A 57,671-nucleotide genomic window follows, 5' to 3' on the forward strand; every position below is an offset into this window, starting at 1 on the left:
TTATCCACCCTACAAAAACAAATCCTTATGAAACCTCGTAGGTCAGATAAGCGCAGCGTCATCCGACACAACGGGCGTAAATGGTGGATGACGCTAGCGCTTATCCACCCTACAAAAACAAATCCTTATGAAACCTCGTAGGTCGGATAAGCGCAGCGTCATCCGACACAACGGCGTAAATGGTGGATGACGCTAGCGCTTATCCACCCTACAAAAACAAATCCTTATGAAACCTCGTAGGTCAGATTGTAGTGGTCAACAAAAACTGGCCACGGCTTTAGAGTTTTTCCAGAACAATCGTTCTGATTCATTCGGCGTCAGACCTCCATTATATTGATGAGGTCTGAGCTGGCTGTAATATCCCATGATGTAATTCGTTATCGCTGTGCTGGCTTCGCTAAAATTAGCGTACCCATTATCCGGAACCCACTCTGTTTTCAGGCTTCTGAAGAACCGTTCCATTGGACTATTATCCCAGCAATTTCCCCGGCGACTCAGGCTTTGCTTTATCTGATATCTCCACAGTAACTGTCTGAAATTCCTGCTGGTATAGTGACTTCCTTGATCCGAGTGATACAGTAAATTAGCCGGTTTTCCCCGTGCTTCCCTGGCCATCGACAGGGCTTTACCTGTCAGTGCTGAATCAGGGAAAAATGACATCGCCCAGCCAACCGGTTTACGGGAAAACAAATCGAGTACAACAGCCAGATAAGCCCAGCGTTTTCCCGTCCAGATATAAGTCACATCACCGCACCAGGCCTGATTAGGCTCGGTAACAGCAAACTGGCGATCCAGATAATTAGGGATCTCAATGTGTTCCTTAGACGCCATCTTATAACGATGGCCAGGTTGCTGACAGCTGATAATATTGAGTGCTTTCATCAGCTTTGTTGCCCGCCAGCGGCTCAGCTTTATACCTTTGGTGGTGACCATCGCGGCAATGCTTCGCGCTCCTGCTGAGCCGTTACTTTCGCGATAAACTTCGCGCACAAGGCTCAGTAATGCCACTCTCGTGGCGTCAGGCTTCCTGGGCTGCCGCCAGTATTTATAACTGCTGCGATGAACCCCAAACACGTTGCACACAACGGTAACAGGAAACCGCGCCCTGAGTTTCTCAACTAATGAGAATTGTTCAGGGAGTCTGACATCAAGAGCGCGGTAGCCTTTTTTAATATATCCCTTTCCATTTCAACGCGTTGAAGTCTTTTCTTCAACTCACGTATCTCAATCTGCTCAGGTGTCATGGGTGAAGCTATGGGTGATTTTCCCGCTCGCTCTTCTTTCAGTTGTCGAACCCATTTGTCCATCGTGGATTTGCCGACATTCATCGCAGTGGCAGCGACGGCAACGGTGTAGTGCTGATCGAGTACAAGCTGGGCAGCTTCGAGGCGAAACTCGGGGCTAAAATTGCGTCTGTTACGTCCGGTCATAATGTCACCTGTTTTGACTATGAGGTGATGATATCACCTCTATTCAGGTGGCCAAATTCAGTGTGCCACTACAGATAAGCGCAGCGTCATCCGACACAACGGGCGTAAATGGTGGATGACGCTAGCGCTTATCCACCCTACAAAAACAAATCCTTATGAAACCTCGTAGGTCGGATAAGCGCAGCGTCATCCGACACCACTGGCGTAAAATGGTGGATGACGCTAGCGCTTATCCACCCTACAAAACACATTTATCACCCTTTGTCAGCAATCTGAAGCCTGCTAATTTAAGCAGGCTTTTTGCTTTACAGGCTCCGCCACCCCCTTCCGTTCTCTCCCTCCGATGACATACTATCGAAACAGCCCTGCGTAAATCTGCAGGATAAGGAGATAAGATGACGCATCAGACAGCCGACACTGCCCTTACCCCGAACCAGGCCCTCGATAAATTAGAGGAGCTGTACGATGCTTCGGTCAACGCATTGCGTGACGCCATTGCCCAGTACGTTGAAAACGGCACCTTACCCGAAATACAAAAGCGTGCCGCAGGATTATTTGTCTACCCGGAGTTACGCGTCAGTTGGGATGGCACCATCAAACACTCCAACAAAACACGCGCCTATGCTCGCTTCACTCATTCCGGCAGCTATACCACCACCGTTACCCGCCCTGCACTGTTTCGCCATTATCTCGCCGAACAATTAACACTACTTTATGAAGATTATGGTGCGCAGATTGAAGTCGGTTTATCGCTGCATGAAATCCCGTATCCGTATGTGATTGATGGTTCGAGTTTGTCGCTCGACCGTTCGATGAGTGCCGGTTTACCACGCCATTTCCCAACCACTGAATTGGCACAAATTGGCGATGAAACAGCGGATGGCCTGTTCCACCCGACTGAGTACTACCCGCTTTCGCATTTTGATGCGCGTCGTGTTGATTTCTCGCTCGCCCGCCTGCGCCATTACACCGGTACGCCGGTTGAGCACTTCCAGCCCTTCGTGTTGTTTACCAACTACACCCGTTATGTCGATGAGTTTGTACGCTGGGGCTGCCAGCAAATTCTTGACCCGGAAAGTCCTTATGTTGCGCTGTCTTGTGCCGGTGGCGTGTGGTTAACCGCCGATAGCCAGGCTCCTGAAGAAGCCATTTCCGATCTCGCCTGGAAAAAACACCAAATGCCAGCCTGGCATTTGATTGATGCCAACGGCACCGGCATCACGCTGATTAACATTGGCGTTGGGCCATCGAATGCCAAAAATATTTGTGACCATCTGGCGGTATTACGCCCGGCGGCCTGGCTGATGATTGGCCACTGCGGCGGCCTGCGTGAAAGCCAGTCGATTGGCGACTATGTGCTGGCTCACGCTTATCTGCGCGACGATCATGTGCTGGATGCCGTGCTGCCGCCGGACATTCCGATTCCAAGTATCGCCGAAGTTCAGCGCGCTTTGTACGACGCGACTAAACTGGTCAGTGGCATGCCGGGCGAGGAAGTTAAACAGCGCTTGCGTACCGGAACTGTCGTCACAACTGACGATCGTAACTGGGAACTGCGTTATTCGGCTTCAGCCCTGCGTTTCAACCTGAGCCGCGCGGTGGCAATTGATATGGAAAGTGCCACCATCGCCGCGCAAGGTTATCGCTTCCGCGTGCCATATGGCACTTTGCTGTGCGTATCCGATAAACCGCTGCACGGTGAAATAAAGCTGCCCGGTCAGGCAAACCGCTTCTATGAAGGGGCGATTTCGGAGCATTTGCAAATTGGCATCTGCGCCATTGACCTGCTGCGAGCTGAAGGTGAACGCCTGCACTCGCGCAAATTAAGAACATTTAATGAGCCACCTTTCCGATAAGAGAAAAATAATGCAACCCACATCACCTCTGGCTGCGTTACGCAGCCTGCTAAAAGAACGTGAACTTGATGGCATGCTTATCCCTCGAGCCGATGCGCATCAAAGTGAGTACTGTGCCCCCTATGACACCAAGCTTGAATTTATCAGTGGTTTTGATGGTTCAGCGGGCCTGGCTCTGATTTTAGCCGACCGCGCGCTACTGTTTGTTGACGGGCGCTACCAGGTTCAGGCGCGTCAGCAAGTTAACCTCAGCGAGTTTGAAATTCATCACCTGCATGACGAACCAATCCACCTCTGGATACACGAGAATCTGCCTGCTGGTAAACGCATCGCGTTTGAGCCGATGCTGTTCGTGAACAGCCAATATGAACAACTGCGTACCAGCGGTTGTGATCTGATTGCCGTCAATGATGATCCGATTAACGACATCTGGACAAATCGCCCGGCGGCACCTCGCGGGGTTATTCACCACATGCCGGATGAAATTAGCGGTGAATCCACCGCATCAAAACGCGCGCGCGTTGCAGAAGCCTTGAAGCGTGAGGGCGTGGACTATCTGGCCCTGACTTTGCCAGACAACATCGCCTGGCTGCTTAATGTTCGCGGTTCCGATATTTCCATGAGCCCAGTCCCCCTCTCTTTTGCTTTGGTCAAAAATGACGGTGACGTGGAATGGTTTGTTGATGAAGCCAAACTGCCAAAGCTTGATAACACCTTGCTCGGCTCGCTTAAGACCCACCCTGCTGATGCGTTTCTCGCGCGTTGTGCGCAGCTTGCGGCGGGAAAACGCTTCTTGCTCGATGGTGACAATGCCGGGGTTGCCGTGCGCTTTGCGGTTGAACAAGGTGGCGGGGAAATCAAGTGGCAGGCGGATCCTGTTACGCTGATGAAAGCGAACAAAAACAGCACTGAGCTGGAGGGCTTCCGTGCAAGCCACGTGCAAGATGGCGCAGCATGGGTGAATTTCCTCGCCTGGCTGAGCCATGAAGTCCCGTTGCGTGAAGCGGCAGGTAAGCCGATTACCGAACTTGAAGCCCAGGAAAAGCAACTCGCTTTCCGTCAGGAATGTAACAACTTCTGGGAGCAAAGTTTTGGCACTATTTCCGCGTCTGCGAGTAACGCGGCAATGTGCCACTACCACAGCGCGCCGGAAACCAACTTTGCGATCACCAGTAAAGAGTTTTATCTCAACGATTCCGGCGGCCAGTATTACAACGGCACCACGGATGCCACGCGGACCATGAACTTTGGGCAACTGGACGCTCAACGCCGCCTGCATTACACCGCGGTGTTAAAAGGGTTCCTGTCGCTGATTACACTGCAATTCCCGCAAGGCACCCAGGGGCACCAAATCGATGCGTTTGCACGTCGTCCATTGTGGGAACTGGGTCTGGATTATGACCACGGTACCGGTCACGGTGTCGGCCACTGCATGCTGATTCACGAAAACCCGCATCGTATGGCGAAGAAAGTGAACCCATGGCCAATGTTGCCGGGTAATGTTCTGACCATCGAACCGGGATATTACCTCGCAGGAAGTCACGGCATTCGCATTGAGAACCAGGTTGAAGTCATCGCTTCACGTCCGGGTTTCTGTCAGTTCGCCTCGCTAACGCTTATCCCAATAGATTTAAGCGCGGTTGACTTGTCACTGCTGAACGAGCAAGAGATTGCCTGGCTTGATGAGTACCATCAGCAAGTACGCGAAACATTATCGCCACTGGTTTCTGGCGAAGCGCGACCATGGTTGATTGAAGCCACTGCACCAGTCAGAACGCAACGCCTGTAAAAACGCCAAAGAGCCGTGTTTTTGCGGCTCTTTTCTTCTTTTTGCTGATTAAACCAGCAATCAATCATGTTTCATCTAAACAGCCTTTGACAACCCTGCGGCCGCTCGTTACTATGCGCCCCGTTAACCGATTCCTCTGTAGTTCAGTCGGTAGAACGGCGGACTGTTAATCCGTATGTCACTGGTTCGAGTCCAGTCAGAGGAGCCAAATTTAAGAAGCCCGCTTAGGAAACTAAGCGGGCTTTTGCTTTATAGATCCGCGCTAAATCCTTCCGTTCCCTCAGATCTGCATCTTCTTGTTAAATAAGTTTTTCCCTGATACATCCTCAGCTAAATACTCATATACAGAAATTACCGCTCAATTTAATATTTTGTTATCAAGTTTGTTATAACCGAGGGATTAAATTGATTACTATCATTTGTGTATTCCTGCTGGCTGGCATTGTAAAAGGTGTTATTGGTTTGGGTTTACCCACTATAGCAATGGGATTATTAACTGTCGTCATGACGCCCGCCAGCGCTGCGGGCTTGCTAATTTTACCCTCTCTGGTTACAAATATATGGCAGTTATTTACCGGGCCAACATTCATCGATTTAATTAAAAGATTATGGGGATTTATAGCAGGCATTTTCATTGGTACATTATTTAGCCTCTTACCTGGATTAACGTCTGCATCATCGTGGACAGAAACGGCATTGGGTATTGTGCTTATAATGTACGGTCTTTGGGGGCTTATCGCTAAAAGGTTGCCATCATCAGTTCAATCAGAAAAATGGCTATCACCTGTAGCAGGCTATATTACCGGTACCATTACCGCAGCAACCGGTGTTTTTGTGATTCCGGCAGTACCCTATTTACAATCGCTCCAGTTAAATAAAAATGATCTTATCCAGGCTCTCGGATTAGCCTTCACAGCATCAACGATTGCCTTAGCCATTCATCTGTCATTGGACAGTAAACTGGCTCACGTTGATTATTATCTGTCTGCCGTTGCGTTGATTCCTGCAATCGCAGGAATGTATGCAGGCCAGTACTTGCGTAAAGTGATCAGTGAACTCGCCTTCCGCCGCTGTTTTTTTATCGGGCTTATCGCACTTGGAATTTATATGACGATAAAATAACAGTTATGAATCATTCTGACGTTGTGTCAGGAAATCAACGAATTCTTTCGCGTATCCAGGCAGCTCAGTAAAATCCCGGGCACAAATGATGAGTTTACGGTCAGCCCAGCTATCGGTTAAACGGATAATTTTGCTGCCATTCATGGAATTAAATCGCTCGGCGGCACGCCTCGGGATAATAGCAATGCCGACGCCACTGTCGACAATTTGCATCACGGCATCGAATGTTGCCATACGAACGCGATAGCTAATACGATATCCCAGCTTTTTGGCATGCCCTTCAATGTGCTCCTGAAGCGCACTCCCCTCAGATAATCCCGTAAATTCAGCAGTGACAATATCCCGGAAAGCAATACTCTCGCTATCATGCCAATCGCTTTTGGCGGGCACAAACACCACTAATTCATCATCACGGAACGGTAATGATACCAGGCCGTTCAGCTCTGTTGAGTCAGCAACAATGCCTAAATTGGCCATTTGATTTTTAATAGCGGCGACAATGTCATAGCTGAGCATTTCTTTAACAGAAACAGAAATATTGGGTTTAAGGCTTAAATAAGAAGCCAGCAACTGGGGTAAAAATTCGTTCTGCGCCGATGAATTGCACAGCAGGTTGATATGCCCGCGTAACCCTTTGCCGTATTGATGTAATTCACTGCGCATGTGCTCAACTTGTTGCAACACAATATTGGCATGGTTGACCAACGAAAACCCAGCGTCAGATAGCTTGACCCCTTTTCTGGAGCGGCTAAACAGCTCGACACCCAACTCCCCCTCCATACCACGGATACGCTCGCTTGCCGACTGCAACGTCAGGTTTGACAGCACAGCACCACCGGTGATGCTTCCCGCTTTATAAACGTTCAGAAACAGCCGTAAGTCGATAATATCAAACCGCATAAGAACACCTGCTCCTTGTTTATTCTGACCTAAGCGAGATTATAGTCGGTAGTGTTGAGCGTGAATCATGCAGGACCGGGAGAAGGTACCAAAGGTTACCGTAGAGCGGAGTACGAGAGTTACCGTCAGGATAGATAACTCTCGTTAATTTGAAATGTGAGACTGGTTGCTGGAAAAGATTAAACGCCAGAGTTATCGAGCAAGTCTTTACTTGCCGCTTTCAGGTACTGGAACATTGACCAGAATGTTAACACTGCTGCGATAAAGAACAGACCAATCCCCGCGTATTCGATCCACATGTTTGGACGCCATAGCATACCAATCAGCGCCAGCATTTGCGCCATGGTCTTGGATTTACCAATCCAGGAAACGGCAACACTGCTGCGTTTGCCGATTTCAGCCATCCATTCGCGCAAAGCAGAAATAATGATTTCACGAGCAATCATGGTTGCCGCAGGCAGCGTCACCCACCAGGCATGGTAATGTTCAGCCACCAGCACCAGAGCGACGACCACCATGACTTTATCGGCTACCGGGTCAAGGAAGGCACCAAAACGTGTGCTTTGGTTCCAGCGACGCGCCAGAAAACCATCAAACCAGTCAGTGATTGCGGCAAACCAGAAGATAAACGCACACAGGAATGGCGCCCAGCTAAACGGCAGATAAAAAGCCAGCACAAAGAATGGGATAAGGATGATACGAAACAGAGTAAGCAATGTTGGGATATTAAATTGCATAGTGCTGGTTAACTGTCTGTCGTAAGTGGAAATTGTCTCTATGTTGCTACAGAGGCCTTAATGTTTCAACGAGTAGAAGATCTTTTCTGCCAACGCTTGCGAGATACCCGGCACTTTTGCGATTTCTTCTACGGATGCGTTCTTTAATGGTTGCAATCCACCCATATATTTCAACAACATCTGGCGACGTTTTGGGCCAACGCCTTCGATGGTCTCCAGCGCACTGGTATTTTTTACTTTTGCACGTTTTTTGCGATGCCCGGAAATAGCGTGATCGTGTGATTCATCACGAATGTGCTGGATGACATGCAGCGCGGGTGAATCTGGCGGCAGTGAAAACCCTTCCCCTTCCGGTTCAAAGAACAAGGTTTCAAGCCCCGCTTTGCGATCGGCGCCTTTTGCCACGCCCAGTAACAGCGGATGGTTTTTATCCCACGGAACATCGAGTTCTGCAAACACGGTTTTTGCCTGCCCCAACTGCCCTTTGCCACCATCAATCAGAATGACATCAGGCACTTTGCTCTCATCAATCGCCTTACCATAGCGACGGCGCAACACCTGGTTCATCGCCGCATAATCATCGCCTGGTGTAATGCCTTCAATGTTGTAGCGTCGATATTCAGCGCGCAATGGACCGTTGGCATCAAAAACCACACAGGAAGCCACGGTCTGCTCGCCCATAGTGTGGCTGATGTCGAAGCACTCCATGCGTTTGATTGCGGGCAACTCAAGTACGCTGGCTAAGGCTGTTAAGCGTTGATGAATGGTGGATTGCTGCGCCAGACGCGTCACAAGCGCCGTGGCCGCATTAGTACGGGCCAGTTTGAGATACCGCGCGCGGTCGCCGCGTGGTTTGGTCTGCACATTGATACGCCGCCCCGCCAGTTCCGTCAAAGAATCTGACAGCAAGGTTTTATCCGGCAAATTGAAATCAAGCAGGATTTCAGAAGGCAAGGTACGCATCTGGCTGCCTTGCAAATAGAACTGACCAACAAAAGTTTCGACGACTTCAGCGAGTTCTGTGCCGTTTGGCACTTTAGGGAAATAACTGCGGCTACCTAAAACTTTACCCTGGCGGATAAAGAGCACATGCACACATGCCATGCCGGCATCGAACGACACGCCAATCACATCCAGGTCATCGCCAGTATTGGAAACAAACTGTTTTTCAGTCACACGACGTACCGCCTGAATTTGGTCGCGTATTCTCGCGGCCTCTTCAAACGCCAGGTTTTTGCTTGCCTCTTCCATTTTAGCGATCAGCTGATTCAAAACTTGATCGTCTTTACCGGACAGGAACAAACGGACATATTCCACCTGCTGGGCATACTCTTCTTCACTGACTAAGCCCGCCACACAAGGCCCCAGGCAGCGCCCGATTTGGTATTGCAAGCATGGGCGCGAGCGATTGCGATAAACATTGTTTTCGCACTGGCGAATCGGGAAGATTTTCTGCAATAGCGCCAGTGTTTCGCGGACAGCATAGCCATTAGGGAATGGCCCGAAATATTCCCCTTTGGCGTGTTTCGCTCCACGATGCATCGCAAGCCGCGGGTGAGTATCGCCACTAAGGAAAATATAGGGATAGGATTTGTCATCACGCAACAGCACATTGTAACGCGGCTGATACAGCTTGATGTAATTGTGTTCCAGCAACAACGCTTCTGTTTCGGTGTGAGTCACCGTCACGTCAATATGCTGAATTAAGGCCACCAGCGCTTCTGTTTTACGGCTGGCAAGATTGCTCCTGAAGTAGCTCGACAGGCGTTTCTTCAGATCCTTGGCTTTTCCGACGTAAATGACCGTATCACTGGCGTCATACATACGATAGACACCAGGTTTACTGGTTACGGTTTTAAGAAACGCTCGCGGGTCAAAGATTTCACTCACTACTTATTAATGTCTCCGCACTAAATAAACCATGACGAATGGCCAGGTGTGTCAGTTCAACATCGCCACTGATATTCAGTTTACTAAACATGCGGTAACGGTAACTGTTAACCGTTTTAGGGCTAAGATTAAGCTGCTCTGAGATCTCATTGACCTTTTGGCCTTTGGTTATCATCAACATAATCTGTAATTCACGCTCAGACAAACTCGCAAATGGCGTGTCTGTTTTCTCCGGTTCAATCTGGCTTAATGCCATTTGTTGGGCGATATCTGACGCAATGTAGCGCTGCCCGGCATTGACCGAACGAATCGCATTAACCACATCTTGTGGCGCTGCACCTTTACTTAAATATCCAGCGGCACCCGCCTGCATCACTTTTGCAGGTAGTGGATTCTCGGTGTGTATTGTCAACATAATCACTTTGATATCGTTTGAATATCGCGCGATTTTACGCGTGGCTTCCAGGCCACCAATTCCCGGCATATTCATGTCCATCAGGACAACATCAACCGGATGACTACGGCACCATTTTACGGCATCCTCGCCGCAATTTGCCTCACCTGATATCTTGATCCCTTTGATATCTTCAAGAATGCGTCGTATCCCTGCGCGCACCAGTTCGTGGTCATCAACAAGAAGTACGTTGATCAAGGGGACCTCTCCAGAATAGGGATTACGCTGCTAAAATTACTGAGCCATATTAACGGGTTTTCAGGTAACTTTAAATTATAAAAACAGATTTTCGGAATCTCATGCCGTGCTGGAAATTTAAATGTACAGTGGATACTGGACAGAAAACAGTCTCATTTCATAGTTATAAATAGTAAAAATGCTTTTCATATTTAAAAAAACTATAATTCACGCCCATTAAAAGGATTAAATAAAGATCGTGGAAGTATTTTTTTAACCAAAAATAAACAAAATTAAAACAAATACACACTTTGCACCGTCAGCATGTTACGGCCTTCACGTAACCACTAATAAAATGGTTTACGACTGTGTTATACTCCGCCGCCTTAAGAAACCGTTACACGAAACAACGGTGTACCAACCAAGACCGAGGAACACAAATGAGCACTCCTGATTTTTCCACCGCAGACAACAGTAGTGAACTGGCTATTGAAGTCACCTGCTTGAAAGCTATGCTGACTCAGATGCTGAAAGCCATGGGTCAGGCCGATGCAGGCAAAGTTATCATTAAAATGGAAAAGCAAATCGCTCAAATGGAAGACCCGGCACAAGCAGACGTTTTTGGTAATACTGTTAAGCAAATTAAACAGGCTTACCGTCAGTAATCGAATCGCGACGGCTGGATGAATTCAGTTTCTCCAGCCGCTTCGTTGACTTCCCTCGTTAAAACTCGTCCTTCAAATTATCCCAATCGCTGCTGCATAACAGGCAATTTGCGTTTTATTTGGCGCATTAAATTTCTTCTGCATATTTTTCTGGTGAAAATTCACAGTATTTTCTGATATCGATAAAATAATGGCGATCTCTGATGACGTTTTCCCCTCGCCCGTCCATTGCAATATTTCTCGCTCACGTTTGCTAAGCTTTAATGGTATGGCGGCCATGGATGAATCATTAAGCCGCGTTAAAGTCATTAAACTCAGTTCGGCTAAATATTGCAGACGTAGTTGCAATTCATCGTCAGGCATAATTTTGCCTTTCCCCGCTGTACGCGAGACTGAATAAAACCCCAATGCACGATTAGGCGCCATCACGCACTGGCTTATACCACGCCGTAAGCCGTGATCCCGTGCCGCATCCCAGAAATCCTGAGTACCACTAAAAAGCTCGTCATTCCAGCGCAGATGCCCACGCATGAAATTTTCAGGACGCAAAACCGGGTCAATCGCAAAATAATTTGCAGCATGATAATGATCGAGCCACGGCTGAGGATATGTCGACCTTAATGACGTTTTGGGACGAGTAAATGGCACTGGGTGACGAATACACAGAGAGTAATAGTCAAATTCCAGCGACTCCGTTTGCTGATGTAGGATTTTAGTTATTTCGTCAGCCTGCGTAACAGACTGGAAGATATTCAGCGCATCCTGCCGCCAGCTAAAAAAGTTGCGATCATCCATTATGTCTGGCATTTCTCCTGACACTAATATCATTTCCAAATGTAATGCCAAACGCTATCACATTTATCAATATTATAAATATTTTAATAACGGCCCCAAAAGTGGGGCCATACGAATTACTGGGTGAGGAATTTTTCCAGGAATTGCTGAGTGCGTGGTTGTTGAGGATTAGCAAACAATTCACGCGCAGGCCCCTGCTCAACAATACGGCCTTGATCCATAAATATGGCACGGTCTGCAACATCACGCGCAAAGCTCATTTCATGCGTCACGATCACCATGGTGCGTTTTTCTTGCGCAAGCTGGCGAATAGTGCTCAACACTTCACCCACCAGCTCAGGGTCAAGCGCTGATGTCGGTTCATCAAACAGAATCACTTCCGGGCGCATCGCCAGTGCGCGCGCAATGGCTACACGCTGCTGCTGGCCGCCGGAAAGACGACGCGGATAGCTGGTTTCTTTACCGCTTAGGCCAACTTTCGCCAGCAACTCACGCGCCCGCACTATAGCTTCTTCTTTCGGTTCGCCTTTTACAATCACGGGCCCTTCGATGATATTTTCAATCACCGTCCGATGCGGGAAAAGATTGAAGCTTTGAAACACGAACCCAACATGTTGGCGCAATTCACGCACTCGATTTTTCTGCTTACTCAATGATTGCGCCGCATCAATGGAAATCTCTCCGACCTTGATGGTGCCGGACTCGGGTTGTTCCAGCAAATTTATGCAGCGCAGCAAGGTGGTTTTACCGGAGCCACTTGGCCCGATAATCGCCACCACTTCGCCCGCTTTCACTTCCAGATCGATACCATGCAGCACGGTCTGCCCGTGGAATTTTTTGACCAGTTGTTTTACGTCGATTGCGCTCATTTGGGATCCCTGTCCTGGCGATTTAACTGATTTTCAAAGTAGTTCTGCAACGAAGAAAGCACCGTTGCCATTACCCAGTAAATCAATGACGCCGCGAGATACATGGTAAATACCTCGAGGGTACGCGAGGTAATAAGCTGCGCCTGGCGAAACAATTCCGGAACCTGAATAGTGGCCGCAAGGGACGTGTCTTTCACCAGACTGATAAAACTGTTGCTCAGCGGCGGCAATGCGACACGAGCCGCCTGCGGTAAAATCGCCCGTCGTAAGGTTTGCCACGGCGTCATACCGATACTTGCTGCGGCTTCCCACTGCCCTTTTTCGATAGACGAAATCGCCGCACGCAAGGTTTCGGAAGCATAAGCCGCAGTATTCAGCGACAAACCGATCATCGCCGCAGGAATAGGATCCAGCTCAATACCAAACTGCGGCAGGCCGTAATAGATCATAAACAGCTGCGCGATTAACGGCGTCCCGCGAAAAATCGACACGTAAAAACGCGATAGCCAGGAGAACGGCCAAAACGGTGACAAACGCATCAACGCCAACATAAAACCGAGTATCAGCCCAAAGAACATGCCGCCAATACTGAGTTGCAGCGTAAAGACGGCACCTTTAAGCAGAAACGGTGCCGAATCCAGCACCAGTTGAATACTTTCATGCATACTTGAATTACACCCTGTCTGTCTTTTTATTCTTGTAATACACCCAAATGGGTGTCGCCCTTCAAAATCTCATTAAACATGTGGATGGTAAGCAAATAACGCAGGCGCACCACCGGTATGAATAAAGATTATCGGGCCTTCGTCTTTGAAACGCTTCTGGGCCACTCCATCAATTAACCCGGCCATCGCTTTGCCGGTATAAACCGGATCCAGCAAGATCCCTTCGAGGCGCGCCAAAATTTTAATGGCTTCAAGTCCTTCTTCATTAGGATGGCCATAGCCCGGAGTGAAATAATCATCCCATAAATGTATTGGGTTTGACGCGCTGACACTAAGCGATTGCGCGACCGCCTGCCGCAACGCTTCCACTTTTGGCAACTGCTGGGCAACAGAACGCGAAACGGTGACACCGATTAAATCAACATCAGGCATGACTTGCTCGAGGCCAACCGCCAGCCCGGCATGCGTCCCGGCACTTCCTGAAGCGACCACCACCGATGAAACATTGACTGCACCTTCGCACTGCTGCGCGATTTCCAGCGCACTTTCCACATAGCCCAAAGCGCCCAGCGCATTCGAGCCGCCAACAGGAATCACATACGGGCGAAAGCCTTGCGCTTCGAGACGTAGGGCAATTTCTTCCAGTTGGCTATCCGGCGAATGTAGCGCATCACACATTTCTATTTCGACATCAAACAAGTCGAGCATCAAACGGTTACCGTTAGTGAGATAGTTTTCCGCCTGGGTACCAATTGGGTTTTCCAGCAGTGCGACGCACTTCAGGCCGAGTTTTGCCGCAACTGCCGCGGTCTGGCGCACGTGGTTTGACTGAATCGCCCCAGCGGTAACCAGCACGTCGGCACCTTCACGCAACGCATCTGCCGCCAGGAATTCAAGTTTACGCAGCTTATTTCCACCCATCGCCATCGGCGTGGCGTCGTCACGTTTAATATAGATTTCGCGGCCAAGGTAATCGGAAAAACGTGGCAAATATTCGAGTGGCGTCGGAGCGCCGATAAATTCCAGACGCGCAAATCGCGTCAGATTGTGCAGAGACATGAGCAACTCCATTACACTTTGAATAAAATCCAGATTTATTCATTATGCACCAGCCTGACAAAATGCTGGCAAATACAAATAAAAAAGGCGGATGTCGCTTACGCTAATCCGCCCTGGGCATCCCAAATTAATTATTTGGTGACGTCAGCGCCAAACCATTTTTCGGAAAGCCTGGCCAGTGAGCCATCTTTCTGCATCTCAGCAATACCTTTATTAATCGCTTCGACCAGGTCTTCGTTGCCTTTACGCACTGCAACACCAGCTTCCTGACGTGAGAACGCATCGCCCGCTACCGCCAGGGTATCTTTGGTTTTCTTCACCAGGTCCAACGCGGCCAGGCGGTCGACCAGAATCGCATCAATACGGCCTACGCGCAGATCCTGATATTTCGTTGGGTCATCATCATAAGTACGGATGTCAACGCCCTGTACATTGGCGCGCAACCACTCTTCGTAGTTAGTCCCCAGACCCACACCCACTTTTTTGCCTTTCAGGGAATCCGGCCCAGTAATGCTGCCTTCGTTACCCTTTTTCACCAACGCCTGAATACCCGAAACGGTGTATGGCGTAGAGAAATCGTATTTCTTCTTACGTTCATCAGAAATGGTCACCTGGTTAATCACCACGTCGATGCGTTTAGAGTCCAGCGACGCCAGCATGCCATCCCATTTGGTCGGCTTCAGTGAGGCTTTTACGCCCAAATGCTGTGCCAACTGCTCAGCAAATTCCACTTCAAAACCGGTCAGTTTGCCGTCATCACCCTGAAAGCTGAATGGAGGATAAGTCCCTTCAAGCCCAACCAGCAGCGTGCCGCGCTCTTTGACTTTTGCCAGTAAATTTTCGGCGGCGAAGGTTTTAACACTCGCACCTGCAACCAATGCCACAGCCAGCACGCCCATCAGCGCCTGACGCCCCACCATTGCTAATTTCATAGTTACCCCGAATGTCGATATTATTGTTGTATTGTAGCGACTTAATATAATCAATCAAAACCACTGTGCTACAACTTATGCCATTTTAATATATATCAGAAGTTGATTTATTTTCCTGGTAATGGGCAGTGATATTTTGATTGAGGGTTTGAAATTGCCCGTACTTGCGCAGAGCAATACGGTAATTGTTGGTACTGGTTGGCGGCAACCACGCATCAAATGAGTCGTCGAGGTAAGCGGCAGGCGAAGAAGGCCGTGGAACGTTTTGTGAAGATAAATAGTTACCCAGACGGCGCAAGCGCACCACGTATTCACGGATGGTGCCATGGCTCATCTCGGTTTGTTCGAACAGGTATTCTTTAAAGCCGATAATATCGAAATAGTGATCCTGCTCTTTGCAGTATAAATCGCCGCAAAAACGGCACAACGCCGCCCAGGACGGGCGTTCAATCTGCCAGCTGTGTTCATCAATTAACGTATCAAGCTGCGCGATAGCCGTTTTACTGACGATCTCGCCACGATGGGTGAGCGTAATTCTGTCGAGCAATTTCGCACAATGAGCACAATGGGTCTGTGTGTGTTTAAAGTCTTTTAAATAGCGGCTTAAAGGACGCTTTTTTAAGTTCTGCACCGTCATGATGTTATCCCGGACGTATTATAATGTACGGCCTACAACTTACCGAGCTTGGTGCGTAAGCGTTTAATCGCCTGGCTGTGCAACTGACTGACGCGCGACTCCCCAACGTCCAGTACCGCGCCAATCTCTTTAAGATTCAGCTCTTCCTGGTAGTAAAGGGTCAGCACCATCTTTTCACGATCCGGAAGCGCCTCGATGGCGTCCATTACGCGTTGGCGTAGATTCCCTTCCAACAGTTGTTGTAGTGGATTCGCCTGCTGATGCTCTTCAGTAATCAGTTCGATACTATCGCCATGCTCTTCACGCCACTCGTCATAAGAGAAAAGTTGACTGTTGTTGGTGTCGAGCAACATCTGACGGTATTCGTTGAGCGGGATATCCAACCGGTCTGCCACTTCAGTTTCAGTGGCATTACGGCCCAGCTCTTGCTCCAGTTGACCCATTGCCTGCGCAACACCGCGAGCGTTACGCCTGACGCTGCGTGGCACCCAGTCACGGCTGCGCAACTCATCAAGCATCGCCCCACGGATGCGCTGCACCGCGTAGGTAGTAAATGCCGTTCCTTGCAGGGCATCATAACGGTCCACTGCATTCAACAACCCGATGCCGCCCGCCTGTAGCAGGTCGTCAAGCTCCACACTCGCGGGCAGGCGTACCTGCAGGCGCAATGCTTCGTGACGCACCAATGGTACATAACGCTGCCACAGCGAGTGTTTATCCATTACACCTTCAGAGGTATACAGTGAATTCACGATAAACAGCCCTGCGTTAGTTGAGTTATCGGCATGATTATCCGTTTCTGGAGGGTTTTTAATCGCAAGAATAGTGGGTGAAATGAGGGGTTATTTGCGGTTATGGATAACAATTAATACGAAAAAACCCTGCCGAGGCAGGGTTTGGTCAGGTATCAGGCGATTAGCCCTGCAGCAGAGACAGTACTTGCTGTGGAACCTGGTTAGATTTTGCCAACACGGAGTTACCCGCCTGCTGGATGATCTGCGCTTTAGACATATTTGACACTTCGGTCGCATAGTCGGCGTCCTGAATACGGGACTGCGCTTCAGACAGGTTAGTGGTGGTGTTGTTCAGGTTAGTTACCGCTGAATCCAGACGGTTCTGTACCGCACCCAGAGAAGAACGGAATTTGTCTACCGAAGCGATAGCAGCATCAAGTTTTGCCAGCGGATCAGTAGTAGAACCAGAAGTCAGGCTGCTCAAGCTCAAGGCTTTGGTATCGATTTTAAACGAGGCTTCTGTTGCTGTTGAAACATCGGCAGATTCAGGATCTACGGCAACATAAAAATCTTGTTGAGCACCGCTAGCAATATCGAAGCCATTAGCTTTCAAGTTGTTGCTTTCAGCCGCTGTGGTCGCCTTGACAGTGACTTTTGCAAACAGGTTGCCGTTATCATCTGCGTAAACATCATCAGCGAAAGTCGCGCCGCCAGCTGCCAGGCCCAGACGAGTAGAAAGGTCATTTGCTGCACCTTTTTCTGATACTTTAGCATCTACAACTTGAGTAGTGGCACCGTAATATTTGGTGAAATCAGTGACTGCAGTTGCAGTTGACGCTTTACCAAATTCACCCGCCGCACTTACCGGGCCAGTCACGTTAAAAGTATTCAGACCCAGTGTAGTAGAGTCGATTTTTTTCAGGTCGATATCGATAGTCTGGCCATCGTTCGCGCCAACCTGGATAGACATTTTGCCGTCTTTAGCCAGTACATTCACGCCGTTAAACTGAGTCTGACCAGATACGCGGTCAATTTCAGACAGACGGGATTTGATTTCATCCTGGATTGAAGACAGGTCAGAAGCAGAGTTAGTCCCGGTAGAAGCCTGAACAGTCAGTTCACGTACACGCTGTAAGTTGTTGTTGATTTCTGACAGTGCGCCTTCAGTAGTCTGTGCAACAGAGATACCGTCGTTGGCGTTACGAGCAGCCTGAGTCAGGCCTTTAATGTTGGACGTGAAACGGTTTGCAATTGCCTGGCCTGCAGCATCATCCTTCGCGCTGTTAATACGTAAGCCAGAAGACAGACGCTCAATAGAAGTCGACAGAGCAGACTGGTTCTTGTTGATATTGTTTTGAGTAATCAGCGAGAGGCTGTTGGTATTAATGACTTGTGCCATGATTTATTTTTCCTGTGTTTCAAGTCTACGGTTTATGGGTTGGGTTTCCACCCGTCGGCTTCGTTGCCGTTAAACCTGTTATCGTCTGGTCCCCCACAACCTTTAGAATTTTTTTACATTCACAGTAAAATTTTTAGCACCGGAAATACTCTCGCCCTCTGCCGCTATTCTTGCCATTAAAAAAAAGAAATTAATCGTAAACTTTGTTTTTTCCAGGCCGATACTCCCGGTATTCATTTTATGCATCGATACATTAAGGAAATAATATGGCTAGTATTTCTACGCTGGGAATCGGGTCCGGTCTGGATCTGAGCAGCATTCTGGATAGCCTGCAGGCAGCACAAAAAGCGACGCTAACACCAATCTCAAAACAACAAAGTTCCTTTACAGCAAAATTGAGCGGTTACGGTACCCTGAAGAGTGCACTGGTCAGCTTCCAGACCGCCAACACCGCGCTCAATAAGGCCGATCTGTTTACTGCGACATCAACCAGCAGCAGTAGCACCGCGTTCAGCGCGACCACTACCGGTAATGCAGTGGCCGGGAAATATACGATTAACGTCACTCAACTGGCACAATCGCAAACGCTGACCACCAAAAATACCCAGCCCGACAGCAAAACAGCGATTGCCACCGGCGACAGCGTGTTGACCATTCAACAAGGTGGCGATAAAAAACCGGTCACCATTGATATTAGTGCTGCCAACTCTTCACTGAGCGGCATTCGCGACACCATCAATAATGCCAAAGCGGGTGTTAGCGCCAGTATTATCAACGTCGGCAACGGCCAATATCGTCTGTCTATTACCTCTGACGATACCGGTGGCGACAATGCCATGAGCCTGAGTGTCAGCGGTGACAGCGCCCTGCAAAGCTTTATGGGCTATAACGGCACCAGCACAGATGCCGCGAACGGTATGGAAGAGAGCGTTACCGCGCAAGATGCCGAGCTGACGGTGAACAACATTAAAATCACCAACAGCAGCAATACCATCAGCGATGCGCTGGAAGACATCACCCTCAATCTGAATAATGTCACCACCGGCACCCAAACGCTGACCATCACCAAAGATACTTCTAAAGCAGAAACCGCAGTCAAAGCCTGGGTCGATGCCTATAACGCCTTGCAGGACACCTTCAGCAGCTTAACCAAATACACTGCGGTTGATACGGGAGCCGATGCTCAAAACTCCAGCAACGGCGCACTGCTTGGCGACAGCACCTTGCGTACTATCCAGACACAACTCAAAGGGTTACTCAACAATACCCAGAGCAGTTCGTCATTTAAGACACTGGCACAAATCGGTGTGACGTCAGACCCGAGCACCGGAAAGTTAGAACTCGATGGCGACAAACTGAAAACGGCGCTGAAAAAAGATGCGGCTGGGGTCCAGGAGATGATTGTTGGCGACGGTAAAACCAGCGGCATCACCACCACCATCGGCAACAACCTGACCAGTTGGCTCTCCAGCACCGGGATCATCAAGGCGGCAACCGACGGTGTGAGCAAGACGCTGAACAGTCTGACCGCACAGTACAACAAAGCCAGTGAACGTATTGACTCAGAGATGGCGCGTTACAAGGCGCAATTTACTCAACTGGACGTGATGATGAGTTCACTGAACTCCACCAGCAGCTATCTGACTCAACAGTTTGATACCAGTTCCAGCAAAAAATAATTAATCCAGGAGCAGATATGTACGGGGCAAAAGCGACTCAGGCCTATGCAAAAATTGAAGTGGAAAGCGCGGTGATGAGTGCCAGCCAGCAACAACTAGTGACTATGTTGTTTGATGGTGCGCTCAACGCGTTAGTCCGTGCGCGTCTTTTTTTGCAGGATGGCAACCTGGAAGGGAAAGGCCTTTCGCTGTCTAAAGCCATTAATATCATCGATAACGGGCTGAAAATCGGCATTGATGAAACCAGCAACGACGAACTGACACAGAATCTGCACGCTCTTTATACCTACATGGTGCGACGTATCTTCCAGGCCAATCTACACAATGATGTCAGCGCGATCGAAGAGGTCGAGAACTTGCTGCGAAATATTGCCGATGCCTGGAAAGAAGTTGCTCTGATGCCTAACCGGATTCAGGACGCAGTCTAATGAACCACGCACCGCAACTGTACATTCGCTATCAGCAATTATTAGAGCAGAGCCAGGTGATGCTAAACAACGCCCGCAAAGGAATGTGGGACGAATTAATCGCTAGTGAAATGGATTACGTTAACGCGGTGCATGAACTCACTCAATTCATGAGCGACATTAAGCTCTCCATGCTGATGCAGGAGCAACTCAGCCCTGTGCTCCAGAATATTCTGGACAACGAAAGCGAGATTAAACGCTTACTGCAAATACGCATGGATGAACTGGCGAAACTGGTAGGGCAATCTTCCATACAACAATCCGTGTTAACCGCTTATGGTAAACAGGGAGGCCAGATTTTGGCTCCGCAAGACAATCAGGACATCACTTCCTGATCTTCTATTCCTGGTGCGAGAACGACTGAGCTTGTCGCACCAGGCATTTCCAGGCATATCATCCATAATTGAGATCCCTCTTTATGGAGCCTGTACATGCGCAATCCAACCTTGTTGCAATTTTTCCATTGGTACTACCCCGGCGGGGCAAGTTGTGGGCTGAAGTGGCAGAACGTGCAGCCACGCTCAATGATATTGGCGTCAATATGGTTTGGTTACCGCCAGCTTATAAAGGCAGTTCCGGTGGCTACTCGGTAGGATATGACAGCTATGATCTTTTTGACCTCGGTGAGTTTGACCAAAAAGGTTCTGTGCCGACTAAATACGGCGACAAAGCACAATTACTGACCGCGATAAAAGCCCTGCAGGAGAATGACATCTCCGTTCTGCTCGATGTGGTGGTTAACCACAAAATGGGCGCGGACGAAAAAGAACGTATTCGCGTGAATCGCGTCAACGAACAAAACCGCAATGAGATAGACGACGGCGTGATCGAATGTGAGGCGTGGACACGCTACACGTTCCCTGTCCGCGCCGGTAAATATTCGCAATTTATCTGGGATTACAAATGTTTTAGCGGCGTCGACCATATCGAAAACCCGACGGAAGACGGCATTTTTAAAATCATCAACGACTACACCGGCGAAGGCTGGAACGATCAGGTTGATGATGAACTGGGTAATTTCGACTATTTAATGGGCGAGAATATCGATTTCCGTAACCATGCCGTGACGGAAGAACTAAAATATTGGGCGCGCTGGGTGATGGCAGAAACGGGCTGTAATGGCTTCCGCCTTGATGCGGTGAAACACATTCCAGCATGGTTCTACAAAGAATGGATTGAGCATGTTCAGGAAGTAGCGGAACAACCGTTGTTTATCGTCGCGGAATATTGGTCGCACGAAGTTGATAAACTTCAGGAATATATTGCTCAGGTGGATGGCAAAACGATGCTGTTTGATGCGCCATTGCAAATGAAATTCCACCAGGCCTCAAAGCAAGGCCGCGAATATGACATGAGCCAAATTTTCACCGGCACGCTGGTAGAAGCCGATCCGTTCCACGCCATTACCCTTGTCGCCAATCATGACACTCAGCCACTGCAATCCCTCGAAGCGCCCGTTGAACCGTGGTTCAAGCCGCTGGCGTATGCGCTTATTTTGTTGCGCGAAAATGGTGTGCCAAGCGTGTTCTACCCGGATTTATTCGGTGCCAGCTACGACGACGAAGGTGGCGATGGCGAGACTTATCACATCGACATGCCCGTAATTGAACAGCTGGATGATTTAATTCACGCCCGCGAACTCTTTGCTCACGGTGTGCAAACTCTTTACTTCGATAGTCCTAATTGCATCGCATTCAGCCGCAGCGGTACTGATGAACACCCCGGTTGCGTGGTGGTGTTATCTAACGGCGATGAAGGCGAGAAAACCATTACGCTTGGCGATAATTACGGTGGCAAAAACTGGCGAGATTATTTGGGCAATCGGCAGGAGACTGTGACGACTGATGCCAACGGTAGCGCAACCTTCGCCTGTAACGGCGGCAGTGTCAGCGTTTGGGTGATAGAAGAAGTGTTATAAATGGGTCTGGAACCTCCCTCTCCAGTGATAAGGAGAGGGATACCCTACCCTACGGTAATTTGGTTTGCAGCGGGTTTTTCTGCAAATAATCAGCACATTCCTGCGTTGGACGCTCAACACGTTTCAGCGTCATCCCCGCATACTCCAGCGTATCTCCGAAGCGCTCTACGCTATAAACTTCACGCTTGTTCGTGACGTTATACCAATCGTCTGAACGCACTATCAGTTTACCCGGCAGAGCCATTACGCGCTGCCACTGACGGCAATCCAGCGTATCGCCCGCAGAAGTCACCACCAGCGTCGCTATCGCTTCGGGGCTCACCATCTCACTTTGCGGACCTTGTGACTGCCAGTACCCTGCAAGCCCTGCAGGTGCTGGTGCTTTCACCACTTCGCGGTAATTTTCAACCTGCACACAGCCGCTCAACGCCAGCAACACTGTCAATAATGCAATCTTCTTCATCATCTATCCTGACCGCGGAGAAAAAATAATTTTCGCATTAAAGCACTTAGCTCGCCAGTGTTTCTCTGTTTTGGGAAAAGGCGGCGTCTGCCAATCTGCTGAAACGGCAGTTTGCACCGTCAAAAGCAAACTGAGTCTGGAGCGAAGACATCAGCCATGCTTATCGCTAAGCAAAAACCAATTTGAAAATGTGATCGACAGCACAAAAAGAGGAGAAAACAAACGATATGGGCGCTAAATTTCGCGCCTATTTTTTAGGGTAATCAGCGGAGTGACAGTAATGGAATGGATAATTGCAGCAATAGCAATCCTGTGCTGTGTATATGTCGAAAGCAGCGCTCGCAATCAGCAAAAGCGCAAAGAAATGAAAACACGCCCACTGAGAGGTGTTAAGACTCCTCGCTAAAGCTCACGCATATAAGAAAGATGATCACCAGGGTTACCAGAAATTTAACCAACCAGGAACGTGAGAAATGAAATGGATGATTGCTGTGGTTTTCTTGGTTGTTGTTGTGGTGGTGAGCGCCATTATGGTGGATAGCGAGGTTGAAGAATCAACGGAGTCTGTTCACCTTTATAGCCAGTATTTTCACACTGTACGACACATCGCTAAGTTTAATATTGCGAGTGACTGTGAAAAATACCGATCACAATCCTTTCAGACTGACGACTACGCAACGCGTTTTTGCTCCAACAAATCAGACTTGAGCACGAATCTAAAATAATCAAAAAGACAAAGACCCGCCCCGGCGGGTCTTTTAATGCTTATATGTATTAAATTATTCGTGAATGCATTTTTCAGCTGCATGGTTCGGGGAAAGGAATGGATCAGGCTGGTTATTTGATTGTTGTCATAAAAAGCAGGGGTATTTTGAAGAATAGTTTTGGAGAGGTTTTGGATAAAGGGAAAAGAGTATATATTTTAGCCCCTTATGCAACATATCACCTTCTGAGTTCAGAGGTAAGAAAATGTCCTGGCAACAATTCAAATTAAATTATCTGGTTAAGTTCTGGGCTCCGATGCCCGCCGTTATCGCAGCAGGTATTCTTTCAACTTACTATTTCGGCCTTACAGGAACATTCTGGGCTGTCACCGGCGAATTTACCCGCTGGGGTGGGCAGCTTCTGCAATTAATGGGGGTTCACGCTGAAGAGTGGGGATATTTCAAACTCATTCATCTTGATGGCAACCCTTTAACACGCATTGACGGCATGATGATTATCGGCATGTTCGGTGGATGTTTTGCGGCCGCATTGTGGGCCAATAACGTGAAACTGCGGATGCCCCAACACCGCATACGTATTATCCAGGCGGTGTTAGGCGGAATCATTGCCGGCTTTGGTGCACGTCTGGCGATGGGTTGTAATCTGGCGGCATTCTTTACCGGTATTCCCCAGTTTTCTCTGCATGCCTGGTTCTTCGCCTTAGCGACTGCGATGGGTTCGTGGTTCGGTGCAAAATTCACCCTTCTCCCGCTGTTCCGTATTCCCGTCAAACTACAAAAAGTCTCTGCCGCCTCGCCACTCACCCAACGGCCTGAGCAAGCAAAACGTCGTTTCCGCATCGGTATGTTGGTATTCGCAGGTATGGTTGGATGGGGCGCAATTACCGCGATGAATCAACCGAAACTCGGTATCGCCATGCTGTTTGGCGTTGGGTTTGGGTTGTTAATTGAGCGAGCGCAAATCTGCTTTACCTCGGCATTCCGGGATATGTGGATCACTGGTCGTACGCATATGGCGAAAGCAATCATTTTAGGTATGGCGGTCAGTGCTATTGGTATCTTCAGTTATGTTCAGCTTGGTGTTGCGCCAAAAATTATGTGGGCTGGCCCTAACGCTGTCATCGGTGGGTTGTTGTTTGGTTTTGGGATTGTACTGGCTGGCGGGTGTGAAACCGGCTGGATGTATCGCGCGGTTGAAGGACAAGTTCATTACTGGTGGGTAGGATTAGGCAACGTTATCGGTTCCACGATCCTTGCATACTACTGGGACGATATTTCACCTGCCCTCGCCACCCAGTGGGACAAAGTCAACTTACTCGATACCTTTGGCCCGCTCGGCGGTTTACTGGTCACCTATTTGCTTTTGCTGGCCGCATTTTTGTTCATTGTCGGTTGGGAAAAACAGTTCTTCCGTCGTAAAAACCTGCACAGTAGCCAGCCTATTAAGGAGAGCGTATGAGCCACAATTATGTACCAGATTTCCGCCTGGATATGGTCGGTGAACCTTGTCCTTACCCGGCAGTTGCCACACTGGAGGCCATGCCACAATTAGCGAAAGGCCAAATTCTTGAAGTGGTGAGCGACTGCCCGCAGTCAATAAATAACATCCCTTTAGATGCCAAAAACCACGGCTACACGGTGCTGGATATTCAACAAGACGGCCCAACCATTCGCTATTTGATTCAACGCTGAACACCAGAGCGAGGGATAAAACCCTCGCCATTCATCTAAAATGTGCAATGCTTATCAAGCTTAGAAAAGATTTCGCAAACTCAATGGCGAGTTAACAATTATGAATTAAGATTATTCTTATAAGCCTAAAATGGAACAACGCCATGCGTGATTTCTTATCGACATTAAAATATGACTTAAAAATCAATACTGCCAAATCTAAGCTCATTATTTTAATATTCAGAATGGCAACTATTCACGCCAAAACAAAGGCGCTGTACCCGCTTTCATTGATGTTTGTGATTCTCAATCGAGTGGTTAATGAAGGATTGTTTGGTGTCGAACTGAATTATCATTTAAAGATTGGTAAAGGCTTTAAAATATGGCACGGCAACTCAATGATTATTAACAGAAACTGTATTATTGGCGAGAATTTTACCATCCGGCAATTCTGTACCCTTGGTAGCAATAAAAATGGTGTAGATATCAAATTTAACGTGGGTAACAACGTCAATATGGGCGCCCATTCGTGCATCATTGGTGATGATATTGAGATAGGCGACAACGTGACCATTGGCGTTGGAACGCTGGTTTTAAAAAGCGTCCCAGCAAATAGCACGGTCATTTCCAGCAATAAAATGGTTATTCTCGAAAAACACGAAACTTTAACCATCTAAAGATCATTCAATCCCATACTTTAGTTGTATTGACTTAATTCACCCCTCCCCGGAAGAAAATTGATAGAGATGACAACTCTTTTTCGTAGGTCGGATTAGCGCAGCGACATCCGACGTAAATGGTGGATGACGCTGACGCTTATCCCCCCTACAAAACCCGTTTTTAACCGTTTCCAAAGAAGGTTGATGTTCTGCACATCAGATAAATATTAATCGGCCCAACCTGATTTAGTATTTATTGCTGACTCAGCCATCGTGTATTTCTCTACGGTGTCACCCTTAAAAAGAATGGTCAGCTCTTTTTTGGTACCGCTTGCGCCATTATGGAACAGCCCATAAAACGGAATGAATGATTTCCCGTCTACTTTCACTTTGGCATAAGAGTATTTCCAGATTTCTTTACCACCATCAGTGAAAGAAACATTTTCCGGTGAGCCAAGCATGCTTTTAACTTGTGTTTTGGTGGTAGAGCCTTCTTTAATTTTTGACTGCATGCTAACTTCAGTTTCTTTTTGAAGATGCTTATTCCCCGATGATGCACACCCAGCAAGCACTACTACAACCATTGAAGCGATAATTAATTTTTTCAAATCCCTATCCCATATGTAACATTTTGTCACATGCTCTCAGCAGCGATGGCGCAGAGCCATGCAAAAAAATACAGTTAAATAGATTTAATGTTTGTTGTTTGAGAAACAACCAGATGCAATCATTCAGGAAACCTCAACCAATAAAACACACCTGAAATGAGCAAACTTTACAACCTTTACACTAAATCCCGCGTGGGTTTATCTCCATACGAGAGAACACCAGAGACAGCCCTCATAGCAATGGCTCGCCAATGTGGGCGTGACGAAATTGCCACCATTCATATCAGGCTAAAAATGCTCAAGGCTGAACTGAAAATGAATCCTGAATGGGATGGAGATACTAACGACCAAATCTGGGATGCTATTAATGAGCACAGAAATCTGCTCAAACTCATCTCTGTCAATGAGCCTTACCTGAAGAGGCTACTCTCACGTTCTACGTGGTAATTTCCTGATAATTTCTTTATATATCAGATAGCTTAAACCACTAAACCTGCATGTTCATCACTTCCTGATACGCCGACACCATCTTATTGCGCACCTGGATACCCATCTGTAGCGAAACCGACGATTTTTGCAGATCGACCATCACATCATTGAGCGCAACACCCGGTGTTCCGAGGGCAAAATTTTCAGCCTGAGTACGGGCAGCGGTTTGCGTTTCACTGATACGGCCAAGCGCTGCCTGTAACTCACCGGCAAAACTCACTTTTGGCTCGTAATTCTGAACCGGATTCCCCGCTGACAGCGCGGTTGCCTGCAACTGCTGAAGTACGCCTTCGATACCTTGAATTGCCATTTCCCTGCCCCAGTGATTTTAAACGCGGCAAGATTACCACCTTGTCACCAGGACAAAGGCGCTAAATAGCGGCAATAAATAGAGCTAATTCAGCCATCAAAACCGCTAAGAAAGAAAATAATAACGTTGCCATCTTTGTGGAACTTTTGTTGTGGGAGCTCGTTTTGTTCACTCTGTCTATTAAATATGTTGTCTACGCCCAGCTGCGAGGTGCTCAATGACCGCAGCAAGCCTGCCACAAACGCCGCAAAACAAAACCCAGGAGTGGCTGGCCCGCATTCGTGCAAATCCTAAAATCCCGCTAGCGGTCGCAGGCGCTGCGGCTATTGCCATTCTTGTCGCGCTGGTGCTGTGGGCCAAAACGCCTGATTACAAAGTGCTGTACAGCAATCTGGCCGAGCAAGATGGCGGTGCCATCGTCACTCAACTGACCCAGATGAATGTACCTTATCGTTTCTCTGATAACGGCAGCGCGATTTTGGTCCCGGCAGATAAAGTCTACGATCTGCGTTTGCGCATGGCACAGCAAGGGTTACCTAAGGGTGGCGCAGTCGGCTTTGAATTACTGGATCAAGAAAAGTTTGGCATCAGCCAGTTTAGCGAGCAGGTGAACTACCAACGCGCACTGGAAGGCGAACTGGCGCGTACCATCGAAACGCTTGGCCCGGTCAAAACAGCGCGTGTGCATCTGGCGATGCCTAAACCTTCTTTGTTTGTTCGCGAACAAAAATCCCCTTCTGCTTCGGTCACACTTAGCCTGGAAGCTGGTCGTGCGTTAGACGAAGGACAAGTCAGTGCCGTGGTGCATATGGTGTCGAGTGCGGTTGCTGGTTTGCCGCCAGGCAATGTGACGCTGGTCGACCAGGGCGGGCATTTGCTGACGCAGTCCAATACCGCAGGCCGTGACCTTAACGATGCGCAGCTTAAATATGCAATGGATGTCGAAAGCCGTTACCAGCGCCGCATCGAAGCCATTCTTGGGCCGATTGTCGGCAACAATAATGTCCACGCGCAGGTCACCGCACAAATTGACTTCTCTAATAAAGAACAAACACAAGAGCAGTATCACCCGAACAGCGATCCCTCTCAGGCAGCGGTGCGTTCGCGCCAGCTTAACCAAAGCGAGCAAGTGAATGGCCGTAACCCAGGTGGTGTGCCGGGTGCGCTATCTAACCAACCTGCCCCACCGAATAACGCCCCCATTTCAACACCGCCACAAGCTACGCCAGCGAATGCTCAGCCGCAGCAAACACAGGCAACATCCACCTCTGCGCAGAGTGGCTCGAGTAACACCCAGCGTGACGAGACCACCAACTACGAGGTCGACCGCACCATTTTGCATACCAAGTTGAACGTCGGTGATGTTCAGCGACTGTCTGTCGCGGTGGTGGTGAACTACCGCCAGCTTACCGATGGCAAACCACTGCCATTGACTGCCGATCAGATGAAGCAAATTGAAAATCTGACGCGTGAAGCGATGGGTTATTCCGATAAACGCGGCGATACGCTCAATGTCGTTAACTCACCGTTTAGCGCCAGCGACGAAACCAGTGCGGAACTGCCGTTCTGGAAGCAACAAGCCTTCTTCGAGATGTTGATGTCGGCCGGTCGTTGGTTGTTGGTGTTGATTGTTGCCTGGCTGCTGTGGCGCAAAGTGGTGCGCCCACAACTGCAACGCAAAGAAATGGCACAACAAGCCCTGGTTGAAGCCCAACGCCAGCGTGTGGAAGAGGAAGATGCCGTTTCTGTACGCCTGACGAAAGACGAACAGCAGCAGCAACGCAAAGTTAACCAACGCCTCGGCGCTGAAGTCATGAGCCAGCGTATTCGCGAGATGTCTGATAACGATCCGCGCGTGGTCGCGCTGGTGATACGCCAATGGATGAGTAACGAACTATGAGTATTAGCGGAACAGAGAAAAGCGCCATTCTGTTGATGACCATTGGCGAAGACCGTGCGGCGGAGGTGTTCAAGCATCTCAGTCCACGTGAAGTCCAGCATCTCAGTGCCGCGATGGCCAGCATTCGCCAGATTTCTAATAAGCAACTGACCGAGGTGTTGGCCGAGTTCGAACAAGAAGCCGAGCAGTACGCCGCGTTGTCGGTCAACGCGAACGATTATCTGCGTTCGGTGTTGATCAAAGCCCTGGGCGAAGAGCGTGCCTCCAGCCTGCTGGAGGATATTCTGGAAACCCGCGAAACCACGTCGGGCATGGAAACACTCAACTTTATGGAGCCGCAAAGCGCTGCGGACCTGATTCGCGACGAGCACCCGCAAATTATCGCTACCATCCTGGTTCACCTCAAACGTGCTCAGGCGGCAGATATTCTGGCGTTGTTCGACGAGCGTTTACGCCACGACGTGATGCTGCGTATCGCGACCTTCGGCGGCGTGCAGCCTGCGGCATTGGCTGAGTTGACCGAAGTGCTCAACAACCTGCTCGACGGCCAAAACCTCAAGCGCAGCAAAATGGGCGGCGTGAGGACGGCAGCAGAAATTATCAACCTGATGAAAACTCAGCAGGAAGAAGCGGTTATCACTGCTGTTCGCGACTTCGATGGCGAGCTGGCACAAAAAATCATCGACGAAATGTTCCTGTTCGAAAACCTCGTCGAAGTCGACGACCGCAGCATCCAGCGCCTGTTGCAGGAAGTGGAGTCCGAATCGCTGCTTATCGCCCTCAAAGGTGCCGAACAGCCACTGCGCGAGAAATTCCTGCGCAACATGTCGCAACGTGCGGCAGATATTCTGCGCGACGACCTCTCCAACCGTGGCCCGGTACGCCTGTCGCAGGTAGAAAACGAACAGAAAGCCATTCTGCTTATCGTTCGTCGCCTGGCAGAAACCGGCGAGATGGTCATTGGCACCAGCGAGGATACTTATGTCTAACGGGCTTGCGTGGAAAATCTGGACGCCAGACGATTTAGCACCGCCGTCGCAGGCATTTGAGCCATTGTTCGCCTCTGATGCTGAAGATGAACCCACTGAATCGCCTGAAGAAAGCGAGCCCAACTTGCAGCAGCAACTGGCGCAAATGCAGATGCAGGCGCACGAACAAGGTCATCAACTGGGTTATGCCGCAGGGCATACAGCGGGTGCAGAAGAAGGCCGTAACGCTGGTTTTCAGCAAGGCCTGGAGCAGGGGCTGGCTGAAGCTAAGCAACAGCAAGCACCGGTTCATGCGCGGATGCAGCAACTGGTTAGCGAATTCCAGTACACCCTGGATGCGCTCGATAGCGTCATCGCTTCGCGTTTGATGCAAATGGCACTGGAAGCGGCACGTCAGGTTATTGGTGAGTCAAAAGGCATTGATAACAGTGCGCTGATTAAACAGATCCAGGCGCTTTTACAACAAGAGCCGCTGTTCAGTGGCAAACCACAGTTGCGCGTGCATCCCGATGATTTACAACGTGTTGAAGAAATGCTCGGCGCAACACTCAGCCTGCATGGCTGGCGTCTGCGTGGCGACCCAAGTCTGCATCAAGGCGGCTGCAAAGTGTCTGCCGATGAAGGCGACCTCGACGCCAGCGTGGCAACGCGCTGGCAGGAACTCTGCCGCCTTGCAGCTCCAGGAGTGTTGTGATGACTGCCCGTTTAACACGCTGGCTCAACACGCTCGATAATTTCGAAGCGCGGATGTCACAGTTACCCACCGTTCGCCGTTATGGCCGACTGACACGGGCCACCGGCCTGGTGCTGGAAGCCACCGGTTTGCAATTGCCCCTTGGGGCGACCTGCATTATCGAACAGCACTCCAGAGATATTGAGTGCGAAGTTGTCGGTTTTAACGGCAAGAAACTGTTCCTGATGCCCCTTGAGGAAGTCGAAGGGATCTTGCCAGGTGCTCGCGTTTACGCGCGCGCCACCGCTGAAGGTGGCCTGCATAGCGGGAAACAATTGCCACTTGGCCCGGCACTATTAGGACGGGTACTTGATGGAGGTGGCCGTCCACTAGATAGCCTTCCGGCCCCTGAAACCACCACTATGGGGGCGCTGGGTGCCGCGCCATTCAACCCGTTACAACGAACGCCTATCGAACACGTTCTGGATGTCGGCGTGCGCCCAATTAACGCACTGCTGACTGTCGGGCGTGGGCAGCGTATGGGGCTGTTCGCCGGCTCCGGCGTCGGCAAGAGCGTGCTGTTGGGCATGATGGCGCGTTATACCCAGGCTGATGTGATTGTGGTGGGTTTAATCGGTGAGCGTGGTCGTGAAGTTAAAGACTTTATCGAGAATATTCTTGGCCCCGAAGGCCGCGCCCGTTCGGTGGTGATTGCCGCTCCAGCAGATGTTTCACCGTTATTGCGTATGCAAGGTGCCGCGTATGCCACGCGCATCGCCGAAGATTTCCGTGACCGCGGTCAGCATGTGTTGCTGATTATGGACTCCCTCACCCGCTATGCGATGGCGCAGCGTGAAATCGCGCTGGCGATTGGTGAACCTCCGGCTACCAAAGGTTATCCGCCGTCGGTGTTTGCCAAGCTCCCGGCGCTGGTTGAACGTGCTGGTAACGGTATCTCTGGCGGCGGTTCGATTACCGCGTTTTACACCGTGTTGACCGAAGGCGATGACCAACAAGATCCGATTGCCGACTCCGCGCGCGCCATTCTTGATGGTCACATCGTGCTGTCGCGCCGCCTTGCGGAAGGCGGACATTATCCGGCTATCGACATTGAAGCCTCCATCAGTCGCGCCATGACCTCACTCATTACCGACCAACACTACGCCCGTGTTCGTCATTTCAAGCAGTTGTTGTCCAGCTTCCAGCGTAACCGCGATTTAGTCAGCGTTGGTGCGTATGCCAAAGGCAGCGATCCACAGCTCGACAAAGCCATTGTGTTGTGGCCGCAACTGGAAGCCTTTTTGCAGCAAGGGATTTTCGAGCGCAGCGGCTGGGAAGAAGCCTGCCAGTCACTGGAGATTATTTTCCCTGGGGTTTGATGTTCACAACAACGGTGGATGACGGGTTTCGTCGGTCGGTTAAGCGAAGCGCCATCCGACACTAGCTTGATGGGAGATCGGTATGAACCAAAGCACCGCACTGGATACCCTGTGTGACCTCGCAGTAAAAGAGGTCGACGATGCAGCAGTTCGCTTAGGTGAAATGCGCCGCGGCTGCCAGCAGGCGGAAGAACAACTCAACATGCTGATTAACTATCAGTTTGAATACAGCAGCAGCCTGAATGACAACATGAGCCAGGGGATCGCCAGTAACCGTTGGCAGAATTATCAGCAGTTTATACAGACACTTGAGAAAGCTATTGACCAGCACCGCCAGCAACTGTCGCAGTGGAACAATAAGGTCAACCTGGCGCTCAACTTCTGGCAAGAGAAGCAAAAAAGATTACAGGCCTGGCAAACTTTGCAAGACCGAAAAGCCGCGCAGGTGTTACTGGCCGAAAACAAGCTTGATCAAAAACTGATGGATGAATATGCCCAGCGGGCAACACTGAGGAAGGTCGAACAATGATGCAGCCCCTGATAATCACTTCTCCTGATGTCGCAAGCAACTCGACTACTGCGGGCGGTACCATCGTCGCAGATAAAGGTTTCAGCGAAGATTTTCTGAGCCTGCTCGGTAAAGCGTTACCCGGCGAGATTTCGCTGGCAGACGGCAAAACCGTGTCGCTTGAAGCCGCGCTGAATAAAACGCCGAGCAAAGGCACCAGCACTGCCGATGAAAAAGCAACTCTCGCCTCACTGCTGAGCAATCTCGACACGCCAGAAGCACTTTCCGCCCTGCTTGCTAATGTGAAGAAAACCAGCAGCGACGATAATACAGCGCAAATTGAAGCGCAGAGTGAGCAAAACCATACCCTGAGCAATGCGGATATGCAGGCGTTGAGCGCCCTGTTTGCCATGTTGCCGCAGCAAACGCCAACCGCCAGCGCCCTGAATATGCAGCCTGAAACGGATGGCGAAGGTTCAAACGCGCTAAATGTTTTGCTCGCAGGCAGCGGTATCAAAAACACCCTGACGACGGATAGCCGTGACAACGCCAGCGCGTTGGACAAAACACCTGGGCTTCTGGATAAATCCACGCCAGGGAATACTGCGCCGTCCACCAGCAACGAACCCGTGGTCGACACGAAAACCTTCGCCGCCTTAAACAATGTGGAAAATGGCAGCCGCGATAATGCAGCCAACAATACGGCCACTACATCAACGCTCACCGCGCCAGCCTTCAGCACCGCAACCGTTGCCACACCGGCCACAACTCAAATTGCCGTGCCTGTCGCACCACAGATTAGCGCACAACTGGGAAGCCAGGAGTGGCAGCAGTCGGTAAGCCAGCACATCGCTTTATTCACCCGCCAGGGTCAGCAAACGGCTGAGCTACGTTTGCATCCTGAAGATCTCGGCCAGATTCAAATCAGCATGAAACTCGACGATAACCAGGCGCAATTGCAGATGGTTTCAGCCCACAGCCATGTGCGTGCCGCACTCGAAGCCACGCTGCCCAACTTGCGTATTGCGCTGGCGGAAAGCGGCATTCAGCTGGGGCAAAGCAGTATCAGCAGTGAAAGTTTTGCACAACAGCAACAACAGCAATCCGGGCAACAGCAGCAACAGGCACAACGTTCAGCAGGCAGCTTCCCGTCGATGGGAGAGTCTGAATCGCTGGCCGTTCCTGCCAGTATTCAACGTTTAGCGTCGGGAAATAACGCGGTGGATATTTTTGCCTGAGCCGCTCTCCCTAAGCTAAACGTCAGATGTAGAGATAAAAATCCCCTGTTTTCGGGCCTTTGAACGCCCGCAGACACGGGATAATTGACCCATATGCAGTACCGATACAGGAAAGATGCGTTTTATGACTGACACCGCTTTGCCAAAAAGCCGCAAGGGCTCCATCTGGATGATGTTACTGGTCCTGATTACTCTTGCAGCGTGTGCTACCGCAGGTTACAGCTACTGGCGTATGAAGCAAGAACCGGCTTCTGCTCAGACGAAAGCACCGGAGCCACCACCCGCGCCCGTGTTTTACGCACTGGATACGTTCACCGTTAACCTCGGTGACGCTGACCGCGTGTTGTACATCGGTATCACGTTGCGTCTGAAAGATGATGCCACGCGTCAACGCCTGAGCGAATTCCTGCCAGAAGTGCGTAGCCGCTTGCTGCTGCTGTTCTCCCGTCAGGATGGTGCAGCCCTGGCGACCGATGAAGGCAAACAAAAACTGGTTGAAGCCATCAAGAATACGCTGGCTCCACCGCTTGTCGCCGGGCAACCCCAACAGGCAGTCAGCGACGTGCTGTATACCGCCTTTATTTTGCGGTAATCCCATGGGCGATAGCATTCTTTCTCAGGCCGAAATTGACGCACTGTTAAATGGCGACAGTGACAGTAGCGACGAACCGACAGCTGGCTCGTCGCCAGAAACGGACATTCGTCCGTATGACCCTAACACCCAGCGTCGTGTGGTGCGTGAACGCCTGCAAGCGCTGGAAATTATCAACGAGCGTTTTGCCCGTCAGTTCCGTATGGGGTTGTTTAACCTGTTACGCCGTAGCCCGGACATTACCGTCGGGGCGATCCGCATTCAGCCCTATCACGAATTTGCCCGCAATCTGCCGGTACCCACCAACCTCAACCTGATGCACCTCAAACCGCTGCGTGGTACCGGTTTGTTCGTGTTTTCACCGAGTCTGGTGTTTATCGCCGTGGATAACCTGTTTGGTGGCGACGGGCGTTTCCCGACAAAAGTGGAAGGCCGCGAATTCACCCATACCGAACAGCGGGTGATTAACCGCATGCTGAAACTGGCACTGGAATCGTACAGCGATGCGTGGAAAGCGATTTATCCGCTCGATGTGGAATATGTGCGATCCGAGATGCAGGTGAAATTTACCAACATCACCACGTCGCCAAACGACATCGTGGTGAACACTCCGTTCCATGTCGAGATAGGCAACCTGACCGGCGAGTTTAATATCTGCCTGCCATTTAGCATGATTGAACCGTTGCGCGAGCTGTTGGTGAATCCGCCGCTGGAAAACTCCCGCCAGGAAGACCAAAGCTGGCGCGATACGCTGGTGCGCCAGGTTCAGCACTCCGAACTGGAACTGATAGCCAACTTCGCTGACATACCGCTGCGTCTGTCGCAAATTTTAAAATTGAAACCTGGTGACGTGCTGCCGATGGATAAACCGGAGCGCATTCTGGCGCACGTTGACGGTGTTCCGGTGCTGACCAGTCAGTACGGCACACTTAACGGTCAGTACGCTTTGCGCGTCGAACATTTGATCAACCCAATCCTGAATTCGCTGAACGAGGAACAGCCCAAATGAGTGATATTAATCAACCGTCCGACGACAATGCAGGCTCCGTGGACGATCTGTGGGCTGACGCGCTAAACGAACAAAAAGTCTCCACCAAGAGTACCGCTGACAGCGTGTTCCGTGCGCTGGAAGGCAATGACATTGCCGGGGCGATGCAGGACATCGACCTGATTATGGACATTCCGGTCAAGCTGACAGTGGAACTGGGCCGTACCCGTATGACCATCAAAGAACTGCTGCGTTTATCGCAAGGTTCGGTGGTGGCGCTGGATGGCCTGGCAGGCGAACCGCTGGATATTCTGATCAACGGCTATCTGATTGCCCAGGGTGAAGTGGTCGTCGTGGCCGACAAATACGGCGTGCGCATCACCGACATCATTACGCCATCTGAACGTATGCGTCGTCTGAGCCGTTAATTCGATGAAAACCCAGGCAACAGTACAGCAACCGACTGCCGCCAGCACCGGCTCTTCTTTGGTGCAAGTGAGCGGAGCCTTAACGGCGATTATTATTTTTATCTTGCTTGCCGCCTGGGTAGCAAAACGTTTTGGCCTGGCACCCAAAAACGGCTCCAGCAAAGAGATGAAAGTCAGTGCCAGTTGTAGCGTTGGCGCTCGCGAACGGGTGGTGATTGTGGATGTCGCAGACGCGCGTCTGGTACTTGGCGTCACCGCCGGGCAAATTACTCATCTGCATACGCTGCCCGCCGCAGCGGTCAGTGAAACGGTTTCCCCGGTTGCCCCTGCTGATTTCCAGGATTTGATGAAAAAAAGCCTGATGAAAAACCTGCTTAAACGTAACGGGAAAGATTGATGAAACGTTGGATTCCCTTCTCGTTGCTCGGCTTGCTGCTTGTGATGCCAGCCGCCTTCGCACAATTACCGGGGCTTATCAGCCAGCCGATGTCCAACGGCGGGCAAAGCTGGTCGCTACCGGTTCAGACGCTGGTGTTTATCACCTCGCTGACCTTTTTACCGGCCATCTTGCTGATGATGACCAGCTTCACGCGCATCATTATTGTTTTTGGCCTGCTGCGTAGTGCATTGGGTACGCCGTCTGCACCGCCAAACCAGGTACTGCTAGGGCTGGCGCTGTTTTTGACCTTTTTCATTATGGCGCCGGTATTCGATAAAATTTATACCGATGCCTATCAGCCGTTTAGTGAAAACAAAATCCAGATGGATGAAGCGCTGGAAAAAGGTTCTCAACCGCTGCGCGAGTTCATGCTGCGCCAAACCCGTGAAGCGGATCTGGCGTTGTTTGCCCGTCTGGCGAATACGCCACCGCTCGAAGGCCCGGAAGTGGTACCGATGCGCATATTGCTTCCGGCCTATGTTACCAGCGAGCTGAAAACGGCTTTCCAGATTGGCTTTACGGTGTTCATTCCGTTTTTGATTATCGACCTGGTGATCGCCAGCGTGCTGATGGCGTTGGGGATGATGATGGTGCCACCGGCAACCATTGCCCTGCCCTTTAAATTAATGCTGTTTGTCCTGGTGGATGGCTGGCAATTGCTGGTCGGCTCGCTGGCGCAAAGTTTCTACAGTTAGAGGGGAAAAAGATGACTCCTGAGTCGGTCATGATGATGGGCACCGAAGCGATGAAAGTGGCTTTGGCGCTCGCCGCCCCGCTGTTGATGGTGGCTCTGGTCACCGGTCTTATCATCAGCATGTTGCAAGCCGCCACACAGATTAACGAAATGACTCTTTCGTTCATCCCAAAAATTCTGGCGGTGTTTGTCACGATTATCGTCGCCGGGCCATGGATGCTTAATCTGTTGCTGGACTACATGCGCACGCTGCTAACGAACATCCCGATGAACATTGGATGATTCACGTTGATAGCGGGCAGTGGCTCACCTTACTGAGTATGGGATTCTGGCCATTTATTCGTATTCTGGCCCTGATCTCAACCGCTCCCATTCTCAGTGAGCGTTCTATTTCCAAAAAGGTGAAAGTCGGCCTCGCGCTGATGATCACCTGGATAATCGCCCCCACCATTCCCGCATCTGATGTGACTATTTTCTCAGCGGCGGGCTTTTGGCTCGCAGCACAGCAAATTCTGATTGGCATTGCGCTGGGCTTCACCATGCAGTTTGCCTTTGCTGCTATCCGCACCGCCGGGGAAATCATCGGTTTACAGATGGGACTGTCTTTCGCCACCTTCTTTGACCCTGGCAGCCGTCTGAACATGCCGGTGCTGGCGCGGTTTATAGATATGCTGGCGATGCTGCTGTTTCTGATGTTTAACGGTCATCTATGGCTGATTTCGATGCTGGTTGACACTTTTCACACCCTGCCGATCGGCGGTGACCCGATCAACAGTAATGCGTTTATGGCACTGACGCGTGCGGGTGGTTTAATCTTCCTTAACGGTTTGATGCTGGCACTGCCACTGATTACGTTATTGCTGACCCTGAACATTGCTCTGGGTTTACTCAACCGTATGTCCCCACAACTTTCGGTGTTTGTGATTGGTTTTCCACTGACTCTTGCCGTCGGCATGTTAGTCATGACTGCCTTAATTCCTTTGATGGCTCCTTTCGCCGAACATTTATTTAGTGAAGTATTTAATTTGCTTGCTGATATTGTGAGTGAAATACCCGCAAATTAATCCCACATTATTTGTATAGCCTTCATGAGGATATTCCTAAAAGATTTCTTAAATAACATCCACCAGGATATATCCGGCGCGGCTTATATGCTTTTACTTATCTCACAGAATCTAACATTCACTTTACTTTGAGAAATTTCTTAGCAAATTATACATAACTTTACTGGATAGTTGTTATGCCTAAAAATACTTCGCGGGTAAAAGGGGGGGGAATGTTATGTCAACGATCATTATGGATTTATGCAGTTATACCCGGCTAGGATTAACAGGATATTTGACCAGCCGTGGCATCCGAAAACGGCAGATGACCAACTTGGAGACTACCGAGGAGCTGGCTCACGCCTGTGAGTCGCAGTCGCCTAATGTGGTGTTTATTAATGAAGACTGTTTCATCCATGATGCTCAGAGCAGCGAGAAAATTAAGCAGATCATTAATCAGCATCCCAATACATTATTTTTAGTCTTTATGGCAATTGCTAATATTCATTTTGATGAATATCTTTTGGTTCGCAGCAATCTGTTAATTAGCTCCAAATCAATAAAACCCGAATCACTAGATGAAATCCTTTCGGAATATTTAGCAAAAAATGCGCATTGCATCGGCCATATTAATTTACCCACGTTATCATTAAGCCGCACTGAGTCGAGCATGCTTAAAATGTGGATGTCCGGGCAAGGCACCATTCAAATATCAGATCAGATGAATATCAAAGCAAAAACGGTGTCATCGCATAAAGGAAATATAAAACGCAAGATAAAAACCCATAATAAGCAGGTGATTTATCATGTGGTGCGCCTGACGGATAATGTGACGAATGGTATTTTTGTTAATTTGCGTTAGAGATTAAACCGCAAGTGAATGTCGGATGTCGCTACGCTAATCCGACCAGGGAACGGCAGGTGTGGGGTGGATTAGCGCAAGCGACTCCACCAGAACCACCCAGCAACAGACTACTCCGAGCGTTCTACAAAAATACCATCCGGGTGGCCTGACTCGTTAAAAAACCAGATGCCCAACGGATACTCTTCCAGCGACACCAGATACATCGTCCCTTCGCTAAATTGCTCAACAGCTAATACCACGCCTGGCCGACGCGGGCCGCCATCGGTTTTCACGGTGACGCGATCGTTGATATTCATAACAAAATCCCTCCGGTTTCTTTGTGCCAGTTTAGATCAAAAACGACTCATTCGCATCGGGTGTCTATACTTAATCTCGGGTACCCCTGGAGGACTACGGCATGAAGAGCACGAAAGAACTCAATGATAGCGCGCGTATCGATGTTGATGCGTTACTGGCGGCCATCAATGAGATCAGCGAAAGTGAAGTGACGCGTGCGAGCGATAGCGACGATCCCCATCGGGTCAGTATCGATGGACGCACCTGGCATACCTACACCGAACTGGCGGAAGCCTTCGAGTTGGATATACACGATTTTAGTGTCAATGAAGTGAACCGCTAGATATACCCAAAATAATTCGAGTTGCAGGAAGGCGGCAAATGAGTGAATCCCGATGAGCTTACTTAAGTAAGTGATTCGGGTGAGGGAATGCAGTCAACGCACCTGCAGCTTGAAGTATGAAGGGTAAAAAAATCCCGGCAGAGTCGCCGGGATTAAACTTGCGTAAGCAAGAAGCACTTGAAAAATTCGTTACATCAGGAAATCTGATGTGCGTTCACATTACCTCAGATTTATTTCAACACAATGAAATATTCACCATATGCATATTTATATTTTGAATATGACGGGGTGAAACGGGTCCTGAACTCCTTATCAGCCGCGGCTTTCCGGTCGTTGTTTGCCTACCCATAAAGGATTAAGTGGTTAGTTTGATTGAGAAGATTCTTAAGCACCGGGATCTCACTATTTGAATTTTAGGAGAAGCGCCATGCCACTTTTGCACGATCCGTTATTAATCATTTCAGATCTTGATGGCACGCTGCTGGAGCATCATTCCTATCGCTGGGAAGCCGCCAGTCCATGGATCAGTGTGCTCCGTCAACACGGCATCCCGCTAATTTTATGTAGTGCGAAAAGCGCCGCTGAAATCCTGGACTGGCAACACGAACTTTCGTTAACGGGCCTGCCATTTATTGCTGAAAACGGCGCGGTGATTCAGCTTGACGCCCGATGGAGTGACAGTGATGCCTACCCTCGCCTGTTGACCGGAATTCACCATCAAGAACTGTTTGCTGTGCTCGATAAACTGCGCCAGAAATTTGGCTTCAAATTCACCTGTTTTGCCGATGTCGACGAGCACATCCTTTGCGAACTGACGGGACTGACACGCACACAGGCAAGCCTTGCGAAACTTAATGAAGCCTCGGAGACATTAATCTGGCGCGATAGCGAGGAGATGATGACCGCGTTTAGCGAACAGCTTGCCTCGCTGGGTTTGATGATGTTGCAAGGCGGGCGATTCTGGCATGTTCTCGATATGCAGGCGGGCAAAGACAAAGCCATTCACTGGCTGCAACAGCAATTTCAGCAACGCGAAGGGAAAACTTACATCACCATTGGGCTTGGTGACAGCCCAAGTGACGCTTTACTGCTCGATAGCGTCGACTACGCGGTTGTCGTCAAAGGTTACAGCAGGCAACCCATCACGCTGCAAAACGACACCCCACAGCGCGTGTATCGCAGCCAGAACTACGGCCCTGAAGGATGGAAAGAGGGTCTTGACCACTTCATCACCACCCCGTCTCGCTGATTTAGTCGTGACTACAGACCTGATTACGTCCGCCCTGCTTCGCTTTGTACAAGCGATGATCGGCGTAAGATTGCAGCCGTTCGAAGTCGTAATCGTTAAATTCCAGCGCGCTACTAACGCCGAACGACGCACTGATTCTGGTGGTGTTCCCCTGCTTTAACAGCAACTCTTTGCTGTTGATACGCACTCTGATGCGCTCCGCCACTTTTACCGCTTCTTCCAGTGTCGTGTCAGGCAAAACGATACAGAACTCTTCTCCGCCCACGCGCCCGGCGACATCGCCCTGGCGAAACGCATCACTGAGCATCGCGGCGGCATGTGTCAGGACTTTATCGCCACTGCTGTGACCAAACCTGTCGTTAATACTTTTGAAGAGATCAAGGTCCATCTGAATGACAGAGAACGGTTGCGCTTGCTGCTTACATTCCTGGGCGATTTTGTTCGCAATCTCGAAGAAAGCGCCGCGATTGTATAAACGGGTTAATGTGTCGTAATTCGCGCGCCAGCTCAGGGTTTGTTGCAGGCTGAACATGTTACTCACCAGGCGGCGGATCACCATCCACGAAACAAACAGCATTAGGGTGGATAACAACCACAACACGCTGAGCACGATACTAATACGCCCAAATTCACCACGCACCCCCTCTTCCAGGGTATGAACTTTTATCAGCAAGCCGTCGAAGTTGTTGAGTTTCGCCCAGGTAATAAAACGAGTATCCAAACGTAATTCACCCTGCTCTCCGGGCTTCGCTGCCGTCACGGCATTGGCAATTTGAGCCAGTTGAGGAGCGGTAAATAACGCATGTTTCGGCATCCGTTTAGCCGAAGTCGCGATTGGATTGAGTTCGTTGTCATAGAGCAGCACCGTACCCTCGTGATCGTCATATTTGGCTTGTTGTAAGAAGCTATGCAACGAGTCAATCGGGTAATCTAGCGCCAGCACGCCGTACCAACGCCCGTTGAAATCCAGTGGAATCGCCGCCGTGATTATCTGCCCGGAAGTGCTGTTCGGGTTAAAGGTGTGCGTCCATCGCAAAACCCGCGAGGGGTTATTTTGCGGCGACTGAGAAGAAAAATAGGGTTGCGCGATCAAACGGTAATACAGCGAGACTATCTTCGGGTCATTAACAGGAGCGGTGCTGGAGAGAAAAAAACCACTGCGCGATGCATAAAATATCCGTTGTGGTAACGTTCGCGAGCGGTCTGATAAGCGCATGATATAGCTCAATTCAAGGGCTGCGCTAAGCTCCGTGTGGAGAGTCTCGTCATCGCGTTCAAGCAACGGGCTACTGTTAACAAATTCGTCCGATACGCCATTCATCGGCAAGCTGCGATGTAGATCCAGCCGTAATTGCCAAAAAGGTTGGGTGCGGAAAAGGTCAAACTCAGCCAGGGATTTACGAGTTCGGTCCGTTGAGATGGGAGATTGCAGCGCATAGTGCATGGTATTGCGATAAAACAGCAGGCTATCAATGTTGTGCTGAAGTTGCCTGTCGAGCAGGGTCGCAACGCTGTCGAGGCTATTGCGCTGATTGGCAACGTAGGCACCTTCTAGCACCACAGCTTCACGCCATGTCAGCACAGTGGAAAAGATAAATACCACGATAAAACAAAGGTTAACCACCTTCCCTGGACTTTTGAAACGGCTTATCTCGCGCTGAATTGCATCGCCAAACACTCACACTCTCCCGGATACCGCAATCATCTAAAAGCCTGTCACAACTGCCGTAATTTTTTCTCGCAAAGCTGGGACGGTTCTGATTAATAGTGCTGCATATTATCACTCGCAGTGATTACTAATCATAAACATATTCATGAAAAGTATATCATTCCCGCAACTGACGGTATTCAAGAAATAAAAACGCCCGATCATTGACCGGGCGTTTCAGGTTTATCCTTGTGAGGCGCTCCTTGTTGCCAGTGGGGCTAAATCATCCTCGCGGAAGGCCTCACGCTTTACACCATAACCATCATACCAACGACACTCCACCATACCGCTGGAAAACCCGGTAACAATCATCCTTGGGCCACCATTCTTAGGTTGGACTTCATCGCTGACCACAAAGACCATAACTGCCTCCTGTATCAGGGGTGAAAACTTCTACAGTTATAGACAATGACCTGCTGTTTTGCCTGGTGATAAGCGTAAATAACTGCAAAAAATTAGTGAACTGTGTTGTTACGCAAGCGACTTATGCCATTTACGACTGCCAGCACAATGGCTCCGATGATAAATCCGATCACCAGATTCGCCAATGTTGGCCCAAGCAAATGAGCAATGCCGCCCAACTTCTGCGCCCAGTCTTCAATGGCGTGATGCAACACTGGCACGCCGTGCACCAAAATACCGCCGCCGACCAGGAACATCGCCAATGTGCCGACTACTGATAAGAATTTCATCAGCCACGGGGCAAGAATTAATAGCCCTTTCCCGATGCCACGAGCCACCACCGAGCTTTTTTCTACCAGCCAAAAACCGAGGTCATCCAGTTTAACGATAATGCCCACCAGGCCATAAACCCCGACGGTCACGACAATAGCAATACCGGACAGCACCAGCACCTGGTTAAGCAAAGGGGCGGTTGCCACAATCCCTAAGGTAATCGCGACAATTTCGGCAGACAGAATAAAGTCGGTGCGAATGGCACCTTTAACTTTATCCTTTTCGTACACCAGCGGGTCCTGCGCGGCAATTTCATCAAGCCGTTGTTGGCGAGCTTCGGGCGTTTCCTTGTGTTTGCGGGCATGAATGTTGTGCACCACTTTCTCAACACCTTCGTAACAAAGGAATGCGCCACCAATCATCAATAAAGGCGTAATAGCCCACGGCGCAAATGCACTGATGATCAGCGCCAGCGGAACGAGGATCACTTTGTTGATGGCAGAACCCTTCGCCACCTGCCAGACCACAGGTATTTCGCGGTTAGCTCTTACACCAGAAACCTGTTGCGCGTTGAGCGACAAATCATCGCCCAGCACCCCAGCCGTCTTCTTCGCCGCCATTTTTCCCATCATCGAAATATCGTCCAGCAGCGTGGCGATATCATCCAGCAAGGTTAATAAGCTACTTCCAGCCATTAAATGAACGTCCTTTTTTAGTTTGTCTGCCTAACAGTATATGGAAGAAAAGTGCATTAACGAAAATCAAAGCAGGCTGTCAATAAAAATTAACATAATCACAACAAGTAAAATGCTCGCCAGTCAGATAGTTTTGACGTTAACTATTAGCTCTCTTGCTAAAGGATGTGAAGACACATGCGCGTTCGTTCTGGTCAGTTGTTGCCTTTGGTTGCAGCTCTATTTGCGTTATATATCATCTGGGGATCAACGTATTTTGCCATCGCCGTTGGCGTGAAAAGCTGGCCGCCGTTTATGATGGCCGGGGTGCGATTCATGGCCGCTGGCATATTGCTGATGGCGGTTTTATTGCTGCGAGGCCATAAATTACCCGCCTTGCGCCCGATGCTTAACGCCGCACTGGTTGGCGTCTTATTGCTGGCAGTGGGCAACGGTTTTGTTACGGTCGCTGAGCATCAACATGTTCCTTCAGGTATTGCCGCGGTGATGGTGGCAACCGTTCCACTATTTACGCTGTGCTTTAGCCGCTTGTTCGGTATTCAAACTCGCAAGCTGGAATGGCTCGGTATCGCGATTGGTCTGGGTGGTATCGTGTTGCTCAATAGCGGCGGCAACCTGAGCGGTAATCCGTGGGGAGCAATGTTAATTCTGATTGGCTCGATTAGCTGGGCTTTCGGTTCAGTCTACGGTTCGCGCATCGAACTCCCCACGGGCTTAATGGCGGGAGCGGTAGAAATGCTGGCGGCCGGGATTGTGTTGCTGGCCGCTTCGGCGTTAACCGGTGAGCATCTCGCGTCTTTACCAACCCCCGCAGGTTTTGCGGCGGTGGCTTACCTCTCTATATTTGGTTCCATTATTGCCATCAGCGCTTACATGTACCTGATTCGTAACGTCGCGCCTGCAGTTGCCACCAGCTACGCCTACGTCAACCCTGTGGTTGCGGTGTTATTGGGAACGGGTTTTGCCGGGGAAAGTTTATCGCCCATTGAATGGCTGGCGCTTGGCGTGATTATTTTCGCCGTGGTGTTGGTGACTTTAGGGAAATATCTGCTGCCCCCAAAGCCGGTAGTGACAGTCTGTGAGGTAGAGAAGTAATCAGCCTGCGGGTGGCGCTTGCCACCCGTCGTCTTTAAGCTCGTGTATGCCAAGGGTGTCAATTTGTGCGTGATGCCCGCCACTGCAAATCCACTCCTCCAGACGTTCACAAAGTGCGATGTCACTGAGTTTTTCGCGGCCCCGCAGCGCACATTCCCAAACCAAAAGTACTCGCCAGCCTTCGCTTAATAAACGCGTTGTATCGCGACTATCTCTCGCCACATTTTTGCCTATTTTCTCCAGCCAGAATTCGGTGCGCGTTGCCGGAACTTTAAATAAATAGCAGTGGTGGTGATGCCAGAAACAACCGTGGGTGAAGATAACGCAGCGGTGTTCATCGATGACAAAATCTGGCCTGCCAGCAAGGGTGGCGTCCTGCGTGCGGAAGGAAAAACCGCACTCGCTTAATAAACCCGCCAACCGCTTTTCGATAGCAGTATCACGCGTTGCGATAGCCCGCATATTCTTACTGCGAATAGTCTTGCTGTGGACATCCACCATCACGGTTCCTTTTATGGGCTGACGGGAATCAGCTGATTAGCTACCAGATTAGCAGAACGCTGAAAAATAATAACTGGCGATCTGATTGTGTGCATTTTTGGCTATTAAGCCAAAACACGTTTTCCCGTAACATCATGTATCAAATATAGATTAACCACTAGCGGGTTAATTTATAACCAACAAGTGAAATATTTTCAGCTTTAACCCGGCAAATTAAAGTGGCAGCATAGATTCATCATATCTTTATTTATTATAAATTAACGCTTCAATTGTTAATATTATTAACATCTATAACGGGTTTTAAATAAAATACCATGAAATATATCATCCCGGCATTACTGCTCTGTGCCGTATTCAATGCCTGTGCCAGCGACGCTGAAAATAATATCACCGATGATTATGTCACTGACTGGAATGCCGTCACCGAGGGGCAAATTGCGCCGACCTTCCCGCTCGGCACAGATATAATCAAACTGTGTAAAACGGCAGCACCTGAACAATTTCGGCGCGAGATTATTCACCAGTGGGAACAAAAGACCGGCACTCATATGACGCAGAACGCTTTCCTGTCTGAGGACTTGCAGCTATTTGACCGTCTGGCAACCCTTTCCTGCCTTGAAGGTGCTGATTATCAGCATCAAGGAAATGGCGATCTTTTAATCAAATCACTGAATGCTCAGTTGCGGGTTTTAGATGCTAAAGACGGCAATGATGCTTTTGAACAAATCAAAACCATGGAATTCCAGACGGGTATTCTGACCGCCAGATACGGAACCAGTCTTGAGAAAAAAAGAACACATGGCGGTACATGATTTTTTAATCATTTAAAATGGGTGGATGTTGCTGAGACTAATCCACTCGACAATAATTTATTGAGAGAATGAATGATGTTAATGCCATACATTACCCTGATAAAACACTTGTTGAAAAAATACACCTAAGCGAAAAATAACATTCCTCAGCTAACTCTATGAAATCATTATTTCCTTTTACTGTATTACAAATATCTTAACAACGTAATAAGTTGTGAAAAGCACTCAATTTATTATAATAAATTGAATCTGTTTTCACGTAACAATGAAACTAAAACGTCCACTCAAAATTCTCCAATACTTCTTCTTTTATATTTAGAGTCTTTATGTTTGAAAATTTAAAGAAACTTTGTGATGTTGCTCTTCTAAAAGCCAAAAACTGTACCTTTACCGGTGAAATAAATGCCTGGGTTTTCATCTGGTATCCTGAGGATCATCATCTGGGGCATGCAGCCATGCTGATTGGCGACTTAGACGACAACAGCCCTTATATCAGTTGGTGGCCAGGGAAAACCAAATCCAAACTTTCCTCCTACGTAAAAAAAACACCAGCCTATAGGGAAGGTTCTTTCAATAACTCAACGCATAAGTTTGAATTTTTCACCAGTGATTATAAGAGTGATGTTCATGATGAAGCTGATTGCCCGCATGTTATTTATGGGCTGAGAGATTTAAATACTTATAACATGTTGAAAGAATGGCATAAAATAAAGAGCAGTGCCATTCCGTCTTTTTCTCCGCTGTCAAAAAACTGCGCCACTGTTGTCAGTCGGGTTCTCAAGGCTGGGTTAAAAGGGTCACCTTTATACCATAAGGCATTTGGGTTATTTGGTGGCGAACAGTATATCTGGACACCCAAAAGGATCGCTGTGGCGTGCAATACGTTACGTGATAAAAATTATGCATTAAAAATTAATATACCAGGCCGGAATAGTGATCATTCCTTTGTAAAGACGCTCATCCGGTTAAGATAATAAAAAGCAACTTCCGACATACGTATAAAGAAGTTGCCAGTGTTTTCAATAATCTACAAACAGTAAAATTAAAAGATAGAATCATTTCTCTTTCAGGAGAAGATAGCGGATATTTAATGCCTCGATCCGTTGCTCTATTTTCTTCATCACCGCCGGGTCACGTTTCTCGGGACCCGTTTGCTGTACTTCCCACAACAATGTTTCCGCCGCAGCGCCATTACTTTGTAAATCCTGCCTGATTTGATAAACCGCCGTTTTTAACTCCGACACCGTCATATATTTGCTCTGAGTCTTCTCGGCATTTAATAAGCGGGCATCCAGTTCATCCAGATGTTTGTTCGCTTTAATATAGCCATCCAGAACTGGAATACTGCCTGCTTTCTCTTTCAACGCTGTTAGCCATTGCGCACTCACCTCATTATTCGGGAAATGCTGCTGTAATAAGTCGGATAAACGTTCACCCCGCCCCACTAATGCATCTGCGGGTTGGGTGCTGAGCCAGTTAAGCGTTGCACCTGCCTGCTGCAAAATAGCCTGCTTTTGTTGCTGAATTTTCTCCGGCGGCACGTCATGCCATACAGACGCAGCCTGAATGCCGCCTTGCTCTAATTGCGCCACCGATGCGACGAGCTTTTCACTTAAACTCGGGGTTTGAAGAGTGTACCAACCTGCCGCAACCGCCAGACTCAATCCCAGACCCGCCGCCATTCCTCCCAGCGCCCACAGTAACGGGCGTTGAGCCGGTACCGCCAGCGCCATTTCCGGCATCAGTATTGGTTCTGGCAACGGTTCCGGTTTTTCTATCGGCGGTTTTACTATCAGCGGCTTCACTGCACTCACCGTAGAGGGCGTTTTCGCCACCACTTTCTGCACCAGATAAGGGACAGAGCGGCAACGAACCTGTAAAAAATAGTGCAGATTTTTTAGCGAATCATGGCTGCGTGATTGCAGATTTTTCGAGTATTCGTACAGCACACCAATGCTTCTTTCCACCGAGCGCATTTCACCGTTGTTTTCCGGGCCATACTTCAGGGTGTAAATGTGCGTCGCGACATTGGCACAAAACCAGTCAATCAAAGATTGCCGCGCCTGCACAGCAGCCACCGGTGGCCAGCAGCGCACATTGTTATGGGTAAAAGCTGTGGTGAGAAGATCCAGCCCCTCGGCTAATCCTGCCCAGCTTTTCAGCTGCATATTGATGAGGCAAAACCACACGCCGTTTTGCAAGTCGTAGCCGTAATCCCGAAAGAGCTGGAAGCACTTATCCTCCAGCATTTTCCAGTCTGTGGCGCCAGAAAGCGCACCATTGAGGTGGCTCAGTTCACTGCTGAGTAACAAAAATGCTTTGCTGAGCCGTGGATCATGGCTATTAATTTTTAATGCCCTGAGATTTACCATCGATTTCATACTGTTCCTTAGCGCTTTACGCCTGAGCTTTGGCCGCCGCGCGTTTTGACAGAGGCTGTTTTGCTAACGTGAGTTGCCCTCTGGCAACGCTAAGCTGTAAACGAACGTCGGCTTTTTCTTCGCTTGCCAGCAGTCGGTCAGTCAACAATGGCAGCAGCTCGCTATTAAGTACGGCGTCGATTTCCCGCGCTCCGCTTTGTGCTACCTGACAACGGCTGGCGACAAACTCCACCACTTTCTCGTTGTAAGTCAGTACGCAATCCCCTTCCCCGGCATGAGCAAAGCGTTCACACACTTTGTTAATCTTCAGACGGATGATTTTCGCCAGCGTTTCACCCACAACAGGCAGATAAGGGATCAAACGCAAGCGGCCCATTAGCGCCGGGCGGAAGAAACGGTCAAATTCAGGGCGGATCAGCCTGGTCAGGTTTTTGTTATCCGCATCACCGGCCAGGCAGGCCTCCATCACCAAATCGCTTGCCAGGTTGCTGGTCAGAATAATCAGCGTGTTGCGAAAGTTAATCTGCTGGCCTTCGGCATCGTCCATGAACCCTTTATCGAACACCTGATAGAAGATTTCCATGACGTCCGGATGCGCTTTTTCGACTTCATCCAGTAACACCACACTGTACGGACGACGGCGCACCGCCTCAGTCAACACCCCGCCCTGACCGTAGCCGACATAGCCCGGAGGCGAACCTTTCAGGCCGGAAACCGAATGGGCTTCCTGGTATTCCGACATATTGATGGTAATCAGGCTCTGCTCGCCGCCATAGAGTAGTTCCGCGAGCGCGAGCGCCGTTTCCGTTTTACCGACCCCCGATGGACCCGCCAGCATGAAAACACCGGTCGGTTTGGCCGGGTCACTCAGGTTGGCGCGCCCGATACGGATCTGTTGGGCGATTTCTGCCAGCGCATGTGGCTGGCCGATAACCCGCGCTTCGAGGCGCGCCACCAAATCACCAAGCTGTTGTTGCTCCTTTTCCATCATTCTGCCCAGCGGAATACCCGTCCACCCGGCAATAACGTCAGCCACACAGGTGGCATCCACGCAGTCATAGACCAGCGCCTGATCTTTATGAAGCTCGGCTAATTGCCCGCGTAATACGGCGATTTGCGCACTGTCTTCGGTGCCATTGATTTGCGCCACCAGCTCCTGTTGCTGTTGCCATACCGGCTGCAACTGGCTCAGGCTCAGGCTTATCTCTTTCTCGCGCTTATCCAGCCATTCCAGGCGTGGGGATTTGCCCCCCTCTTTTTGCAGGCTTTCGCGCTCGGCAATCAGGTTGTTCAGTAAGGCATTAAGATCTTCAATCTCTTTAGGGGCATGGCATTGAGAAACCGCGACGCGGGCGCAGGCGGTGTCCAGCAGGCTGATTGATTTATCCGGCAACTGGCGGCCTGAGATATAACGGCTGGAAAGCCGCACAGCCGCAACCAGCGCGCTTTCCAGAATTTGCACGTTATGGTGTTTACCGAGCGCAGGTTTAAGTGAACGCAGCATCGCGATGGCGGTTTCTTCATCCGGCTCGGCAACTTTGACCACCTGAAAACGGCGTGCCAGGGCGGCATCTTTCTCGAAGTATTTTTTATATTCCGCCCAGGTTGTTGCCGCAACCACGCGCATTTCGCCACGCGCCAGTGCCGGTTTGAGCAAGTTAGCCGCATCATTTTGCCCCGCCTGGCCGCCTGCACCAATCAGGGTATGTGCTTCATCGATAAATAAAATCACCGGAGATGGGTACTCTTTCACCTCGCGTAACAGGGTTTGCAGACGTTGCTCAAATTCCCCTTTTACGCTGGCACCGGCCTGGAGTAACCCCATATCCAGCGAGAGGATTTCCATATTTTTTAGCGCATCAGGCACGGTGCCTTCGATGATGCGTTGCGCCAGCCCTTCCACTAAAGCCGTTTTGCCTACACCTGGTTCACCGGTCAAAACAGGGTTGTTCTGGCGACGACGCAGGAGCACATCAATAATCTGGCGAATTTCCGACTCACGGCCCAAAGCCGGATCCAGCGTGCTGTTTCGCGCCTGTTCAGTCAGGTTGCGCGTAAATTTTTTCAGCGCGGAATCTATATTGTGGTCGGCGTGGGCTGCCGCCGCAGTACGAGACGAAGCACAAGCTTCGTGCAAAAACTGTTCTGCCTTTTCGCTATTGCATAACAGCGCTTGCTGTAGCACTGGCGCAAAGTGCGCCTGGCTGCGTTTGGCATCCACGAACAAGCATCCCATCAGCGCCTGCACCGACAGTTGTGTTTGTTGCCAGCAGACACTGGCATGCAGCCAGGACATTTCCAGATGCTCAACCAGCGATTCAGCCAACACCGGGCTACGCGTATTGCCGCTGCGTTGTTGGCTCAGGCTAACTTGTAGCGCCTCAAGTAACACATCCCCTTGCAAGCCTGCAATCAGGCATAACTGCTCAATCATGGCGGGCTTACGGGTTATCAACACCAGCAGTAAATGCTCAACCTCAACTTCATGGTGGGTACGGCTCACCGCCAGGCTTATCGCGGCATCGAGGCAACCGCGCGCTTCAGTACTCAGTCTTTCCACAACTTTTTTCAGGTAGCTACCCATTGTCTGATTCCATTCACTATTTTTTAAAATGACCCCAGGCGCTCACTGGCATTGAGCAATGCGGGCGGGCAATTGAGAGAAATGATTATTTGGCACCGCTGAGCGCTGCTGCGCTTTTTTGTCCTGCAACGCAAGTTGTGCATCGGCATTGTCGTTTAGTGACTGGTTGAGCGCCTGCCATTGCTGCCAGGTTTCCCGAACCTTGTCTTGCGGCCCCGTCTGGTAGCGCACCAGAACTTCTTTGATGCCCATGGCGTCGAGTTGCGCAGCATCTTCAGGGAAGTCGCTGGCAAGATAGCGATGCTGTCCGTCGGACATGTCTTCAAGGAAGTCAGTCCAGGCCGAATCGCCAAAGTACTCGTACGTCAGGTCAAAACCAGGGAAGTTCACCACCAGCGTGATGCGGCTACAGTGGCCAGGACGCCAGCGGAAAGGTGCCTGTTCGCTGAAGTTCATGCTGCTGAGAGTCCAGCGTTGTTCATCACAAAACAGCGTCACACGCGTGCCGGTTGGCATCAGACGTGCACCACCAGGAATGGTCGCAGGCTGGCTTTTTAGCGTGATCTCGATGGATTTTGCTTCCAGCGCCGCTATCTGAGTTTCAAGTTTGCTCTGCTGTTCTTTCAGGGATGCCAGCACATCATCATTGCGCGTGCTGTCACGTTCTGGCATGGCCAGCACATCATCCGGGCGCAGAACGTGGTTAACCATCCGCAAAAACTCTGGCGTCAGGCCGGTTGTCAGGCCATCAAACTGCCCCGCAGCTGGCCCGTTGTCCCCCACTACAAGAACACTTTTTGCTGGCCCGCGAATAAAATCAGCGAGGTATTGCCCGCTCAATTCTTGCTGTTCTTTGTAATCCAGACGTGCGGCATTTTTTTCCATCGGCCACAGCACCCGGCTTTGCCATTGATCCTGAAGCCAACAGCCCGATCGCTGCATGGCATGCGCCACCAGCCAGTGAGCATCGGTTTTATATAAAGCCCAGACGGCATTGAGCGCGAAGTCATCTTGTTCTGCGGAAACACTTTTGCGCAGCGTGGCAAAGCGGGTGTCCAGTTGCTGCAAAGGATTAGCCGCAGCATTTTCCCCACTCAGAAATAAACCACGGGTGAGTCGCTCACTTTTTACTGGCGTGACAAACGCATCAGAAACGGCAGCGCGCAGGCTCCCTTTCCAGGCCAGCCAATTTTTAATATTGAGGTCGCTCACCGCGCTATTCAGCGTTTTGTTGTCCAGCTTGATAACACTCGCCACTTTCTGTAAGAACGCTTTTTCCAGGCGGCCGGCGGTGTTCATCACTGAGCCGTTTAGCGGAGTCTGTTGCAGTTTTTCTAGCTGACGCAGTTCCCGCAGCCAGCGGCTGGCATGCTGGCCGGGAATATCGGCAAGTTGTTCCGTGGCATAGTGGGCAAATGCCATTGACGGGCTATTGCCCTGGTCGATTGACACCAGGGTAGATTGCCACTGAGCCCCATTTAGCACCGGTGCGGGCTGGTTGCTCATCGCCAGTATCAGGGTCATCCATTGGTTCTGGCGCAGTGTGTTCCAGTTTTGTTCAAAGGCTGCCAGTACCGGCATGCTGACATTTTTACCCGCCGCTTGCCGGACTGTATCCAGCCAGTGCTGGATTTGCACCGATCCTTGTACCGTCCACAGACCATCGAGCTGCACATTGTTTTGTGCCCAGGGCAGGAAATCTACCAGGTTAACCGGCGTCAGTGCCTGGGAAGGGGCTATCAGCCATCTCCAGGAAGTATCACTGTTGACCAGTTGCCCCAACAGTTTGCGTAATGAATTCAGTTGTTCCGCGCCGCCGGGTTGCTGTAATAACTCACGCTGTAGCGCGATGTCATAGGCCAGAGGTAACGAAGAGTCCGCACCGGTCAGGCTCAACAACGGAGACACGGGAGGGTGTTTTTCCAGTTCGGCAAGTGACTGCCCATCGAGCATTGCCTGTTTGGTCATAATGGCGCTGGCCAGGTTCAGGACTAACTCGCGTTTCCCCTGCGGCAGTGCTTCAGCAAACAATTGCTGATAGCGTTGTTCAGCCGCCTGCATGTTGACCGTGCTGCGCGGAGTGGCCGCCAGAATCGTTTCTTCCAGCTGGTGGTGCCGCTGATTAAGCAACGGCACGAATAGCAGATGCTGCAACGGTGATTCGTTCCAGCTCTCAATACCTTTCAGTTGCTGAACCTGCTGCTCAGGCGTCATATCCTGAAGATTCCCGGCCCCCAGGCCGTAGCTGCTCGCCCCACTCCAGGCCAGGTAGAGCGACGCCAGCACACTAAAGGTCATGACTCCCCAGCGTTGAAAATAACGGCGGCTAAACCCGATCGGCGCGATTTCCCGTTGGCGGCTAAGCGTTGGCAGCAAGTGGCTGATCAGATTATGGGTAAATAGCGCTTTGCGTGCGGCGCTATTTTTACTTACCGGTTCGGTGGCGCTGAACCAAATCCCACCTAATTGTGCAGGTTCGAAGTAAGCGTCGGGTTCACATAATGCCGCCAGATAACGCTGCAAAGCAGGCTGCAACTGCATCAGTTGTTCCGGGAAATCCAGCAATGCGAGAGTGTCATTATCGGGATCACCGCCAGACAACATGCTGACCCGGACTTTATCCAGCCCGTCTTTCACGCAGGTAAAGAGGGGGTCAAGCAAAGCGGGGTCTTTACCATCAACAACCGGCGAAGTCAGCCAGTAATAGCCCAACGCCTGCTGACGCTGAGCAGGTGAAAGTTTGCTTGCCCACTGGCTAAAACCAGCGATTTGATCGCAACAGGTGACAAAAAGGTAGACCGGCAAACGGCGCTTGAGTTTTTTAATCAATGGCTCGATTTGCGTTCGAACAAGACGGGCATTGAGATGTAAATCTGCCGCCTCTTTTCCCCGTAAATCCGCGATGGAAACGCACACCACAATGCCCGCCGGAGAAGGTACGCGTTGGCACCAGTTAACCAGATTGAGCCAGCCGCGTTCAAAAGCAGGCGTTTTACTGAGGAAATGGCTCGAAAGGTCAAGGAAACCGGAGGAGTGGAAAAACCACCAGCGCAGGGTGCGCGTAGGCACCACCAGTGCACTTTCAGGCTCGTTTGAAAAAAGGGGCAGACCAGCACTCGCCATCAGCGTGGTTTTACCGCTGCGTTTACCCGTTAAGATAAACCAGGGTAGGTGCTGTTTACGCCTTTTGATGCGTTTAATCACCGACTCACCCGCTTTCCAGTGTTCAAACAGAACATGTTCCATTCGGGTCAGCGTTAAGCGCTGTTTCAAATAAAGAACATATTTGCTCTGAGAGATCCCGCGCAGCGAAAACCAGATTAAACGAACCACTAAAACAGCAATAATTAATGCAAACCACAGAATAACCGCAGCGGTAAAAGAGCGTTCACTAATCACCGCAATGCACAAACAAAAAACAAATAGCAAGCACAGCAATATTGCCCATGCAAAAAATTCAATCAGTTTTTTAAACATTTTATTACCCGGTAAAAAAACCTGAACCAATAGCTAACATAAGGGCATAGATAAATAACGGTAATGACAACAGCAACCCTTTACGTTGCCGCAATTTTTTACGCGTTTGTTGGTTTCCGCTAAGGGTTCCTGAGCCAGGTTCAACCAGGTTTGCCTCGTTTGGCCACTGTCGCCAGGCTTCGGGTAAGCACTCTCTTTCACTATCAATACGTTGTTGTAATAACTGGGCATCTTGTTGGGTATATTTCCCGTGAAAGCCCATCAATAAACAAAACAGATACACCATTCTTAATGGCGTATTGGTTTTATCGAGGGTATCAAGGCGGGTGAAAAACTCTTCGCCACCAACAGAAATATTGAAGTAGTGCTTTTGCAGTAATGCTGCGCGCCACTCCTTAACCCAGGGAATGGTCGAACATAACACCCGTTCATCTAAATAAAGCACCACCGCAAAATAAGCATCTTCACATTCTTGTTGTTCATGGTGCAATTCAGATTCACATAATGCTTGCTCTAATAACTCTATGCACTGACTGCGAAAAACCGCGTAATCCTCATGTAATTGAGGTTGAGTCAATAACGTGGTCACCAGACGGAATAAAGGTAAATAACAATTCAATAAACTCATCATGATGGCACCACAAAAATAATTTGAACCTGCAAATCGTCCGGCATATCAGGCCAGTAACAGGAAATACCTTTTCCTTTGATAACCTTGCTCCACAGGTCGCTATCCTGTTCGATAACAAAATAGTGAGAGTCACTACGGTTCGGCACGCCTCGCGGAGGTTGGCGGCAGGCACTCACCGGAATCCCCGGCAAAGCATGCTGGATTAACATTTCGATCATTTGCGGCGGTGCCAGTTTGATACCGCCCTGGTTTTTTATCTGGCGGTTTTCAATCGGGATGCTGGCAGAACGCAGCAATAACAGCGCCGTTTCGCTTTGTTTAAACTCGAGGCTTTTGAACTCACCGCTGAAAACGCCCTGAGAATCTTTCTCAAGCGTGACATACGTATTGTCCTCAAGAATCAGGCTGTTCAGCAGGGAAATCAATGTCCTGCGTGCGCTTTCAAAGCAACCCAGCAACCTATTATGGTTATAATCCAGCAGCTTGCTTTCGCTGTCTCGCCACTGCCCGTCAAAAGAACAACTGTCGCTAAAGGACGAAAACTCGCCAATCAGCAGGCAGAGCAGGTTGTAAACCGTCCAGGGGTGAACCTGCCGTGCCTGGCAATAGTTTTTCAGCATAGGCAAGACACGATTAAGAGAGCGCATCGCCAGCAGCTGCGTCACCTGGTCGCCACGTTCAGCATCGTTCACCAGACGTTCGGAACGTTTATATTCCTCCAGTTTTCTGGCTCTGGCGCTCAGCTCAAAATAGATGGCTTCGATAAGTTTCTCTAGGCTTTGGGAGCCAAAGAGCGTCACCGATGGCGGGGAAAACGCCTCATCTAACGTGACCCGGTCATTGAGATAACGTAAGCGAGTTAATGGAATGCATTCGCAATCTACGGCATCGGCTTTTTCAGCATCTGATAGCAGGCGCACGTTGTAACACAAGCGCGCGACTGTGGCGTCTGGCGCATGATCGTAGACATCTTTCATCACCCGATCTTCCCCGGTATTCACCCAACGGGTGACCGCACGATCGTGCTCTTTTCCCAGCGTCGTGACGTTGCTGTGCTGCGGATCAAAACGACGCAATGCCAGCCATATGGGCAGCGTCTGGTCGCGTTGCTTCCAGATATCACGGAAGTTTCGTTTTTCAATTTGGCAGTTTCCTGGCATCGATAAGAATGTCCCGCCAGGCATGATAAAGCGGATGTGATCGACACTGACCACATAATCGTCCAGCGCCGCTTTATTGATTTCGACTTCAATCAACCCATGGTTATAAGGTTGCGCGAGCTGTAAGCGCTGGGCAAGCTGCCACTCATGGTGCAAATCAAGCGATTGAAAATGCTGCGGTTGAAGATATAACCCGGAGTGCCAGTAAATTTGTTGTTGTTCGCTGTACATTACCCTTTTTCCTCGACGGCAACGGGCGCGGTGTTCTGGGCGATGTTTTCCGTCTCATTGGGTTCGCCGGCACTGACAATACTTTCACTGCCCAGCGTGACGGAAAATGTGACGGGTGAAAGTGCCGATTGCCACACGGGCGACCACCAGCCGGTGCTGTGCGTGCTGACCGGGATTTCTGCCGTAAACATGTGTTGTTTAGTCGGGAACGGGTAATACCCGGCAACCAGCGCCAGGTTGCGCGTATTCTGTGCACGATCAATATGCAGAATATTGCTTTGTCCAGGCATCACGACATAGCGATCAAGCTGTAATACATCCCCTTCGTTGCCCGCTCCGGCAAACAGGCTTTTAAGCAACGTCGGATTATTCAATAGCTTATCCAGCGCCGGTTTATCTTTGGTCTGTAACAGCAAAACCGTACAACTGTTCGGCAGCTCATTGACGCTGTTTAGCCCCGGCTCTGCACGCAGGTTCAGGGTAATGGCACCGCTGGCAAACGGAGCGGATACCTTGTCAATAGACCGCTGACGCGCTTCCTGGTCGCCCGTGCTACACCCCGCAAGCATAAGCATGCTGAGTAACAGACCCACGAAGCTGATTTGACCTTTCATTCTGTTTCTTGCCCTTTTAGTACTTTGTTGATGTCGCGCATACAGCTCTTGTCTTCCAGCATTTCATCAAGCCATTCGGTGAGTGTCATTCCCGCCCAACGCGCCGCACGCTCCATCAAAAAAGGGACCGGGCTGGAGGGTTCTGTCTGACGGAAAAAATGCGCAATTGTCAGCATTTGGCTGATGGCTAAATCTCGCGACATCTCCTGCTTTTGCGTCCTGCCAGCAAACATGGCGGATTCAGCAGATAAATCAGCTTCTTGTGGCGCTAATACATTGAGCGACATGATGTCGTCATAAGCGGGTGCCGCACGGTCAAACAGCCGTTTCATAAAGTCCTGCATCTCGGCAATGACGCTACGCGTTTGCCCCAGCGCAGATGAATCTGCCTGCGGGTTGACCTC

Annotated in this window: 58 protein-coding genes, 1 tRNA gene and 1 pseudogene (1 of these 60 running past the window's edge); 32 read left to right on the plus strand and 28 right to left on the minus strand. The window is 49.9% G+C overall.

What is annotated here, in order from left to right; all coding sequences use genetic code 11:
* Positions 1-255: 255 nt before the first annotated feature.
* A protein-coding gene (locus D8682_RS06025; protein WP_121813807.1) for an IS3 family transposase occupies positions 256-1,430 on the minus strand; the annotation gives its coding sequence in 2 pieces (ribosomal slippage) (positions 256-1,172 and positions 1,172-1,430; 1,176 coding nt in all).
* 395 nt (positions 1,431-1,825) lie between these two features.
* Between D8682_RS06025 and D8682_RS06030 the strand changes: the two genes are divergently transcribed.
* The 4 genes from D8682_RS06030 (at position 1,826) to D8682_RS06045 (ending at position 6,197) form a co-directional block, all read left to right on the plus strand.
* Complete coding sequence (locus tag D8682_RS06030) at positions 1,826-3,286, plus strand: AMP nucleosidase (RefSeq protein ID WP_121813808.1); 1,461 nt, start codon at positions 1,826-1,828, stop codon at positions 3,284-3,286.
* Between the two features lie 10 nt (positions 3,287-3,296).
* Positions 3,297-5,075 (plus strand): aminopeptidase P family protein, encoded by a 1,779-nt coding sequence (locus D8682_RS06035; protein WP_121813809.1) that lies wholly within the window; start codon positions 3,297-3,299, stop codon positions 5,073-5,075.
* A gap of 132 nt (positions 5,076-5,207) precedes the next feature.
* Positions 5,208-5,283: transfer RNA gene (locus D8682_RS06040), tRNA-Asn, on the plus strand.
* A 197-nt stretch (positions 5,284-5,480) separates the two neighbouring features.
* Complete coding sequence (locus tag D8682_RS06045; protein ID WP_202914376.1) at positions 5,481-6,197, plus strand: sulfite exporter TauE/SafE family protein; 717 nt, start codon at positions 5,481-5,483, stop codon at positions 6,195-6,197.
* Between the two features lie 3 nt (positions 6,198-6,200).
* Here D8682_RS06045 and D8682_RS06050 read toward each other — a convergent pair whose 3' ends face one another.
* The 4 genes from D8682_RS06050 to uvrY all read right to left on the minus strand — a co-directional run bounded on the left by D8682_RS06050 (position 6,201) and on the right by uvrY (position 10,376).
* Positions 6,201-7,097 carry a LysR substrate-binding domain-containing protein gene (locus tag D8682_RS06050; RefSeq protein ID WP_121813810.1) on the minus strand — a complete coding sequence of 299 codons (897 nt, stop codon included), beginning with the start codon at positions 7,095-7,097 and terminating at the stop codon, positions 6,201-6,203.
* A gap of 179 nt (positions 7,098-7,276) precedes the next feature.
* Positions 7,277-7,834: a CDP-diacylglycerol--glycerol-3-phosphate 3-phosphatidyltransferase gene (pgsA, locus tag D8682_RS06055; RefSeq protein WP_064545575.1), complete on the minus strand. Its 558-nt coding sequence runs from the start codon at positions 7,832-7,834 to the stop codon at positions 7,277-7,279.
* 57 nt (positions 7,835-7,891) lie between these two features.
* Entirely contained in the window at positions 7,892-9,724 is a 1,833-nt protein-coding gene (gene uvrC / locus D8682_RS06060) for an excinuclease ABC subunit UvrC (RefSeq protein ID WP_121813811.1), read from the minus strand.
* Complete coding sequence (uvrY, locus tag D8682_RS06065) at positions 9,717-10,376, minus strand: UvrY/SirA/GacA family response regulator transcription factor (RefSeq protein WP_064545571.1); 660 nt, start codon at positions 10,374-10,376, stop codon at positions 9,717-9,719. Before uvrY ends, uvrC begins: the two co-directional genes overlap by 8 nt.
* Before the next feature lie 419 nt (positions 10,377-10,795).
* Between uvrY and D8682_RS06070 the strand changes: the two genes are divergently transcribed.
* Positions 10,796-11,020, plus strand: coding sequence for a DUF2594 family protein (locus tag D8682_RS06070; RefSeq protein ID WP_064545568.1), 225 nt, complete (start codon positions 10,796-10,798; stop codon positions 11,018-11,020).
* Between the two features lie 72 nt (positions 11,021-11,092).
* On the opposite strand, the gene sdiA is transcribed toward D8682_RS06070, so the two are convergent.
* The 8 genes from sdiA to D8682_RS06110 form a co-directional block, all read right to left on the minus strand.
* Entirely contained in the window at positions 11,093-11,815 is a 723-nt protein-coding gene (sdiA, locus tag D8682_RS06075; protein WP_121813812.1) for a transcriptional regulator SdiA, read from the minus strand.
* Between the two features lie 116 nt (positions 11,816-11,931).
* A complete protein-coding gene (gene tcyN / locus D8682_RS06080; protein ID WP_064545564.1) occupies positions 11,932-12,684 on the minus strand; it encodes an L-cystine ABC transporter ATP-binding protein TcyN in 753 nt (250 codons plus the stop codon).
* Positions 12,681-13,349, minus strand: a complete 669-nt coding sequence (gene tcyL, locus D8682_RS06085; RefSeq protein ID WP_064545562.1) for a cystine ABC transporter permease — start codon at positions 13,347-13,349, stop codon at positions 12,681-12,683. The genes tcyN and tcyL overlap by 4 nt, the downstream gene beginning before the upstream one ends.
* Before the next feature lie 72 nt (positions 13,350-13,421).
* Positions 13,422-14,408 carry a D-cysteine desulfhydrase gene (gene dcyD / locus D8682_RS06090; protein ID WP_121813813.1) on the minus strand — a complete coding sequence of 329 codons (987 nt, stop codon included), beginning with the start codon at positions 14,406-14,408 and terminating at the stop codon, positions 13,422-13,424.
* A 131-nt stretch (positions 14,409-14,539) separates the two neighbouring features.
* Complete coding sequence (gene tcyJ, locus D8682_RS06095) at positions 14,540-15,340, minus strand: cystine ABC transporter substrate-binding protein (protein ID WP_064545558.1); 801 nt, start codon at positions 15,338-15,340, stop codon at positions 14,540-14,542.
* 85 nt (positions 15,341-15,425) lie between these two features.
* Entirely contained in the window at positions 15,426-15,977 is a 552-nt protein-coding gene (fliZ, locus tag D8682_RS06100) for a flagella biosynthesis regulatory protein FliZ (RefSeq protein ID WP_064545556.1), read from the minus strand.
* Positions 15,978-16,009: 32 nt separating this feature from the next.
* A complete protein-coding gene (locus tag D8682_RS06105) occupies positions 16,010-16,729 on the minus strand; it encodes an RNA polymerase sigma factor FliA (protein ID WP_064545552.1) in 720 nt (239 codons plus the stop codon).
* Between the two features lie 163 nt (positions 16,730-16,892).
* Positions 16,893-18,110, minus strand: coding sequence for a FliC/FljB family flagellin (locus D8682_RS06110; protein ID WP_121813814.1), 1,218 nt, complete (start codon positions 18,108-18,110; stop codon positions 16,893-16,895).
* A gap of 266 nt (positions 18,111-18,376) precedes the next feature.
* Between D8682_RS06110 and fliD the strand changes: the two genes are divergently transcribed.
* The 4 genes and pseudogenes from fliD to amyA all read left to right on the plus strand — a co-directional run bounded on the left by fliD (position 18,377) and on the right by amyA (position 22,174).
* A complete protein-coding gene (gene fliD, locus D8682_RS06120) occupies positions 18,377-19,789 on the plus strand; it encodes a flagellar filament capping protein FliD (protein WP_121813815.1) in 1,413 nt (470 codons plus the stop codon).
* A gap of 17 nt (positions 19,790-19,806) precedes the next feature.
* On the plus strand, positions 19,807-20,217 hold the full coding sequence (gene fliS, locus D8682_RS06125; RefSeq protein ID WP_121813816.1) for a flagellar export chaperone FliS: 411 nt from the start codon (positions 19,807-19,809) through the stop codon (positions 20,215-20,217).
* On the plus strand, positions 20,217-20,591 hold the full coding sequence (fliT, locus tag D8682_RS06130) for a flagella biosynthesis regulatory protein FliT (protein WP_064545544.1): 375 nt from the start codon (positions 20,217-20,219) through the stop codon (positions 20,589-20,591). The genes fliS and fliT overlap by 1 nt, the downstream gene beginning before the upstream one ends.
* Positions 20,592-20,687: 96 nt before the next feature.
* A pseudogene (gene amyA / locus D8682_RS06135) lies at positions 20,688-22,174 on the plus strand (alpha-amylase).
* Positions 22,175-22,223: 49 nt separating this feature from the next.
* Here amyA and yedD read toward each other — a convergent pair.
* Positions 22,224-22,637 (minus strand): lipoprotein YedD, encoded by a 414-nt coding sequence (yedD, locus tag D8682_RS06140; protein WP_121813817.1) that lies wholly within the window; start codon positions 22,635-22,637, stop codon positions 22,224-22,226.
* 473 nt (positions 22,638-23,110) lie between these two features.
* On the opposite strand from yedD, the gene D8682_RS06145 reads away from it, so the two are divergent.
* From D8682_RS06145 to D8682_RS06160, 4 genes are all read left to right on the plus strand, one after another.
* On the plus strand, positions 23,111-23,362 hold the full coding sequence (locus D8682_RS06145; RefSeq protein WP_064545537.1) for a hypothetical protein: 252 nt from the start codon (positions 23,111-23,113) through the stop codon (positions 23,360-23,362).
* 244 nt (positions 23,363-23,606) lie between these two features.
* The gene (gene yedE, locus D8682_RS06150; protein ID WP_121813818.1) at positions 23,607-24,821 is read left to right on the plus strand and encodes a selenium metabolism membrane protein YedE/FdhT; all 1,215 of its coding nucleotides are present in this window, start codon (positions 23,607-23,609) and stop codon (positions 24,819-24,821) included.
* Positions 24,818-25,054, plus strand: coding sequence for a sulfurtransferase-like selenium metabolism protein YedF (gene yedF / locus D8682_RS06155; protein ID WP_064545534.1), 237 nt, complete (start codon positions 24,818-24,820; stop codon positions 25,052-25,054). The genes yedE and yedF overlap by 4 nt, the downstream gene beginning before the upstream one ends.
* Positions 25,055-25,197: 143 nt before the next feature.
* Entirely contained in the window at positions 25,198-25,710 is a 513-nt protein-coding gene (locus tag D8682_RS06160; RefSeq protein ID WP_064545532.1) for a serine acetyltransferase, read from the plus strand.
* Positions 25,711-25,919: 209 nt separating this feature from the next.
* Here the strand turns inward: D8682_RS06160 and D8682_RS06165 are convergent, their stop codons facing one another.
* Positions 25,920-26,300, minus strand: coding sequence for a hypothetical protein (locus D8682_RS06165; protein WP_121813819.1), 381 nt, complete (start codon positions 26,298-26,300; stop codon positions 25,920-25,922).
* Positions 26,301-26,787: 487 nt separating this feature from the next.
* Positions 26,788-27,099 carry a flagellar hook-basal body complex protein FliE gene (gene fliE, locus D8682_RS06175; RefSeq protein ID WP_121813821.1) on the minus strand — a complete coding sequence of 104 codons (312 nt, stop codon included), beginning with the start codon at positions 27,097-27,099 and terminating at the stop codon, positions 26,788-26,790.
* Between the two features lie 217 nt (positions 27,100-27,316).
* On the opposite strand from fliE, the gene fliF reads away from it, so the two are divergent.
* The 14 genes from fliF (at position 27,317) to rcsA (ending at position 38,832) form a co-directional block, all read left to right on the plus strand.
* A complete protein-coding gene (fliF, locus tag D8682_RS06180) occupies positions 27,317-28,999 on the plus strand; it encodes a flagellar basal-body MS-ring/collar protein FliF (RefSeq protein ID WP_064545527.1) in 1,683 nt (560 codons plus the stop codon).
* Positions 28,996-29,988, plus strand: coding sequence for a flagellar motor switch protein FliG (fliG, locus tag D8682_RS06185; RefSeq protein WP_064545525.1), 993 nt, complete (start codon positions 28,996-28,998; stop codon positions 29,986-29,988). The genes fliF and fliG overlap by 4 nt, the downstream gene beginning before the upstream one ends.
* Entirely contained in the window at positions 29,981-30,682 is a 702-nt protein-coding gene (gene fliH, locus D8682_RS06190) for a flagellar assembly protein FliH (protein WP_064545523.1), read from the plus strand. Before fliG ends, fliH begins: the two co-directional genes overlap by 8 nt.
* The gene (gene fliI / locus D8682_RS06195) at positions 30,682-32,040 is read left to right on the plus strand and encodes a flagellar protein export ATPase FliI (RefSeq protein ID WP_121813822.1); all 1,359 of its coding nucleotides are present in this window, start codon (positions 30,682-30,684) and stop codon (positions 32,038-32,040) included. The genes fliH and fliI overlap by 1 nt, the downstream gene beginning before the upstream one ends.
* An 82-nt stretch (positions 32,041-32,122) precedes the next feature.
* Positions 32,123-32,569 carry a flagellar export protein FliJ gene (gene fliJ / locus D8682_RS06200; RefSeq protein ID WP_064545519.1) on the plus strand — a complete coding sequence of 149 codons (447 nt, stop codon included), beginning with the start codon at positions 32,123-32,125 and terminating at the stop codon, positions 32,567-32,569.
* Positions 32,566-33,786, plus strand: coding sequence for a flagellar hook-length control protein FliK (locus tag D8682_RS06205; protein WP_121813823.1), 1,221 nt, complete (start codon positions 32,566-32,568; stop codon positions 33,784-33,786). The genes fliJ and D8682_RS06205 overlap by 4 nt, the downstream gene beginning before the upstream one ends.
* 124 nt (positions 33,787-33,910) lie before the next feature.
* Complete coding sequence (fliL, locus tag D8682_RS06210; protein ID WP_064545585.1) at positions 33,911-34,378, plus strand: flagellar basal body-associated protein FliL; 468 nt, start codon at positions 33,911-33,913, stop codon at positions 34,376-34,378.
* A gap of 4 nt (positions 34,379-34,382) precedes the next feature.
* On the plus strand, positions 34,383-35,387 hold the full coding sequence (fliM, locus tag D8682_RS06215; RefSeq protein WP_064545515.1) for a flagellar motor switch protein FliM: 1,005 nt from the start codon (positions 34,383-34,385) through the stop codon (positions 35,385-35,387).
* Positions 35,384-35,794: a flagellar motor switch protein FliN gene (fliN, locus tag D8682_RS06220; RefSeq protein ID WP_064545513.1), complete on the plus strand. Its 411-nt coding sequence runs from the start codon at positions 35,384-35,386 to the stop codon at positions 35,792-35,794. Before fliM ends, fliN begins: the two co-directional genes overlap by 4 nt.
* 4 nt (positions 35,795-35,798) lie before the next feature.
* Complete coding sequence (gene fliO / locus D8682_RS06225; protein ID WP_121813824.1) at positions 35,799-36,191, plus strand: flagellar biosynthetic protein FliO; 393 nt, start codon at positions 35,799-35,801, stop codon at positions 36,189-36,191.
* Entirely contained in the window at positions 36,191-36,928 is a 738-nt protein-coding gene (gene fliP, locus D8682_RS06230) for a flagellar type III secretion system pore protein FliP (RefSeq protein WP_064545509.1), read from the plus strand. Before fliO ends, fliP begins: the two co-directional genes overlap by 1 nt.
* An 11-nt stretch (positions 36,929-36,939) precedes the next feature.
* The gene (fliQ, locus tag D8682_RS06235) at positions 36,940-37,209 is read left to right on the plus strand and encodes a flagellar biosynthesis protein FliQ (RefSeq protein ID WP_064545507.1); all 270 of its coding nucleotides are present in this window, start codon (positions 36,940-36,942) and stop codon (positions 37,207-37,209) included.
* A complete protein-coding gene (gene fliR / locus D8682_RS06240) occupies positions 37,206-37,991 on the plus strand; it encodes a flagellar biosynthetic protein FliR (protein WP_064545505.1) in 786 nt (261 codons plus the stop codon). The genes fliQ and fliR overlap by 4 nt, the downstream gene beginning before the upstream one ends.
* A 217-nt stretch (positions 37,992-38,208) precedes the next feature.
* Positions 38,209-38,832, plus strand: coding sequence for a transcriptional regulator RcsA (rcsA, locus tag D8682_RS06245; protein WP_121813825.1), 624 nt, complete (start codon positions 38,209-38,211; stop codon positions 38,830-38,832).
* Between the two features lie 110 nt (positions 38,833-38,942).
* Here rcsA and dsrB read toward each other — a convergent pair whose 3' ends face one another.
* On the minus strand, positions 38,943-39,131 hold the full coding sequence (dsrB, locus tag D8682_RS06250; protein WP_064545501.1) for a protein DsrB: 189 nt from the start codon (positions 39,129-39,131) through the stop codon (positions 38,943-38,945).
* A 101-nt stretch (positions 39,132-39,232) separates the two neighbouring features.
* Here dsrB and yodD point away from each other — a divergent pair, with 101 nt between their 5' ends.
* Positions 39,233-39,454 (plus strand): YodD family peroxide/acid resistance protein, encoded by a 222-nt coding sequence (gene yodD, locus D8682_RS06255; RefSeq protein WP_064545499.1) that lies wholly within the window; start codon positions 39,233-39,235, stop codon positions 39,452-39,454.
* 427 nt (positions 39,455-39,881) lie between these two features.
* Positions 39,882-40,703 carry a mannosyl-3-phosphoglycerate phosphatase-related protein gene (locus D8682_RS06260; protein ID WP_064545497.1) on the plus strand — a complete coding sequence of 274 codons (822 nt, stop codon included), beginning with the start codon at positions 39,882-39,884 and terminating at the stop codon, positions 40,701-40,703.
* 1 nt (position 40,704) lies between these two features.
* On the opposite strand, the gene dgcQ is transcribed toward D8682_RS06260, so the two are convergent.
* The 3 genes from dgcQ to D8682_RS06275 form a co-directional block, all read right to left on the minus strand.
* Positions 40,705-42,381 (minus strand): cellulose biosynthesis regulator diguanylate cyclase DgcQ, encoded by a 1,677-nt coding sequence (gene dgcQ, locus D8682_RS06265; protein WP_121813826.1) that lies wholly within the window; start codon positions 42,379-42,381, stop codon positions 40,705-40,707.
* Between the two features lie 213 nt (positions 42,382-42,594).
* On the minus strand, positions 42,595-42,774 hold the full coding sequence (locus tag D8682_RS06270) for a YodC family protein (RefSeq protein ID WP_064545493.1): 180 nt from the start codon (positions 42,772-42,774) through the stop codon (positions 42,595-42,597).
* A gap of 92 nt (positions 42,775-42,866) precedes the next feature.
* Positions 42,867-43,781: a DUF808 domain-containing protein gene (locus tag D8682_RS06275; RefSeq protein WP_121813827.1), complete on the minus strand. Its 915-nt coding sequence runs from the start codon at positions 43,779-43,781 to the stop codon at positions 42,867-42,869.
* Positions 43,782-43,958: 177 nt separating this feature from the next.
* Here D8682_RS06275 and yedA point away from each other — a divergent pair, with 177 nt between their 5' ends.
* A complete protein-coding gene (gene yedA, locus D8682_RS06280) occupies positions 43,959-44,876 on the plus strand; it encodes a drug/metabolite exporter YedA (protein ID WP_064545487.1) in 918 nt (305 codons plus the stop codon).
* On the opposite strand, the gene D8682_RS06285 is transcribed toward yedA, so the two are convergent.
* Complete coding sequence (locus tag D8682_RS06285; protein ID WP_121813828.1) at positions 44,877-45,377, minus strand: very short patch repair endonuclease; 501 nt, start codon at positions 45,375-45,377, stop codon at positions 44,877-44,879.
* 314 nt (positions 45,378-45,691) lie between these two features.
* Between D8682_RS06285 and D8682_RS06290 the strand changes: the two genes are divergently transcribed.
* Together D8682_RS06290 and D8682_RS06295 are read left to right on the plus strand one after the other, a co-directional pair.
* Positions 45,692-46,189, plus strand: a complete 498-nt coding sequence (locus D8682_RS06290) for a hypothetical protein (protein WP_121813829.1) — start codon at positions 45,692-45,694, stop codon at positions 46,187-46,189.
* Between the two features lie 326 nt (positions 46,190-46,515).
* Positions 46,516-47,163 carry a hypothetical protein gene (locus D8682_RS06295; RefSeq protein ID WP_121813830.1) on the plus strand — a complete coding sequence of 216 codons (648 nt, stop codon included), beginning with the start codon at positions 46,516-46,518 and terminating at the stop codon, positions 47,161-47,163.
* Between the two features lie 81 nt (positions 47,164-47,244).
* Here D8682_RS06295 and D8682_RS06300 read toward each other — a convergent pair whose 3' ends face one another.
* The 7 genes in view from D8682_RS06300 to tssA are tightly spaced (at most 42 nt apart) and all read right to left on the minus strand, a layout consistent with a single transcriptional unit that may run on beyond the window.
* The gene (locus D8682_RS06300; protein ID WP_121813831.1) at positions 47,245-48,570 is read right to left on the minus strand and encodes a VasL domain-containing protein; all 1,326 of its coding nucleotides are present in this window, start codon (positions 48,568-48,570) and stop codon (positions 47,245-47,247) included.
* A gap of 16 nt (positions 48,571-48,586) precedes the next feature.
* Positions 48,587-51,154 (minus strand): type VI secretion system ATPase TssH, encoded by a 2,568-nt coding sequence (tssH, locus tag D8682_RS06305; protein ID WP_121813832.1) that lies wholly within the window; start codon positions 51,152-51,154, stop codon positions 48,587-48,589.
* Positions 51,155-51,196: 42 nt separating this feature from the next.
* On the minus strand, positions 51,197-54,631 hold the full coding sequence (locus D8682_RS06310) for a type VI secretion protein IcmF/TssM N-terminal domain-containing protein (protein WP_121813833.1): 3,435 nt from the start codon (positions 54,629-54,631) through the stop codon (positions 51,197-51,199).
* 4 nt (positions 54,632-54,635) lie between these two features.
* Positions 54,636-55,262 (minus strand): DotU family type IV/VI secretion system protein, encoded by a 627-nt coding sequence (locus tag D8682_RS06315; protein WP_121813834.1) that lies wholly within the window; start codon positions 55,260-55,262, stop codon positions 54,636-54,638.
* On the minus strand, positions 55,259-56,653 hold the full coding sequence (tssK, locus tag D8682_RS06320; protein ID WP_121813835.1) for a type VI secretion system baseplate subunit TssK: 1,395 nt from the start codon (positions 56,651-56,653) through the stop codon (positions 55,259-55,261). The genes D8682_RS06315 and tssK overlap by 4 nt, the downstream gene beginning before the upstream one ends.
* Positions 56,653-57,267, minus strand: coding sequence for a type VI secretion lipoprotein TssJ (locus tag D8682_RS06325; protein WP_121813836.1), 615 nt, complete (start codon positions 57,265-57,267; stop codon positions 56,653-56,655). The genes tssK and D8682_RS06325 overlap by 1 nt, the downstream gene beginning before the upstream one ends.
* Positions 57,264-57,671, minus strand: partial view of a type VI secretion system protein TssA gene (gene tssA / locus D8682_RS06330; protein WP_121813837.1) — the end only. The gene runs 648 nt beyond the window's last position; the window shows 408 of its 1,056 coding nt (coding positions 649-1,056); its start codon lies off the right edge, out of view — the gene reads right to left on this strand; it ends in the stop codon at positions 57,264-57,266. Before tssA ends, D8682_RS06325 begins: the two co-directional genes overlap by 4 nt.

It is taken from the genome of Buttiauxella sp. 3AFRM03 (assembly GCF_003675305.1).
GTDB lineage: Bacteria > Pseudomonadota > Gammaproteobacteria > Enterobacterales > Enterobacteriaceae > Buttiauxella > Buttiauxella ferragutiae.

Excerpts from the sequence above, each read along its gene's own strand:
- D8682_RS06030 (WP_121813808.1), top strand. The coding sequence starts at position 1,826 with ATGACGCATCAGACAGCCGACACTGCCCTTACCCCGAACCAGGCCCTC.
- D8682_RS06035 (WP_121813809.1), top strand. The coding sequence starts at position 3,297 with ATGCAACCCACATCACCTCTGGCTGCGTTACGCAGCCTGCTAAAAGAA.
- D8682_RS06050 (WP_121813810.1), bottom strand. The coding sequence starts at position 7,097 with ATGCGGTTTGATATTATCGACTTACGGCTGTTTCTGAACGTTTATAAA.
- pgsA (WP_064545575.1), bottom strand. The coding sequence starts at position 7,834 with ATGCAATTTAATATCCCAACATTGCTTACTCTGTTTCGTATCATCCTT.
- D8682_RS06070 (WP_064545568.1), top strand. The coding sequence starts at position 10,796 with ATGAGCACTCCTGATTTTTCCACCGCAGACAACAGTAGTGAACTGGCT.
- sdiA (WP_121813812.1), bottom strand. The coding sequence starts at position 11,815 with ATGGATGATCGCAACTTTTTTAGCTGGCGGCAGGATGCGCTGAATATC.
- tcyN (WP_064545564.1), bottom strand. The coding sequence starts at position 12,684 with ATGAGCGCAATCGACGTAAAACAACTGGTCAAAAAATTCCACGGGCAG.
- tcyL (WP_064545562.1), bottom strand. The coding sequence starts at position 13,349 with ATGCATGAAAGTATTCAACTGGTGCTGGATTCGGCACCGTTTCTGCTT.
- dcyD (WP_121813813.1), bottom strand. The coding sequence starts at position 14,408 with ATGTCTCTGCACAATCTGACGCGATTTGCGCGTCTGGAATTTATCGGC.
- tcyJ (WP_064545558.1), bottom strand. The coding sequence starts at position 15,340 with ATGAAATTAGCAATGGTGGGGCGTCAGGCGCTGATGGGCGTGCTGGCT.
- fliZ (WP_064545556.1), bottom strand. The coding sequence starts at position 15,977 with ATGACGGTGCAGAACTTAAAAAAGCGTCCTTTAAGCCGCTATTTAAAA.
- D8682_RS06110 (WP_121813814.1), bottom strand. The coding sequence starts at position 18,110 with ATGGCACAAGTCATTAATACCAACAGCCTCTCGCTGATTACTCAAAAC.
- fliD (WP_121813815.1), top strand. The coding sequence starts at position 18,377 with ATGGCTAGTATTTCTACGCTGGGAATCGGGTCCGGTCTGGATCTGAGC.
- fliS (WP_121813816.1), top strand. The coding sequence starts at position 19,807 with ATGTACGGGGCAAAAGCGACTCAGGCCTATGCAAAAATTGAAGTGGAA.
- fliT (WP_064545544.1), top strand. The coding sequence starts at position 20,217 with ATGAACCACGCACCGCAACTGTACATTCGCTATCAGCAATTATTAGAG.
- yedD (WP_121813817.1), bottom strand. The coding sequence starts at position 22,637 with ATGAAGAAGATTGCATTATTGACAGTGTTGCTGGCGTTGAGCGGCTGT.
- D8682_RS06145 (WP_064545537.1), top strand. The coding sequence starts at position 23,111 with ATGAAATGGATGATTGCTGTGGTTTTCTTGGTTGTTGTTGTGGTGGTG.
- yedE (WP_121813818.1), top strand. The coding sequence starts at position 23,607 with ATGTCCTGGCAACAATTCAAATTAAATTATCTGGTTAAGTTCTGGGCT.
- yedF (WP_064545534.1), top strand. The coding sequence starts at position 24,818 with ATGAGCCACAATTATGTACCAGATTTCCGCCTGGATATGGTCGGTGAA.
- D8682_RS06160 (WP_064545532.1), top strand. The coding sequence starts at position 25,198 with ATGCGTGATTTCTTATCGACATTAAAATATGACTTAAAAATCAATACT.
- fliE (WP_121813821.1), bottom strand. The coding sequence starts at position 27,099 with ATGGCAATTCAAGGTATCGAAGGCGTACTTCAGCAGTTGCAGGCAACC.
- fliF (WP_064545527.1), top strand. The coding sequence starts at position 27,317 with ATGACCGCAGCAAGCCTGCCACAAACGCCGCAAAACAAAACCCAGGAG.
- fliG (WP_064545525.1), top strand. The coding sequence starts at position 28,996 with ATGAGTATTAGCGGAACAGAGAAAAGCGCCATTCTGTTGATGACCATT.
- fliH (WP_064545523.1), top strand. The coding sequence starts at position 29,981 with ATGTCTAACGGGCTTGCGTGGAAAATCTGGACGCCAGACGATTTAGCA.
- fliI (WP_121813822.1), top strand. The coding sequence starts at position 30,682 with ATGACTGCCCGTTTAACACGCTGGCTCAACACGCTCGATAATTTCGAA.
- fliJ (WP_064545519.1), top strand. The coding sequence starts at position 32,123 with ATGAACCAAAGCACCGCACTGGATACCCTGTGTGACCTCGCAGTAAAA.
- D8682_RS06205 (WP_121813823.1), top strand. The coding sequence starts at position 32,566 with ATGATGCAGCCCCTGATAATCACTTCTCCTGATGTCGCAAGCAACTCG.
- fliL (WP_064545585.1), top strand. The coding sequence starts at position 33,911 with ATGACTGACACCGCTTTGCCAAAAAGCCGCAAGGGCTCCATCTGGATG.
- fliM (WP_064545515.1), top strand. The coding sequence starts at position 34,383 with ATGGGCGATAGCATTCTTTCTCAGGCCGAAATTGACGCACTGTTAAAT.
- fliN (WP_064545513.1), top strand. The coding sequence starts at position 35,384 with ATGAGTGATATTAATCAACCGTCCGACGACAATGCAGGCTCCGTGGAC.
- fliO (WP_121813824.1), top strand. The coding sequence starts at position 35,799 with ATGAAAACCCAGGCAACAGTACAGCAACCGACTGCCGCCAGCACCGGC.
- fliP (WP_064545509.1), top strand. The coding sequence starts at position 36,191 with ATGAAACGTTGGATTCCCTTCTCGTTGCTCGGCTTGCTGCTTGTGATG.
- fliQ (WP_064545507.1), top strand. The coding sequence starts at position 36,940 with ATGACTCCTGAGTCGGTCATGATGATGGGCACCGAAGCGATGAAAGTG.
- fliR (WP_064545505.1), top strand. The coding sequence starts at position 37,206 with ATGATTCACGTTGATAGCGGGCAGTGGCTCACCTTACTGAGTATGGGA.
- rcsA (WP_121813825.1), top strand. The coding sequence starts at position 38,209 with ATGTCAACGATCATTATGGATTTATGCAGTTATACCCGGCTAGGATTA.
- dsrB (WP_064545501.1), bottom strand. The coding sequence starts at position 39,131 with ATGAATATCAACGATCGCGTCACCGTGAAAACCGATGGCGGCCCGCGT.
- yodD (WP_064545499.1), top strand. The coding sequence starts at position 39,233 with ATGAAGAGCACGAAAGAACTCAATGATAGCGCGCGTATCGATGTTGAT.
- D8682_RS06260 (WP_064545497.1), top strand. The coding sequence starts at position 39,882 with ATGCCACTTTTGCACGATCCGTTATTAATCATTTCAGATCTTGATGGC.
- D8682_RS06270 (WP_064545493.1), bottom strand. The coding sequence starts at position 42,774 with ATGGTCTTTGTGGTCAGCGATGAAGTCCAACCTAAGAATGGTGGCCCA.
- D8682_RS06275 (WP_121813827.1), bottom strand. The coding sequence starts at position 43,781 with ATGGCTGGAAGTAGCTTATTAACCTTGCTGGATGATATCGCCACGCTG.
- yedA (WP_064545487.1), top strand. The coding sequence starts at position 43,959 with ATGCGCGTTCGTTCTGGTCAGTTGTTGCCTTTGGTTGCAGCTCTATTT.
- D8682_RS06285 (WP_121813828.1), bottom strand. The coding sequence starts at position 45,377 with ATGGTGGATGTCCACAGCAAGACTATTCGCAGTAAGAATATGCGGGCT.
- D8682_RS06290 (WP_121813829.1), top strand. The coding sequence starts at position 45,692 with ATGAAATATATCATCCCGGCATTACTGCTCTGTGCCGTATTCAATGCC.
- D8682_RS06295 (WP_121813830.1), top strand. The coding sequence starts at position 46,516 with ATGTTTGAAAATTTAAAGAAACTTTGTGATGTTGCTCTTCTAAAAGCC.
- D8682_RS06300 (WP_121813831.1), bottom strand. The coding sequence starts at position 48,570 with ATGAAATCGATGGTAAATCTCAGGGCATTAAAAATTAATAGCCATGAT.
- tssH (WP_121813832.1), bottom strand. The coding sequence starts at position 51,154 with ATGGGTAGCTACCTGAAAAAAGTTGTGGAAAGACTGAGTACTGAAGCG.
- D8682_RS06310 (WP_121813833.1), bottom strand. The coding sequence starts at position 54,631 with ATGTTTAAAAAACTGATTGAATTTTTTGCATGGGCAATATTGCTGTGC.
- D8682_RS06315 (WP_121813834.1), bottom strand. The coding sequence starts at position 55,262 with ATGATGAGTTTATTGAATTGTTATTTACCTTTATTCCGTCTGGTGACC.
- tssK (WP_121813835.1), bottom strand. The coding sequence starts at position 56,653 with ATGTACAGCGAACAACAACAAATTTACTGGCACTCCGGGTTATATCTT.
- D8682_RS06325 (WP_121813836.1), bottom strand. The coding sequence starts at position 57,267 with ATGAAAGGTCAAATCAGCTTCGTGGGTCTGTTACTCAGCATGCTTATG.